Below are 57671 nucleotides of genomic sequence, written 5' to 3'. Positions count from 1 at the left end.
TCATCATGATCAACACAAAGATCAGTACAGGTTTGCGCCCGATGCGGTCGCCCATACGGCCAAAGATGATCGCACCCAGCGGACGGAAGAAAAAAGCGATGGCGAATGAGGCATAGGTCAGCAGCAGCCCGGTCAGCGCGGATTCCCCTTCCAGCCGGAAGAAGTTCTGCGCAATAACGGTAGCCAGAAAACCATAAACCGCGAACTCATACCATTCAATGAAATTCCCTACCGAACCGGCAAGCAGCGCACGTTTACGGCTGGCAGAGCTGAGCAGATTTCCAACGGGTCCGGACATGAGCGACGTTCCTTTTTAGAGCATCATCAGTTGCTTATGATTAGCACAATCACTGCATGCCTGCGCGCTCTTCTGCCCGTCACGTTAACCCGAACACATAAAAGCAGCGATGATGCGCCGCGGGTGAGCTTTTTCACCTTCAGTCCTTGCACAACCGCTTTACGATTGTCAGGATGTGCGGCATTGACTGAATCAGGCGGATAGACGATGAACGCACACACCTCAAAAGATCCTCTGCATGGCGTAACGCTGGAGATGCAGATTAAAAGTTTAGTCGCGCAGTATGGCTGGGCGGAGCTGGGAAAACGGATCAACATTAACTGCTTTAAAAGCGATCCCAGCGTTAAATCGAGCCTGAAGTTTTTACGTCGTACCCCCTGGGCGCGGGCTGAAGTCGAAGCGCTTTATCTCGACTCGTTAAGTGCGCAACCTGCAGCGCGTGAAGAACCGTCAGACGCGGATCAGGCCCCTGCTGAAGATCCCTGGGGAAACTGGCGCGACAAAACGCCGGAGTAATACCGATCAGGCGGCAATAAAAAGCCCGCACAGGTTAACCTGTGCGGGCTTTTTTTACGTCAGGTCGCTGTTACAGCGCCATATCGTGTTTCGCTGAAGGCGCAGCCTTCTCAGGCTGTGCGGCCGGCGCATCTGTGGTTTTGTCTTCCATGTTGATCACGGGCGGCGTGGTCAGTTGCAGAGTCTGAGCGGTCTCATTCCAGACCTGCTGCAGCAACGGCACGTTGTCATTCAGTTTCTGACCGTAACCTGGGATCATCTTGTGGATCTTCGCCTGCCATTCCGGTGACTTGAACTCTTCCGGGAACAGTTTCTGCATCACGCTCAGGGAGATAGGCGCTGCGGTTGAGGCACCAGGAGATGCACCCAACAGTGCCGCCACGGTTTTCTGCTGATCGGTCACAATTTCTGTACCCAGCTTCAGCACGCCACCTTTATCAGCATCTTTCTTGATGATCTGCACACGCTGACCGGCCTGAATCAGTTTCCAGTCCTCTTTCTTCGCGTCCGGATAGTATTCCTGCAGTGCTTTAAAGCGATCTTCATCACTCAGCATGACCTGTCCGATCAGGTATTTCACCAGGTCGAAGTTATCCATACCCACATCGGTCATCGGCACGATGTTATGAGTCGTGGTAGTGCTCAGCAGATCAAACAGCGAACCGTTTTTCAGGAACTTGGTGGAGAAGGTCGCAAACGGTCCAAACAGCACGACGCGTTTGCCGTCCAGATAACGGGTATCCAGATGCGGAACCGACATCGGCGGTGCACCGGTTGACGCCTGACCATAGACTTTCGCCAGGTGACGATCGGCAATCGCCTTGTTTTCAGTCACCAGGAATGATCCGCCTACCGGGAAGCCCGCATAGTTATCCGCTTCCGGGATACCGGTCTTCTGCAGTAATTTCAGCGCACCACCACCCGCACCGATAAAGACATATTTCGCGTCAACAGCACGTTCGTTGCCGTTTTTAGCGTCTTTAATGGTGACGTGCCAGGAGTTGTCGCCGTTACGTTTGAAGTCGGTAACTTCAGAAGAGGTTTCAAGACGGAAGTTATCGTTCTTTTTCAGGCTGCCGATCAACTGACGGGTAATTTCACCATAGTTAACATCGGTGCCAACTGGCGTCCAGGTTGCAGCCACTTTCTGCTGTGGATCGCGACCTTCCATGACCAGTGGTGCCCACTGCTCGATCTGCTTGTGATCGGTAGAGAACTTCATGCCCTGGAACAGCGCCGTTTTCTGCAACGCCGCATAGCGTTTGGTCAGGAAGTCGACGTTGTCGCCCCAGACGAAGCTCATGTGTGGCGTTGAGTTAATGAAAGAGCGCGGATCGTGCATTACGCCCTCTTTAACCTGTGAGCTCCAGAACTGGCGAGAAATCATGAACGCTTCGTTAATTTCCAGCGCTTTAGAGACGTCGATAGAACCGTCTTTACGCTCAGGCGTATAGTTCAGTTCCATGTTGGCAGAGTGACCTGTACCGGCATTGTTCCAGCCGTTAGAGGATTCCAGTGCCACGCCATCCAGCTTCTCAACCATGATCTGTTTCCAGCCAGGCTGCAGCTCTTCCAGCATGGTGCCCATTGAGGCGCTCATAATGCCGCCGCCAATTAACAGGACGTCAGTTTTTTCTGGTGAGGTTTCAGCGTGAAGGGCTGAAGAAACTAACAAGGCCGCGAGGGAAAGAGTGGGAATAACTTTCTTTGAATTCATCATTTTAATCTACAGCTCAGACGGTACTGGTTAAAAAAAGTCCTCAAAGTTTAAAATAATGTTATTTGTGAGTTAATGTGAAAATAGTTATAAAATTAAAAATAGCAATTTAGCCTTATTTTAATTACAAAAGGCTTACTGAATTGCTTACATATTTTAACCACACATTAAGGGTGTCCTTTGAATTATACAATCCCCTAACACAAATATTGTTTGAGTGCGACTGCCCACGCGCAGGCCGCTAAAACTGTACTGATGCGGTGAGTTAGCGTATGTTTCCTGGCGATCTCCCATCCGTGCTGGACATTCATGAAAAGCCAAACACAGAATCGATATGCCGTGCCGAAACGACCAATGAAACTCAGTACTCTGACCACCCTGATGATGACCGCCGTTATCATCACGGTATTGGTCGCTGTCCATCTGCTCTATTTCGTTCAGATTGATAACTTTGCTCAGTCGCATCTCAAAGACAAGGCGATGGCAGTGGCTCGCACGCTGGCAGACACGCCTGAAGTTCAGCGTGGTTTGTTGTTGCCGGACGGCAGCAGTCAGATTCAGCCGCTGGCTGAAGCGGCCCGCAAGCGTAACGGTCTCCTGTTCGTGGTGGTCACGGATATGCAGGGTATTCGCTTTTCACATCCCAATGCGGCGGTGATTGGCAAACACTTTGTCGGCAATGATATCTATCCCACGCTGGACGGACGGGAAAATGTCGCCGTCAATCATGGCGTACTGGTGGAGGCACTGCGGGTATTTACGCCCGTTTATAACGCACAGCATCAGCAGATTGGCGTCGTGGCGATCGGCATCGCACTGAATGATGTGGCGGCCCAGATTGCTAAAAGCCGCTGGAATATCGTCTGGACAGTCCTGTTTGGTGGTCTGGCAGGCCTGTTGGGTATGCTTATTCTGGTCAGGCGACTAAAAACCATCTTACTGGGGCTGGAGCCGCACGAAATTTCCAGCCTGTTTGAGCAGCGTCAGGCCATTCTGAATTCCATTAAAGAGGGTGTGATTGCAGTAGACGATCAGTCGCGCGTCAGCCTGATCAACCACGCGGCTCAGCAGTTGTTACATGAGACGACCCGCAAGATGCCGTCAAGCGGCGATTTGATTGCAGAAGAGAGTGTGATGCATCGTCATCAGCAGGATGCACTGCATGCAGGTAAAGCCTGGTACGACCAGGAGTTGACGCTGGGTAACCGGATCCTGATCAGCAACACCGTGCCTGTTCGCAGTCGCGACCGCATAATTGGCGCGGTGACCACCTTCAGGGACAAGACGGAGATTAGCCAGCTGATGCAGCGGCTGGACGGCATGGTAAACTATGTGGATGCATTACGTGAACGGTCCCATGAGTTCATGAACAAGCTGCATGTGATTCTGGGCCTGCTGCACATGAAAAATTATGCGCAGATGGAAGAGTACATCCTGAAAACGGCTAACGCCTATCAGACTGAAATCGGTTCACTGCTGCAAAAGATTAAGTCGCCGATCATTGCCGGCTTCCTGCTCAGTAAAATCAACCGGGTGACCGATGAAGGTCATCAGCTGATTATTGATGAAGCGAGTTTTCTGCCTGACTGCGGCAGCGAGGAGCAGAACGCGGTTCTGATTACCGTACTGGGCAATTTAATTGAAAACTCGCTCGAGGCGCTGGACCCGGAAACTGAAGGGGAAATTCACCTCATGCTGCACTATCAGAACGGCTGGCTGGCCTGCGAAGTGAGTGATGATGGGCCGGGCATTGACGGCAACCAGCTCAGCACCATTTTTGAGCGCGGTGTTTCATCAAAAGGCGACGATCGTGGTGTCGGATTATTTCTGGTGAAGCAGCAGACCGAAAGCCTGGGCGGCAACGTCAGTGTCGAATCGGAACCGGGTGTATTTACCCAATTCTTGGTACAACTTCCGTGGGAGAGAGGAATGATTACCCAATGATCAATGTGTTAGTTGTCGACGATGATGCGATGGTAGCCGAACTTAATCGCTGCTATATCGGGCAGATCCCAGGCTTCATGTGCTGCGGCACCGCCTCAACCTTACAGCAGGCAAAAGAGCGGCTGGCCCAGGAGGAGCCACAGGTTGATTTAATCCTGCTGGATATTTATATGCAGCAGGAAAACGGGCTCGACCTGCTCCCGGAACTGCGCAGTGCCGGACGTCCGGTCGATGTGATTATCATCTCGTCAGCCGCCGATGCCGCCACCATCAAAACCTCGCTCAACTATGGCGTAGTGGATTATCTGATCAAGCCGTTTCAGTTTGCCCGCTTTGAAGAGGCGCTGACCGGCTGGCGACAGAAAAAATCGCTGATGGATAACCACCAGTTCTATCAGCAGTCGGACGTTGATCAGCTGTTGCATGGAAATCCGCCAGGCGCCAGCGAGCAGAAACGCCTGCCGAAAGGATTAACGCCGCAGACGCTGCGCACCCTCTGTCTGTGGATCGATTCGCATCCTGGCACCGAGTTCTCTACCGATGAGCTGGCAACGGAAGTGAATATCTCTCGCGTCTCCTGCCGCAAATACCTGATTTGGCTGGCGCAGATTAATATTCTGTTCACCAGTATTCACTATGGTGTCACGGGCCGTCCGGTTTACCGCTACCGCCTGCAGCCGGAGTATCACACCTTACTCAAACAGTACTGTCAGTGAACCAGCCGGTACCCGGTGTCCAGTAACTGAAACAAAAAGTGACGTTGTGACGAGCAGATGACCTGCCTGTCACGGGTCACAAAGATCGCTTCAATGCCCGGTTTATCTGCCAGGCAGGCCATGCCCTTTTCGACACCTAAGCCATAGAGCAGTGTCGTGTAGATGTCACCATCCAGTGATCGTTCAGAGATCACCGTGACGCTCATCAGCTCGGTATCCAGTGGATATCCGCTGTGCGGATTGAGGATGTGGTGATAACAGATGCCATCCAGCTCGAAATAGCGCTCATAGACACCCGACGTCACCACCGAGCGGTTGTTCACGCCAATCACGCCAATCAACTCATCGGCCTCACCAAAAGGTTTTTTCAGGCCAATTGCCCAGCCCGCCTCTTCGGGCGGCGCGCCCACCGTCTGCACGTTCCCGCCCAGATTAATCAGCGCATTGCTAACCTGCTGCTGGCGCAAAAACGCCTGTACTACGTCGGCGATATAGCCCTTGGCGATGGCACCCAGATCAATCTCCATTCCCGGCCGGGCCAGCATGACGCTGCGACTTGCGGCATCTAGGATGACGTCATGGGGATTCGTCAGCGCCATGCGCATCTTAAGGTCGGTTTCTGACGGGACGCTGTGTCCCTGAAAACCGATTTTCCAGCACTTCACCAGCGGCCCGATAGCAAGATTAAACAGGCTGTCCGGCAGCAGGCTGACGGCATGTGCGCAGGCGATCAAATCAAAGACTGGCTGGCTGACGACCACAGGATGCTGACCGGCCGCGTCATTAACGGCCATCACTTCAGACGCCGCACGATTTACCGTGAAAAGGTTCTCCTGCTGTTTGATCAGACGGAAAACCTGAGCGGCCAGCGTCTGGTTGTCTTCGAAGAGCTTCAGCAGAATGGGCGAACCCATTAAAACAGCGGAGTAAGCATAGACACGCGCATCAGTTAACATAGGCGACTCTGCTTTGAATAGGAAAAAACCGGCACCCGCGGGTGCGGATGCCGGAGACTGCCGTTAACGTCGGGCGTAAGCGGCGGCGTTACCACCCGCCAGAATACCGAAGATGATGATATCTGCCACGGCGTTACCGCCGATACGGTTCGCGCCGTGGATGCCGCCAACCACTTCACCACACGCCCAGGCACCGTTGATCACCTGCTTCTGGCTGTCCAGCACCGCTGTAGTGGTGTCGATAGTGACGCCACCCATAGTGTGGTGAACACCCGGAGCAACACGAATCGCGTAGAACGGCGCTTCACTCAGCGGATGGCGCAAAGCGGTCTGACGACCGAAATCTTCATCCTTCTGCATGATGACGAAGTTGTTGTAACGGGCCAGCGTTGCTTCCAGCGTGTGATGCTCACTCATGTTGAGTTTCACCGCCAGTTCTGCCACGGTTGGCGCGCTGATCACAAAACCTTTCGCGATATATTCGTCAGCCGCTTTGTTGTTCATACGCACCTGCTCATCAAACACAATCCAGGCACTCTTTTCTGGCAGCGCGATGATCTGTGCGGAAACTTTGTCGCGGGTTTCCATTTCGTTGTAGAAACGTTCGCCCGCCTGGCTGACCAGGATGGCGCCGCCGCCGCGAATGGATTCGGAGACAAGATAAGAGGTGGTCTGCTCAACCGTTGGGTGAATCTGGATTTCACCCATATCCACGGTGCCGGCACCAATTTTTTCCAGCATCGCAATACCGCTGCCGGTGGCGCCTTTATGGTTGGTCGTCACGAAGCCATCGAGTTCAGGACGGTATTTCACCACCAGCTCACGGTTAGCACTGAATCCTCCGGTCGCCACAATCACGCTTTTGGCGTTCAGAATACGGCTGTCGTTGTACTCATCAACCACTTTCACGCCCGCGACTGCGCCATTCTCATAGAGGATCTCGGCGACGGAGGTTTCCAGCAGGACTTCAATGTTGCGGCTGTTGATATTTTTTACCAGGCCGCTAATCAGGAACCCACCCACCGCTGAGCGGTCAGCCGGACGGTGCGTACGGTCGATGCTCATCCCGCCGGTAATAGTGATGTCGTTAAGCTCAATGCCTTTATCCGCCAGCCACTCAATTGCTTCAGGTGCCAGGTCAACAAACTCACGCAACAGCACCGGATTGTTTTTGAACTGACCGCCTTTCAGCGTCTCTTCATAGAACAACTCTTTGCTGTCTTCAATGCCTTTGAGTTTCTGGAAGCGGGTTTCAGCGGCGTTCATGCCTACTGACGCTTTAATCGTGTTGCCGCCAATGGTCGGCATCTTCTCGATGATCACCACGCGCGCGCCTTCATCGTGCGCCTGAATCGCCGCCGCCAGACCGGCACCGCCGCTACCCACAATCACCACATCGTAATTCTGTGGTGCGTTAGGGTTACCGCCTTCCTCGATCACGTGTTGCTTGCTGGAGGTGGTCATCGCGCGTGAAACCGCTTTTTTAAGCGCCTCACTCTGAGTGGTTGCACCGGTAATCGCATCAACGTGTGGGCTGTTCGCCACCAGAATGCGGCTACGCAGGCTTTCAAAGGTGGTGGTGAAGTCCACATCCAGCGTGTCATCCGGCACCAGCGAGATGTCGGTGATACGGTCGGTATCCAGCGTGACGTTGATTTTCAGCTTCAGCGCTTCGGCTTCAACTTTTTCCTGATAGACGCCCGCTTTGTATTTACGGCCTGATTCGCTGGTGTCGCGGATCATCGCATCGACCAGCGAGAAGCGCCACAGCGGTTCAGGGATCTGCAGTTCTTCGCGTTTGTTGCTGTCGATGTAGAGCTCAAGGTGTTCATTGTTGATGATGCGATCGGTCCAGTTCGGATAGGCGATACAGGCTTTACCAATCGCGACCAGATCGTAACCCTTCTCCAGCGCCAGCTCCGCATCCGCTTTGTTCACCACGCCGCCGACACCGATTACCGGTACTTTTGCCAGCGCAGGTGAGCGCATCGCGACGAATTTCTCAATCAGCGGCGTCGGGTCCTGAGTATCAACAATCGACGGACGCAGCAGCTGGCCGACAGAGAAGTGAACGTAATCGAGTCCACGCGCGGCCAGTTTTTCCAGCAGATAAAGCGTGTCATCAAAACGGATGCCGGGGACTTCGATCTCTTCCGGCGAGAAGCGATAGCCGATAATGAACGAGTTATGCGCGAAGCGCTCCGCCATCTTATGGGTGATTTCCAGCACTTCCAGCGGGAAACGCGCGCGGTTATCGCGGCTGCCGCCCCACTTGTCATCGCGCTGGTTAGAGTTGGGTGAATAGAACTGCTGAATCAGGTAAGTGTTGGCACCATGAATTTCGACACCGTCGAAACCGGCCTTGATGGCGCGGTTTACTGCGTCACCAAATTTGGTGATCATGGTATCGACCTCTTCAGCGCTCAGCGCGAGAGGCTGCGTTGCCCCTTCACGAGGCGCCGCGATGGCGCTGGGCGCAACCGGTGTTTTTCCGCCAATCAGTTCTGGCTCAACCATACGGCCGCCGTGATAGATCTGCAGAATGGCGGTTGAGCCTTCAGATTTAATTGCGTCCGCAATACGTTTGAGTCCGGGAATTTTATTGTCGCTGTCGATAGCAATGGCACCTGGAAATGCCGGGCCACGGTTATCAATAAAACAGCACTCTACAATCACCGTACCGATGCTACCCGCGCGGGCGCGATAGTACTCGACCAGCTCGCTGGTGACCGTGCCGTCGTAAAAACCGGTACAGGTGGTCATCGGAGCCATGACCAGCCGGTTTTTTAAAACAGCGCCATTGGGCAGGGTAAGTGGATTAAGAAGGGGAGTGAGAGATTTCATTGCGATAAACTCCAAAATTTAAAAAGTCTGGAAATTTTTAGCGGACGCAAATTATCGCTTAATTAAGTGGTCCGATGTCATAACGTTAATATACTCTTTTCTTTGCTTTCTTAAGCGATAACTTTACTTTTATAACTTTTAAACGATTTTTATTTTTTATTTGCCGGGAAAGTAAAACGAAGTTATATTAATTGTTAACTATCAGTTACCAAAAATCAACCATTCATTTACACAACAAATAAGTTAATTAAAATCATAGCGTTATGGAAAAAACATTTGCTTTACAGAGTCATTTTGTTGTTGATCAGCTTCACAGAGTCGTCAAATCCCTGACGCAGTAAAAATAAATTAATAATAAATGTTAAAAAACGGGAATAATGAATTAATTTCTTTGATCTGGATCAAAATTCTTATTTCTGGAAATCGCATTATATTTACATGGATTTAAAAGCGCTGCTCATTATCACAGCAGCAGATTAAAAAAAATCAGTGCATCGCGGTTTATTCACACTATTAAGAATATAAAAGAAAGTCATCAGTGAAGGTCCGGGGCGCAAATCGCATTCTTATTAACTTGCAGATAAAACACTATGAAAACACTCTCAGCTGTTACTGAACCCCCAAAAGCCGATCCTGTGGCGGCGGGTAAAAAGAAAGCTATCATGCTGGCGCTGCCGGTAATCGTTGCCGTACTGCTGTTGCTTGTTCCCACCCCAGCCGGACTCGAACCCTACGCCTGGCACTTTTTCGCCATTTTCGTGGGCGTGATTGTCGGGTTGATTTTTGAGCCTCTGCCAGGTGCCGTGATCGGTCTGACTGGCGTGGTGGTCATCGCGCTGTTCAGCCAGTTTCTGCTCTTCAGCCCGGCTGAACTGGCTAACCCGAAATTTAAAGTCGCCAGTGAGTCCTTTAAGTGGGCGGTCAGCGGTTTTGGCAACTCTACAGTCTGGCTCATCTTCGGTGCCTTTATGTTCGCCGCAGGTTATGACAAAACGCAGTTCGGGCGTCGCCTTGCGCTGATTCTGGTGAAATATCTGGGTCGCCGGAGCCTGACGCTGGGTTATGCCATCACCTTTGCTGACCTGTTACTGGCACCCTTTACCCCGTCAAACACCGCGCGCAGTGGCGGCACGATTTACCCGATTATTGCTAACCTGCCGCCGCTGTATGGTTCTAAGCCTAATGACCCAAGCGCCCGTAAAATCGGCTCTTACCTGATGTGGGTCGCGATTACCGCAGCCTGTATCACCAGTTCAATGTTCCTCTCTGCACTGGCTCCTAACCTGCTGGCGCTGGCGCTGGTGAAAAGCATCATCGGTTTTGATATTTCATGGGGCATGTGGTTCCTGGCCTTCCTGCCACTGGGCTTGCTGCTGATTCTGACCATGCCGCTACTGGCTTACTGGTTCTACCCACCTGAAGTCAAAATCAACGATGAAGTGCCAAAATGGGCTATTGCTGAACTGGAAAAACTGGGCCGACTGACCCGCAATGAAATCCTGCTGCTGGTGTTTGTGGTCTGTGCCCTGCTGATGTGGATTTTCGCCACTTCGTGGATTGAGCCCGCGATGGCGGCGTTACTGGTTGTCGTGCTGATGCTGTGGACCGGCGTCCTGAACTGGAACGACATCACCAGTAATAAACCGGCCTGGAACACCTTTGCCTGGTTCGCAACCCTGGTCGCGCTGGCAGATGGCCTGGCCCGTGTCGGATTCATCACCTGGTTAGGTAAAGAGGGTGGCATGCTACTGCAGGGTTATGACCCGCAGGTTTCAGCCGTGGTGCTGTTAATCGCCTTCTTCCTGCTGCACTACCTCTTTGCCAGCACCACCGCGCACACTACCGCGCTGTTACCGGCCATGCTGACCATCGCAGCGTCAATCCCAGGCATCAATATGCCCGTATTCTGCCTGATGCTGTGTACCTCTTTGGGTGTGATGGGCATCATCACGCCATACGGCACTGGCCCAAGTCCGATTTACTACGGTAGCGGCTATCTGCCTACCAAAGATTACTGGCGTCTGGGTACTATCTTCGGTGCCATCTTCTTAGGTTCGATGATGCTGATTGCTTATCCGTGGATGGTGTGGATGTTCTGACGGATACAACATGCAGATCAACGCGTTATAAGATACCATTCCAGCACTTCCTCACCGCACCCACGGTGAGGAAGCATAATAAACGATTAATTCGCCTATGATGTTGTGCCCCGCAGCCTGCACGCGGAGGTTCAGCCGGTCATTAAGTGAGAAAAAATGTCGAACAAACCTTTTGTCTATCAGAACCCTTTTCCGCTGTCCCACGAAGATACTGAATACTATTTGCTGAGTCGCGAGCATGTCTCCGTCGCCGAGTTTGAGGGTCAGGAGATCCTGAAAGTTGACCCGCAGGCACTGACGCTGCTGAGTCAGCAGGCTTTCCACGACGCCTCTTTCATGCTGCGTCCGGCCCACCAGCAGCAGGTTGCCTCCATCCTTGATGACCCGGAAGCCAGCGACAATGACAAATATGTGGCTCTGCAGTTTTTAAGAAACTCTGAAATTGCTGCCAAAGGCGTGCTGCCTACCTGTCAGGATACCGGCACCGCGATCATCATGGGCAAAAAGGGCCAGCGCGTCTGGACCGGCGGTGGCGATGAAGCCGCGCTGTCACTGGGTATCTACAACACTTATATTGAAGATAACCTGCGCTATTCACAGAATGCCGCGCTGGATATGTATAAAGAGGTGAATACCGGCACTAACCTTCCTGCGCAGATCGACCTCTACAGCGTTGATGGCGATGAGTACAAGTTCCTCTGTATCGCTAAAGGCGGCGGCTCCGCCAACAAAACTTATCTCTATCAGGAAACCAAAGCGCTGCTGAGCCCAGGCAAACTGAAAAATTACCTGGTGGACAAAATGCGTACCCTCGGCACCGCTGCCTGCCCGCCATACCATATCGCGTTTGTTATCGGCGGCACCTCGGCAGAGAGCACACTGAAAACCGTGAAGCTCGCCTCAACACACTACTACGATGGCTTACCGACCGAGGGCAACGAGCATGGTCAGGCATTTCGTGATGTGCAACTCGAGCAGGAATTGCTGAAAGCAGCGCAGGACCTTGGCCTTGGTGCGCAGTTTGGTGGCAAGTACTTCGCCCACGACATCCGCGTGGTGCGTCTGCCGCGTCACGGCGCGTCCTGCCCGATCGGCATGGGCGTTTCCTGCTCGGCTGACCGCAATATCAAAGCGAAGATTAACCGCGAAGGTATCTGGATTGAGAAGCTGGAATCAAATCCAGGCCGTCTGATTCCGGAAGCGCTGCGTCAGCAGGGCGAAGGTGAAGTGTTGCAGGTGAATCTTAACCGTCCAATGGAAGAGATTCTGGCCCAGCTCTCCGCGTATCCGGTTTCTACCCGCCTCTCACTGACCGGCACCATTATCGTGGCGCGTGATATCGCACATGCCAAACTCAAAGAGCGCATCGATAATGGCGAAGGATTGCCGCAGTACATCAAAGATCACCCGGTCTATTACGCTGGTCCGGCTAAAACGCCTGAAGGTTATGCGTCCGGTTCACTCGGACCGACGACAGCCGGACGCATGGATTCCTATGTGGACTTGCTGCAAGCCCACGGCGGCAGCAAAATCATGCTGGCAAAAGGTAACCGCAGTCAGCAGGTGACGGATGCCTGCCATAAACATGGCGGCTTTTACCTGGGCAGCATCGGTGGTCCGGCCGCGGTGCTGGCGCAGCAGAGCATCAAGAGTCTGGAATGCGTGGAGTATCCTGAGCTGGGAATGGAAGCGATCTGGAAAATCGAGGTGGAGAATTTCCCTGCCTTTATCCTGGTCGATGATAAAGGTAATGACTTCTTCCAGCACATTGAGCGTGCGCACTGCGCTAAATGCGTGAAGTAATACCTGCGTCAGCTAAGCAAAAAGCCCCCTGATTCGGGGCTTTTTTGTTGATTAAAGTAAGGGCTATTGGCTGTCAGAGAGTCTGCGCAGGGAGCACGGTCAGAGGAGGAAAGCATCCCTTACCAGGGACGGTGCGGACCGAGGGTGTCATGGATGACGGCTTTTGCGTCTTTCCAAACTGACCGCGTTCCCTGAGCAGGCTCGATCCAGCAACAACCCTACCTTTCTATACCCGCTGCAACCGCTGCAACCGCTGCAACGCCACATCAATCTGCACATCACCCTGGGTGAGTTCGATTATCTGATATTTAATCGCCGGATTCTCAATCAACCCGACCAGCGTCGCCGCCACATCTTCACGCGGGATTTCCCCATACGGAATAGCGAGATCAGCATGCACCCGCCCTGTCCCGGCTTCATCGGTCAGCGTACCCGGCCGCAGGATCACCCACTCCAGCTTGCTCGCCACCAGCACGGCATCCGCCAGACGTTTCACCCGCATGTAATTCTCAAAACCCTCTGATGGCGTTTTACCACGGCCTGCATCCGGAAACGCCGAGACCAGAAGGAAGCGCGAGACACCCGCCTGCTCTGCTGCGGCTACCGCCAGCTTCAACCCTTCACCGTCAATAGCATTGGTCAACTCGATCCCGGCACCGCCGGCACCCGCGGTGAAAACAACCACTTCGTGACCCGTCATTAAACCGGACAGTGCCGTCACGCTGAGTTGCTGAATATCACCCGCAACAGGCTTCGCGCCTGCGGCCTGAAGAGTTTCAGCCTGTTCCGGTTTACGGTGCAGCGCCGTGACCGCATGGTTTCTGCTGCTCAGTTGACGCGTCAGCTTTTGGCCAACCTTGCCCGCCGCCCCGATAATGAAACATGTTGTCATCGATCTGCTCCTCCATTCACTGATTCAGTGCCTGAGTATAGTCTCTGCCAGAAACGAAACAGGCGCCTGATGCGGCGCCTGCTGGGTTAGTCCGGAATCACTTTTTCCGCTTTCAGCTTATCAAACAGCTGAGTAAAAGAGTCGAGCGTGCTGCGATAGCCGGTAAAGCCCGCTTTGCGGCTCTTACTCATATCAGTAAAAGCTTCCATCGGACGGCCCAGGTCTGCATCGGTGTGCCACCATGAAGCCAGCTTAGTCACATCTGCCTCACGCAACTGATTCTGCTCTGCAATCGCCTGCCATGCACTGGCGGCTTCCTGCATACGATTTTCCAGCGGCATCATCTGCGCCGGGTACTCCGCAGCTTCAATACCGAAATAGTCTGCCAGTTTTGGCCACATCCAGTTCCAGCGGAAGACGTCGCCGTTTACGGCATTGAAATCCTCATTTGCGCCATTTGGTGAAGTGGCAGCCCAGTGCAGCTGCTCAGCCAGCAGGCCCGCATCGGTCATATCCACAATACCGCTCCACTGCTCAGGCGAGCCTGGGAAGATAAAGGGCCAGCCCTTCTCTTTGCACAATGTCGCGTAAACCGCCAGCGTCTGCCCCATATTCATCGCGTTACCTACGGCATGACCGATGATGGTATGCGGACGGTGAACGCTCCAGCGATAGTCATACTTCTCAGCGCCCGCGAACACTTCATCTTCCTGCGCGTAATAGAAGTTATCGACTGGCTGACGACCCTGCTCTTCGCGGAACGGCGTCACCGGCACCGCCCCTTTGCCGTAAGCTTCAAACGGACCCAGGTAATGCTTCAGTCCGGTGACCAGTGCCACATGTGAACCCTTGAGGCGATCGCCGAGTGCTTCAATCACATTGCGCACCATGCCGCCATTAACACGGATGTTCTCTTTCTCATTTTCCTGACGCGCCCAGACGCTGAAGAAAAGCGCATCCGGTTTTACCTCTTTCAGTGCGTCACGAACGGCGTCAGCGTCGGTCAGATCGGCTGTCAGACTGGCTGCGCCTTCAGGAACCGCACCGCGTCCGCGTGAAAGACCGGTAACCTGCCAGCCTTCTGTTTGTAATTTCTCTGCCAGTGCGCGACCAATAACACCGCTGATGCCAACAATCAAAGCGTGCTTTTTCATTTGATTTCTCCTCGTTTTGCGTAATTCTAAGCCTAATAGAGAATTCAGTTCTTATCTCTGGCATTTATTCACAGCATTCTTAACCTGAGTTCATCAATCAATGCACGATCATCGCCTCAAAGATATTCTGCCGTTTGTTGCCAGCGTCGAGTGCGGCAGCTTTACCGCCGCGGCTGAGCGGCTGCATGTGACCGGTTCGGCAGTCAGTAAAAGCGTCAGCCGCCTGGAGACGCGACTGGGCTCGCGGCTGCTGGAACGCACCACGCGAAGCCTGCACCTCACCGACGCGGGCAGCGCCTATTATCAGACCTGCCTGCGCATCCTGGAGGATCTGGCCGAAGCCGAGGCAGTGCTGGCGGCGCAGCGCATCATTCCGTCCGGTCGTCTGCGTCTGGCGGTGCCCACGACCTATGGCCGTCTCAACGTCATGCCGCTCTTGATGCCATTTTGCCAGCAGCACCCGGAACTGGCGCTGAGCCTGAGTTTGTCCGATCGCTTTGTGGACCTGTTTGAGGAAGGCGTAGATGTGGCAGTACGGATCGGCGGTGCGCCTGACCTCCCTGCGTCCCTGGGCTGGCGCAATATGGGCCGCGAGCAGATGCAGTTCTGTGCCTCTCCTGCTTATCTGGACCGTGAAGGTCGTCCGGAGAATGAGGCGGCGCTGCTGAATCATCCCGCCATCCTTTATGAGCGCGTGGATGGCTCGACCAAACCCTGGCTGTTCACCACTGAAGATGGTCAGCCACACTGGCGCGAGGTGCCGTTCAGGCTGGCAGTGGGCGACGTTGATGCGCAACTGCAGGCGGTCATCGCCGGACTGGGTGTGGCCCAGATGCCTTCATGGCTGATTCAGCGCGCCGTAGCAGCCGGCGAACTGGAGATTATCCTGCCGCAGTTACAACCTGACGGGCTGACGCTAAGCGTGGTATGGCCACGGCGTAAACAGTTTCTGCCAAAAGTAGACGCGCTGTTATCCGCATTAAATGCACTCACCATCCGCTAACCTCAACATTCCCCTTTCTTCTGGTCAGGATATTTCATCCTGACCCTGATTCGTCACACTCTGCTTTCCCGAAATTATTCCCATTTCGCCCTGACAAAAACATCGCTTTTTTATTAACGTGAATATTAACCCTCTTTAATCTAACGATTTTTATTACGCCCTGATGGAATCCAATCAAAATAAAAAAGGCGAAAGGGTTGAGCTCACATAATGAAAACTAAGTTTCAAATATAATTTAACCCGAAATAAAAATATCAGTAGGGTGATGGCTTCTTCATGTTCTGACGTTTTGTCTTTGCCGTAATGACCAGGAGTATTCATGGAAAAAGAACTTTATATTTCGTCGAACCCGGCCTCCGGTCCCAATAGCGCCACCCGCACCGAGCCTTTTGTGAAGATTATTGCGTTGGTTGCCACTTTAGGTGGGTTGCTATTTGGTTATGACACCGGTGTGGTCTCGGGTGCGCTGCTATTTATGCGTGGCGATCTGCATCTCACACCGTTTACAACGGGACTGGTGACCAGCTCCCTGCTGTTTGGCGCGGCCTTCGGCGCACTGGCGGCCGGCCATCTGGCAGATGGCCTGGGCAGACGACGCATTATCATCGCACTGGCGCTGATTTTTGCTCTGGGTGCGGTGGGATCAGCCCTGGCACCGGACGTCACCTGGATGATCGCCTCGCGTCTGTTCCTGGGCTTTGCCGTGGGCGGCGCGGCAGCCACCGTGCCGGTCTACATCGCGGAAATCGCACCCGCTAACAAACGCGGCCAGCTGGTTACCCTGCAGGAGCTGATGATTGTCAGCGGTCAGTTGCTGGCCTACATCTCAAACGCCACGTTTAACGACATCTGGGGCGGTGAAAACACCTGGCGCTGGATGCTCGCGCTATCGATTGTTCCCGCCGTTCTGCTCTGGATCGGCATGATATTTATGCCAGAAACCCCACGCTGGCACGTAATGAAAGGCCGCAGTCAGGCCGCCCGTGAGGTGCTGGAAAAGACCCGCGCCGCTGAAGATATTGAGTGGGAACTGGGAGAGATTGAGGAAACCATCGAAGAGAACCGCCAGCGTGGCAAAGGCCGCCTGCGCGATCTTGCGACGCCCTGGCTGATGAAAATTTTCCTGCTGGGCGTGGGCATCGCCGCCATTCAGCAGCTGACCGGCGTCAATACCATCATGTATTACGCGCCGACCATGCTGACCGCTGCCGGACTGAGCAATGATGCGGCGCTGTTTGCCACCATCGCCAATGGCGTGATTTCGGTGGTGATGACGCTGGTCGGTATCTGGTTAATCGGCAAAGTAGGCCGTCGCCCTCTGGTGTTAATTGGACAGATGGGCTGCACCTGCTGCCTTTTCTTTATCGGGCTGGTCTGCTGGCTAATGCCGGAATACCTCAATGGAACCGTCAATCTGCTGCGGGCGTATCTGGTGCTGGCGGGCATGCTGATGTTTCTGTGCTTTCAGCAGGGCGCGTTGTCACCGGTGACCTGGTTACTACTGTCAGAAATCTTCCCTGCGCGGATGCGCGGCATCTGTATGGGCGGCGCGGTCTTCTCACTGTGGATCGCTAATTTTGCCATCTCTATGGCCTTCCCGCTGTTATTAGCCGCATTTGGTCTGGCTGGTGCCTTCTTCATATTCGCGGCCATCGGCATCGGCGGTTCTGTTTTTGTTGTGAAGTTTATTCCCGAGACCCGGGGAAGAAGTCTTGAGCAGGTCGAGCACTATTTCTATGCGCTTTATAACGGCAAAAAATAGTGCCTGCTGCGCAGTAAAAAAATAACGGCCCGCGTCATGACGCTGACGACCCGATTGCTATTAACACCGACACCCTACGTTCAAGGAAATTGTTATGAGCCTGAATATTCCCAACGCGCGCTTTTGCATCAACCGTAAAATAGCGCCCAGCCTCACCCTTCCGCAATTTTTTAACCTCGTCAGCCAGCTGGGTATTCATAATGTCGAGCTGCGTAATGATATGCCCAGCGGACGCGTTACCGACGATCTCAGCGGTGACGACGTCAGGGCCCTGGCGCGTGAGTCAGGTATTCGTATTGTCACTATCAATGCGCTCTATCCGTTTAACCAGCTGAATGAAGAGGTACTACAGCGCGCCCGCCAGTTATTAAGCGATGCGCAGGCAGTTGGCGCGGAATCGCTGGTGCTCTGTCCGCTCAATGACGGTACGCCCATCAGCGCAGCCGATACCGTCGCTGCACTGAAAACCCTGGCACCGCTGTTCGCCGACGCAGGTATTCAGGGACTGGTCGAGCCGCTGGGCTTTCCTCAGAGCTCACTACGTTCGGCAACTCAGGCGCAGACACTGATTCATGAAGCAGGCGTGCCGTTCAGATTACTGATCGATACCTTCCATCATCATCTGTTTGAGGATGCGGAACAGACTTTTGACCAGGAGATCGATATCGGTCAGATCGGGCTGGTGCACCTCTCCGGCGTCACTGACCCACGCCCGGTCAGCCAGCTCACCGACGAAGAGCGCATCATGCTCAGCGCGGACGACCGCCTGCACAGTAAGCAACAGGTTGAGCGGCTGGAGAAGATGGGCTACAGCGGCCTTTACGCTTTTGAACCTTTCTCGTCGGTAATGAACAGCTGGCAGGAAGCGGACATCATCCGCGAAATACGCGACAGCATTCGTTTGTTAAATCACTCAGCTTAAAGGATTCATCATGACAATTAACATTGGTGTTATCGGCACCGGCGCAATCGCCCGCGAACATATCCGTCGTTGCAGCACAGTGTTACAGAATGCGCGCGTGGTGGCGCTCAACGACATCAACCGCGACAACTGCCAGCAGATTGTGAATGAGCTGACGCCGGAAGCACGCATTTATGACAATGCGCTGGATCTCATTAACGATCCGCTGGTGAATGCGGTGCTGGTCACCTCCTGGGGTCCGACACATGAAGCCTTTGTGCTGGCCTGTATCGAAGCGGGCAAAGCGGTGTTCTGCGAAAAACCGCTGGCGGTCACCGCTCAGGGCTGTATGAATATTGTTGAAGCGGAGATTCAGGCGGGACGGCAGCTGGTGCAGGTCGGCTTTATGCGCCCTTATGATAGCGGCTACCGTGCGCTAAAAGCGGTCATCGACAGCGGTGAGATTGGTGAACCGCTGATGCTGCATTGCGCACACCGTAATCCGGAAGTGGGTGACAGTTACACCACCGACATGGCAATCACCGATACGCTTATCCACGAACTCGATGTGCTGCGCTGGCTGCTGAATGATGACTACGCCAGCGTACAGGTGATCTTCCCACGCAAAACCCGCAAGGCATCGTCACATCTGCGCGATCCACAAATCGTGCTGCTGGAGACAGCCAAAGGCGCGCGTATTGATGTCGAAATCTTTGTGAACTGTGAATATGGCTACGACATTCAGTGTGAAGTGGTGGGTGAACGCGGCGTTGCCCGCCTGCCGGAGCCCGTTTCTGTGCAGACACGCAGCGCGGCAAAACTCTCGACTACCATTTTGACCGACTGGAAAAAACGCTTTATCGATGCCTATGACGTGGAGCTACAGGCGTTTATCAACAACGTCATCAGCGGTGAGATGACGGGTCCCTCGGCGTGGGATGGTTACGCGGCAGCAGTCGCGGCCGATGCCTGTGTCGCGGCACAAACCTCTGGCGAGATTGTGCCGGTTAAGATGTCGGTTAAACCGGCGTTTTATCGCTGATAAAAACAACGCATGGCGGACTCCGCCGTGCGTTCATCTTTTCCCATAGTCAGCGCATGGTCACGCGCAGGTAAATCCGACGACAAAGCAGGCGTTGGCCGCTGGTTTATCATGGTGCTGTGATCACAATGGCCACGCGGCGATTTTGAGCACGCCCTTGCGCGCTATTGTTGCTGGTAACCGGAGCACTCATCCCCAATCCACGCGTAACAATATTTCCACGGGGTATCGACGCACCTTCCGCCCACTGTGCCGCTACGGCATTCGCTCTTTTCAACGACAGCTGCTGGTTATAATCGGGTTTGCCATAATTGTCAGTGTGCCCATCGATGCGCACATGCTCAATACCGGTCGATGCCAGGTTTTTCGCCATCCCCTGAATATTACTTTTGCTTGAGGGAGTCAGTTCTGATTCGTTAACACCAAACAGGATTTTATCGGATAATCCCAACCCCCAGCCTTCACTATTTCGGGTAAATCCAGCACTTGTCATCGCGGCGATTTGTGCCTCACTAAAATGCTCTTTAGACTGACAACCCACCAAAGCCAGAGTCAGGAGCATCAGGGAAATATTCTTTTTCATATTCACGTCTCGTTCACGCCTTCATTAAACTTTATTTTTTCGCTTATTCTTATACATATTCATATCAGCACGTTCGAGGATCGATTCAACCGTATCACCCTGTTGTGACCACGCATATCCGATGGTCATTGAGGTTTTTATCGGCAAACCTTCTGCAATACTGATTTCCTCGCTGATGGCATCATGAATATTCAGCATGAGTTGCTTCAATTGCTCATCACGGGTCCGGCTGCTCACCAGCATGGCAAATTCATCTCCGCCTAATCGGGCAACCAGATCCTGTTCAGATGCCTGTGATAAAAGGCGCGATCCTATCGCTTTCAATACCTCATCCCCGGCGGCATGTCCCCAGTTATCATTAATGCTCTTAAAACGATCGCCATCGAGGAATAACAGCGCAAAGCGCTCATTGGCAGATTGCAGAGCGAGGAGTTGTGTCAGCCGGGCGGAAAATGCAGTGCGGTTGGCAAGGCCGGTCAGCGGGTCTTCCAGCGCTTTAGCGGCCAGCGAGCGATTATCACGCATAAGCGAAGCCTTCAGCGATTGCATTTCCTTAAGCAGTGAATTCAGATCGTCTGAAAAGAGCTGAAACTCTTTAATTGGGCCACCCTGAATTCGCAGTGAAAAATCACCAGAATGAATCACATAGTGAATTGAGCTGGTAATGGTGCGCAGTGTTGCAACCATACCCCGATGCAGAAATTCACTCAGCAGAAGCGAGATAACCAGCACACAAAGCATGCCGCTGCTAAGAATCATAAATGAGTAACGAAGGAAGTTTAACGCGCCGGTCACCGTGCCTTCCAGCGTCAACGTCCCGACGACAGCATCAGCATGAATGATATTGACGTTAAGAGGTTTGATATAAATCCACTCGCGCAGTAAGCGTGAATACCAACCCGACGGTTCCTGTTGTGCATTCCACTGAACCAGAACAATGTGATCACGGGTAACCAGCTTCGCGGAAGCGAACATGCCTTCATTGCCAAGCCGTTCAATTTTATTACGTGCGTCGTAGCTGTCGGCAAAAACGGTAGCCGCAGTTAGCGTAGTACTTAGCGTCGAACCGATTAACTCGAGATTTCGTTTCTCATATTTTTTAATAAACAGCAGCGACGTTGATGAGAGCAATAACCAGCACAGCAGGAGTATCACTGCAGCGTTGATGGTGCTTATCTTCCGCAGTTTATTGCGGATGGACGATTTATCATGTCTTAATTTATCAAATTTCATCTTATTCGCCTCCCTCGCGGGAGAGCAAAAGCACATCAGGACTCACCCTGACACCGCTTCTGGCAAGGGAATCGAGGTTAACGGAAAAATGCGTATGATTAGGCTGAAAAATCATGCAAAACGCGGCACCTACCGTACACTCCGCATTATTCTCCGCGAGGCTAAGAACGGCCCTTCCTGTAAAATGCTGCAGAGAGTCAACCTGCTGCTGGGGCGTCTGATCGCCGAAATAAACAGCATCGCATCGGTGCATACTGAAGTCGTTAACAGAAGCAAGATACACAACAGTAAATGTCGCGGTTGAAGACGCAGTATTTTCCGGTAAAGAGAGATGTCGCGCTGAAGATAAAACACATAATTCTGGTCGTTTCACACCCGGCCAGTGGGTGAAACTGATAATACCACTGACAATGCGATTAGCTTTGCCATCCTGTATTTCGGCCCAGGCTAAATGAGGAATGACGATGAGCAGAAGAAACGTCAGGACGATTGTGCAGATGTGTCGTAGCAGAAGCAGTACAGCGACATCGTGATGGGTTTGATATTTATCTATCATACTGCGTTCCAGTAATACTACACACGGCAGGAAACCTGAATAAACGTCGAAATGTTAGCACAGCAGCAGTTACAAATGTTAACAAACTTCAATCACTACAATTTATAGCGGCCCTGATATTTATCTCAGCTTACACGCTCATTTGCGATTTTATCATCAGATTAAGCAAACCATCAGAAAAAGCGCAGCGTGACCTGCACGATTAAGCTTTTCCTTTGCCTCGTCTCTTCGTATCTGGCGTAAATATCGCGCATGTAATCAGTCAAAATAGGGTTTTAAAATGTCTTCTGTCCAGTGCATAAAAGCCCTGATACGCCGCGACAGATTGCGGCGGTGCGCGACCACAAATACGCGCTAAGCGGCTCGGGACGCAGATCGGGAAGCACTTCAACCAGTTCACCACAGCACACTCCCGCTCTGCTTTACTCTTCCAGAACTCTTCCAGACCTTGTCAGGCGCCTTTAACCTGCGTCGGTTTCCTGTGCGGGTTTTACATCAGAACAGCCTTATGCCTGGGCAATTTTCAACAATCGATGAATAATCGCCCGCTATTCTCAGACATAGCCCATCATTTTTAACAGCGCCTGCACCTGATTCATTGCCTCGCTGCGATGAGAGACGCCCAGTTTTTGGTAGAGATTACGGATATGCGTTTTGATGGTGGTGGATGCCACCGCCAGTTCCCCGGCGATTTGATCGTTGCTGTATCCTGAATAGATCAGGCCCAGCACCTGCCACTCACGCTGCGTCAGTGGACTGGTGCGGATCAGTTCCGGCACGTCAGGATGGTTGAGCAACCGGCTGACAAAACCTTCATCGAAATGGGCAAACTTATGTCGATGATATTTATTAATTTCAAGCAGGATGCGGCGGGCGCGGTGACTGTCCAGCTCATTCAGAGTATTTAGCTGAATCAGCTGCCGCAGTTGTTGCGCCATCATCTCGCCTTCAATGACAAAATGGCTGATAAATCCGGTGCTGCGTGCCAGTTTCAGCGCCTCAATCAGCACACGCTGCGCCTCCGCTTTGCGGTCAGTCTGCCAGTAGATCTGATTCAGCAGCAGCAGATTACGGTTTAAATCGCTCATCAGGCGCAGGGCACGGGCGTTCTCATTCAGTTCCTCCAGCACCACTTCTGCCTGGCTGACATCACCCAGCAGGATCTGTGCACGGGCAATGTTACGCCACTGTCCCTGCAGGAAATGGTTGTTAGCGAAAGCGGGTTTGGGTGTCTGCCGCATCCAGTCGCGTGCGTTCTGGCTGTCGCCGGTCATCTGCCAGTAGATCACCCGAACCTTATCGGCATTGGCGATCCAGTCACTGTGCCAGTTGCCGTTGTTCAGCAGGTTTTCCAGACGGTTCAGGTAGCTGCGGGCGTTATCAATGTTGCCGCGCGCCAGTGAGCACTGCACCAGCAGTCCCAGACACTGAATCTGCTGTTGCGGCTGGTAACCGTTCAGCACGTTGATCCCTTCGCGCGCCGCCTGCTCTGCCTCTTCCAGTCGGCCCCAGGCCCATAACAGCTGAGCGCGAATGCGCAGCAGAAACTCATGCAGCGGGAACTGCGCCAGATGCTGCTCTTCCACCAGCACAAAGGCGCGGCTCTGGATCTCATAGGCGGCCTGCAAAAAGCCCTGAGCAAACAGAATCTCGCTCTGTTGAATCATGCTCCAGAGCGCGTAGTGCCAAACCTCATCGCGACGTGCCATCTGTTCGGTCTGACGCATCAGCTTGAGTGAATCATCTAACTCACCTTTGCAGTGCATCACTTCGCCATGTACTGAGGTCGCCACAATACGGCTGTAGTGACGGCTGGCTGGCAGGGTGTCGAGCGCCACTTTCGCCAGCCGCTCCGCTTCGTCGGTATTGCCATCGTTGATCGCCACCTGGGCGCGCAACGCATTAAATTCACCGCGCAGAGCGGCATCAATCTCGCAGCGGCTGGCCTGTTCAAAACGTGCCAGCAGACTATCGACTTCAGAAAAGCGATGCTGGGTCTGCATCAGCCACGCCTGCAGCAGCACCAGCATAGGATTCTCCAGCATCATCTCCCACGGCAGCGCTTTCAGGGAGTTCTCCAGTAACGGCAGTTCGCTCTGATTAAACAGCGTCCAGGCGTGCTTCAGCAGCACATCCCGCAGCATGCTCGCGTCACCGGAGGCGAGCGAGTGGTGAATCGCCTCGCCAGGAAACCCCTGCGCCATCCAGCTTTCAGCCGCAGCCCGATGCAGCGCAGGCAGCTCTGCGGCCAGCTCCCACTGACAGCGCTGACGCAGAAAGTTCCCAAACAGCGGATGGTAGCTGAACCAGCAGCCGGAATCGTCCATGCGCTGCAGAAATAACCCCTGACGTTCAATCTCCTCCAGCCGCATCTGGCCGTTATCTTCGTGGGTTACGCAGGCTATCAGCTCATCGTTCATTGAACGCAGCAGCGCAGTTTTGAGTAAGAAATGGCGGGTGGAGAGATCGACATTATCCAGCACCTCTTCCACCAGATAGTCAGAGAGATGGCTGGCATTAATACCTGAAAGCCGCCGGGCTGAATGCTGCGCAGAGCTGGCACCCTGTCGTGCCGACAGCACAATCAGTTGCAGTGCCGTCGCCCAGCCTGCGACATCATCACAAAGGCGGCTGCTCTCTTCGCTTTCCAGCGGCGCCGACAGACGGCAGTCAAAGAACTGGCGCGCTTCCTGATGTGTAAATGCGAGCTGCTGGCTGCCCAGTTCAATCAGTTGCTCACGCACCCGCAGGTTAGCGATACCCAGCTGCGGCAGGTTACGCGACATCAGAATCAGCGTCAGATTCTCCGGCTGATGACGCAGGAAAAAGCGCATCGCGTCATGAATGACCGGATTGGTGATGAGATGGTAGTCATCAACAATCAGCCACAACGGCTGCTGCCACTCCACCAGTTCGATAAAAAGCTGAGAAAACAGTGCATTGAGATTCACATATTGCCGCTTCTGCGCCAGCAGCTCAGTGCGGGGACAGCCGCCATGTGTGGCCTGTTGCAGTGCAGCTATCAGGTAATCGACAAAGCGTTCCGCCTGATTGTCGCCCTCGTCCAGAGATACCCAGCCCAGATCGCGCTTTCCCGCCGCCCACTGAGATACCAGTGTGGTTTTGCCGTAACCTGCCGGACTGGTGACCAGGACCAGCCGATAGTTACCGGCAGCGGTGAGCTTTTGCAGCAATCTTTCACGGATGACGGTGCCTTCAAGACGGACCGGGCGGCTGAGTTTGGCGGGTATTAACATGGGCGCGCGTTTCTCCATTCGTCGAGCGCATCATTATTTTACGCTTCGTAATTATTCCTTACACAGGTTCAGCATTTCGTCTGATGAATGCAAGCAAACCCATTAACTAAACTTTACAAAAGCGTGCGCAATCACACTCCTTCAACGATTTAGGAATAGCCTCATTCTCTCCACCCTCCCTATCCTCCTGCCCTAATCCTTTTCGGGAGGATGAGTGATGATTTCCGCCCGGGCACACTGTGACCACATTGACCCACTTTCTTTTTTTCAGGACATCAATCATGACACAGCCCGATTTTAACCCGACTCAGTTTACTGCTGCCCTGACCCGTCAGTGGCAGCGTTTTGGCCTGCACGACGCGCAGGAGATGAACCCGTCGCAGTGGTGGCAGGCCCTCAGCGGTGCACTGGCCGATATGCTGGCGGCGCAGCCAGGTCGCCCGGCTACAACTGAACTGCGCCATGTTAACTATCTGTCGATGGAGTTTTTGATGGGTCGCCTGACCGGCAACAATCTGCTGAATCTGGGCTGGTATGACGCGGTGAATAATGCGCTGGCCGCCTGGAATGTCTCACTCACCGACGTGCTGGAAAACGAAACCGATCCGGCGCTGGGCAATGGCGGTCTGGGTCGCCTGGCGGCCTGTTTTCTGGATTCTATGGCAAATGTGGGTCAGCCTGCCACGGGCTATGGTCTGAACTATCAATATGGTCTTTTCCGCCAGCGTTTCGAACAGGGCTCCCAGATTGAAGGGCCGGATGACTGGCAGCGCGATCGCTATCCGTGGTTTAACCATAACGCTGCGCTGAACGTGCGCGTCGGTCTGGGCGGTAAAGTGATCAGTGTCGAAGGTGAGCCGCAGTGGCAACCGGCAGTTGAACTGGTCGGGGAGGCCTGGGATCTACCGGTAGTAGGTTATGAGAATGGCATCAGCCAGCCACTGCGTTTATGGCAGGCGAAACATGCTCAGCCGTTCAACCTCAGCCGCTTTAACGACGGCGATTTTTTGCGTGCGGAGCAACAGGGCATTGATGCAGAAAAACTCACCAAAGTGCTCTACCCCAATGACAATCATCAGAACGGTAAAAAACTGCGTCTGATGCAGCAATATTTCCAGTGCGCCTGTGCGCTGGCTGACATTCTGCGTCGTCACCATCTGGCCGGACGCAACATCGAAACCCTGGCTGACCATGAAGTGATCCAGCTTAACGACACCCATCCGACGCTGGCGATCCCGGAGCTGATGCGTCTGCTGCTGGATGAGCATCAGCTTAGCTGGGATCGCGCCTGGCAGATCACCCAGCACACCTTTGCCTACACCAACCATACGCTGATGCCGGAAGCGCTGGAATGCTGGGATGTGCGACTGGTGCGCAGCCTGCTACCGCGCCATATGATGATCATTAATACCCTGAACGCGCAGCTGAAAACGGCAGTCACCGCACGCTGGCCGGATGATGACGCAAAATGGGCAAAACTGGCACTGGTGCACAATAATCAGCTCCGCATGGCCAACCTTTGCGTCACCAGCGGCTTCGCGGTCAATGGTGTGGCGGCACTGCACTCAAAACTGGTAGTGCAGGATCTCTTCCCGGAATATCACCAGATGTGGCCGGAAAAATTCCATAACGTGACCAATGGCATTACACCGCGCCGCTGGATTAATCAGTGCAACCCGGCGCTGAGTGCGTTGATTAGCCGAACGCTGCAAAAGCCCTGGCTGAACGATCTCGATGCCTTACAGGGGCTGGAAGCCTTTGCGGATGACGCCGTGTTCCACGCGGAGTATCGCGCCATCAAGCAGCAGAACAAAGTCGCGCTGGCGCAGTGGGTCAAACAACGGACCGGCATTGAGATCGACCCCACCGCGCTGTTTGATGTGCAGATTAAGCGCCTGCATGAGTACAAACGTCAGCATCTGAGCCTGCTGCACATCATTGCACTGTGGCAGACGCTGGTCACCGATCCGCAGGCGAACCGTGCACCGCGCGTGGTGCTGTTTGGTGCCAAAGCCGCGCCGGGCTATGCGCTGGCGAAAAACATCATCTACGCCATCAACAAAGTGGCCGAAGTGATCAATCAGGATCCGCGCATCGGCGACCGCCTGAAGGTGGTGTTTATTCCCGATTACAACGTCTCCGTCGCCGAGCGCCTGATTCCGGCCGCCGACCTTTCTGAACAAATTTCTACTGCCGGTAAAGAGGCCTCCGGCACCGGCAACATGAAGCTGGCGCTTAACGGTGCGCTGACCATCGGCACACTGGATGGGGCAAACGTCGAGATCGCCGAACAGGTCGGCAGCGAAAATATCTTTATCTTTGGGCATACCGTGGAACAGGTGGTGGCGTTAAAAACGGGCGGCTATGCCCCGGATCAGTGGCGCAAAAAAGATCCACAGCTCAATCAGGTGTTAAAGGCGCTTGAAGATGGCACCTTCAGCCAGGGCGACCTCCACGCTTTTGACGCGATGCTGCACAGTCTCGGCCCGGAAGGCGGCGATCCTTATCTTGTTCTGGCTGACTTCCAGCCCTACCTGGACGCGCAGGCGCAGGTTGAACGGCTGTGGAGCGATCAGGAGGCCTGGACGCGTGCCACCATCCTGAATACTGCCCGCTGTGGCATGTTCAGTTCCGATCGCGCAATCCGCGATTATCAGCAACGCATCTGGCAAGCGAAACGCTAAGGAACGCCATGAAAACAGATCCGGTTATGGATGATTTTTCCCTGGCGGGCATCGCTGCTGAGTATATCAATGCGCACGGCAAGCCACAGGCGATCCCGACCCTGACCCGCCAGCGTTTGCTGGCGGTGATGCAGCCTCCGCATCCGCTGAGCACGCCGCTGCCACCCGTGGTGATTTTCCGCAGCGGCGATCTGCTGAGCCTGTCGCCACAGCTGAGTGACGATGCACACTGGCATCTCACCCACGAGTCGGGTGAGATGAGCTCGGGTCGCTGCCAGCCCGCGCAGCCACTGCATCTGCCGCCGCTGCCCGAAGGCTATCATCAGCTGACGCTGCAACAGGGCACGCAGCAGTGGTCGTGCCGGGTGATTATCGCCCCGGCGCGCTGCTATGAACCGCCGGCACTGTTGAAGGGTGAATCATTGTGGGGCGCCTGCGTGCAGCTCTACACCCTGCGTTCTGCGCAGAACTGGGGTATTGGTGACTTTGGCGATCTGCGCCGGATGCTAGCGGAAATCGCCGCACGTGGTGGCGCGTTTATCGGCCTCAACCCTATTCATGCACTGTTTCCCTCCAGCCCGGAGAGTGCCAGCCCTTACAGTCCTTCGTCCCGGCGCTGGCTCAATGTGCTTTACATCGATGTGAACGCGGTCACTGACTTTCAGTTGAGCGCGGTCGCGCAAACCTGGTGGCAACTGCCCGAAACGCAGCAGACGCTGGCGCAGGCTCGCGCAACTGAATGGGTCGATTATGCCGCGGTAACCCGGCTGAAAATTCAGGCGCTGAGCCTGGCGTGGCCGCAGTTTATCCAGCGTGATGCCGCTGATCCTGAGGTGCAGGCGTTTAATGCGTTTATCCAGGAAGGTGGCGAAAGCCTGCAGCATCAGGCGCTGTTTGATGCGCTGCATGCCGACCAGATGGCGCAGGATAGCGGGCGCTGGGGCTGGCCGGTCTGGCCGGAGGCGCTACAGCATCCAGACAGCCCGGCGGTGCAGACCTTTTTGAAACAGCATGAGGATCAGGTGCGTTTCTGGCTGTGGTTGCAGTGGCTGGCCGCACAGCAGTTTGAAAGTTGCTGGAACAGCTGCCAGCAGCAGCAGATGCCGATTGGCCTATACCGCGATCTGGCGGTGGGCGTCGCGCAGGGTGGCGCAGAGACCTGGAGCGAGCGGGATCTTTACTGCATGAAGGCCAGCATCGGTGCACCGCCTGATATTCTCGGCCCACGCGGTCAGGATTGGGGGTTGCCGCCCATGGATCCGCAGGTGATGCGTCAGCGTGCCTGGGAGCCGTGGATTGCCCTGCTGCGCGCCAATATGCGCCACTGCGGCGCACTGCGTATTGATCATGTGATGGCGCTAATGCGGCTGTGGTGGATTCCCGCTGGCGAAGGCGCGAGGCACGGGGCGTATGTGCACTACCCGATTGACGATTTGCTGGCGATTCTGGCGCTGGAAAGCCAGCGTCATCAATGCATGGTGATTGGCGAAGATCTCGGCACCGTGCCGGAGGCGATTGTCGATAAGCTGCGGGATGGCGGGGTTTACTCCTATAAAGTGCTCTGGTTCGAACAGACGTCAGAAGCCGGTTTTCGCCCGCCCGCCAGCTGGCCACGGCAGGCAATGGCAGTTGCTACCACCCATGATCTCCCCACGCTGCGCGGCTGGTGGCAAAGTGACGATCTGACAACTGGCGCACAACTCGGTCTTTATCCGGACAAAGTGGTGCTGGCCGGACTGTATCAGGAACGAACGAGGGCAAAGCAGGCGCTGCTGAACAGTTTGCATCGCGTGGGCGCGCTGCCGAAACGTGCCGGACGTGATGCACGCCGTACCGGTATGAGCAAGGCATTGAATCAGGCGATGCAGCGCTATCTGGCCGACAGTCACAGCGCCCTGCTGGGACTGCAACCGGAGGACTGGCTGGATATGGCCGCGCCGGTCAATATTCCCGGCACCAGCGACGAATACCCAAACTGGCGACGCAAGCTGAGCGTGCCGCTGGAGGCGCTGTTCAGTAATTCGGAGACCCAAGGGTTGTTGCACGATTTGACGGCGCGACGGAAGCGGTCAGTGCGTGGTTGAAGATTAACGCGTGACTCAGACGCGTGTCTGACGCCGCCTGATTTACATAATTTTCAGTTATTACAGCGTGCGGGCCGCCAACGGCTCGCACGCTGCTATTTTACTCAGCGCCTTTAATCAGAGATGAATTACCCATGAGCAAGGCGTCTGAAAACACAAACAGGATCGTGGTCAGGATTTATGACACTTACGAGTTTGTATTATCCCAATCCTGAGATTGCTTTAACAGCAATGCCCAGTCGTCTGGTGGGTAGCCGTTATGCAACATTCCTGAAAATACTTTATAAGCGTCACGTTTACTGCCATAGGCACGTTTGGTCTCGGCGTCATTCATCCATGCAAGGATAATGGTTTTATGTTGTTCGCTGAATCTAAAGAACAAACGATACTGCATTAAAAACTTCGCACGGAACCAATGCTTATTTTGTTCTCCCAGCGTATCGCCCTGGCGAAACTTTGCATGATGTGGATCGGCGCAAATCTCACTATTGATAACCTTAAACACCGCGGCTAAAAGCTTAGTCGTCGCTTTTCGCTGGTAACTTTCAGGATATTTAGCCCTGAGTGACTCCACTTCATTGGTCAGCGCAATCAGCTGTGATTCAAAACAGGGATGAACATAAACGTGCCATCCATTTATAACCGTGCCATCTTCCATACCTGATTACTCATCGTCCATGAGTGGAGCATCCAAATCAACGTCCATACCTTCGGTCAATGAAGTAATGCGAGTTAATAATCCTCGATCCAGCGTTTTAATATTTGCAGGCGTGTTGCACATATCAGCAGCAAGAAAACTCAGAAAGCTCGCCATTACCGGATCATCATCAGTCACCGTTTCCTGACGGGTAATAAGGACTTTGCCGCCAGGCAGAACAGCGTATTCGATATTCTCACCAGGTTGCAGATTCATCGCATCACGAACTGCGGCAGGGATAGTGGTCTGGCTGCGGGCTGTCAGTTTTGATGTAGCGCGCAGAGAGATGTTGGTATGAGTCAGCGTTCCCATTTCAGATTCTCATCAGGAAAAACAAGATAACGCAACAGTAATGCAAGTGCATTGGCAATGCAAATGCATTGATCGCGACAACCACGACTGTTTTGTTACTCAGTCACCATTAAAAGTTTCTGATTACTCTTTTCCGTATCGCCTGAAAAGTGACACCCTGTTTTACTTCCTGCCAGATATCACACTCTTCGCGGCTGATATGCACAGCAGCAGAAATACTCCGACGGGTGATAACCCCAGGTTCACCCGCCATCACGATACCCATGATTTCAGAAAGATATTTCGGGTCTGAGTTGCCATGTAACTTCGCCTGAAATGGCCAGAAAATTCATCCCTGAAACAGCTCAGGAAGCCTATATTCATCGAACGCTATTGCCCACAGCCTGACTTACGCAATGCGTAAAGCCACACAAAAAAAACTGCAATCAGGATCTCCACAACAAAAAAAGGTGCGCCGCAGCGCACCAGATGGGACAACATCAATAGCGTCGGGGCAGCTTCACCCCTTGCCTTTAACACTACTGATAAAGGTCTGCCGTGCAGAGGTGGAACCCAGCCGCTCGGCTTCATCCAGCAGTTTCAGCGCCTTGTCGATATTGCCGCTGTTCACCGCCTGGGTGATCTTCTGGTTAAAGTAACTCTCGGTGTCGCTCATGATCGGTTCCGCACGGGCTTTTGGCGCGGGCGCTGCAGCCGGTGCAGGCGCTGGTGCTGCGCTGTACGCTGCCGCAGGTGCAGTATTGCCGACGGTGACGGCACTCGCGCCGGATGAACCAAACAGCGGTCCGACAAGAATCGAGGAGCCGGAACTGGTCTGCATCTTCAGCTTGATCGTGCCTTCGCGGCTGTGGCTGGCGACCGGATCGGGAATATCCGGCACGGCATGGCCAGTGCCCTCTGCGTAGGCCTTGGCTGGATCGAGCAGCGTGGTGGTCTGGGTCAGATCGCTGTCGGTGGTAAACACCAGCAGGTAGATTTTTTGCTGACCCAGCGCCGGGGTCAATTTCATCACCCCTTCCAGCCGATCTGCCGCCATTACGCCCGGCTTCTGATAAGTGAAATAGCGGCTGGGGAACCAGGCCGCAGGACGCAGGTTTTCATCCAGCACCAGCACGTTCGGTGCGAAAACCTTACCGTTTGCCACTTCACTGCTCAGCGTCAGCGTCAGTTCGCCGATATTTGCCGGCAGACTGTAAGCCGCGACCGGCCCGGCAATGTGAGGTGCATTCAGCGTCTGTCCACTGTTGACGAGTTTTGTAGTCTGCGTCTGAGAGGCCGCCAGCGGCTGCCAGCTCAGGCGTTGGAGGGATTCAGGTGCGACGACCGGTGCAGAAGAGAGATCCTGCGGCACCAGATTGACCTCCGCCAGGGCGGGAAGCGCATGTCCTGTCAGTAACGCCGCACTCAGGCAGAGTGCAGCCAGCTTTTTCATTTTCATTATGCGTACCTTATTGCAGGTCGCGGCGTGAACCAGGCAATGGCACACCGCGACCAAAGTGATCCATCAGGCGCAGGGGCGCGCCCGTCAGAACAGGGATTGGTTTACCACCAGATTTCCATCTGCGCGCCGAAGGTCACTTCGTCATCTTTACCACGGCTGTTGGTCAGGATGCCGTTGCCGGTAGAGTCCGCAGAGGCGAAGGAGGTGAGATCGCCCGAGGCATCTTTGTTGTAGCCCCACTTCTCATCCCATTTGGCGTAGGTTGCGAACAGACGCAGCGCCGGACGTGACCAGATGCTGTCACCGGCCTGCCACTGCTGTGCCAGTGTCACTTTGTACTGGCCGTTGCGCTCATTAGCCTGCTGCGATTTTACGTTGTCATAGCCCAGTTCCAGCAATGTGCTCATGATCGGCGTCCATTTGTACATCGGGCGCACACCTACGGTGTACCAGTCGGTACCCCGGTTATTGTCCAGATCGATGTTCTGGTACATAGCGACATACATCAGGTCCCAGCGTTCTGCCAGCGAAATGGCACCGTGGTCAAGCACGCGGTACATCTTGCCGTTGTTATTGAGGTTGGTGCCCTGCGGCACGCCTTTGCCCTGCGAAGTCATCGCATCTGTTGCGTATTGCAGCACAAACTTGTTGTAACCTTTCAGCATGCTCTGGGTATGTTCAGCCGTGAACATCCAGCCATCTTTCGATGCGCCATCTTCAATGCGATAGCCGTCACGGGCATTGGCACGACCATAATCGACACCCAGTTCCAGCACGCCGTTCGGGTTGGTTTCCAGTCCGGCCAGACGCACATCAAACACGTCGTTGGCGGTGCTGGTGGCGAAGTCACGGATACGGTCGCTGGAGAAGGTGTACGAGCCGCCCGCTTCAGACGAACGGGTTGCGGCGAAAGAGAGTTTACCGAAGCCGAGATCCACATCTTCCAGACCGGCACCCGGACCCGAGATATCCCAGTAGTAGAAGTCGATCATGTGGACGTCATGACGCTGATAGAAACGCTTACCGGCCCAGATGGTCGACCCTGGCAGCGAATCAATCAGGTTTTTACCTTTGACGTTAGCCTCACGGAAAGCGGGTGAGGTCGCTTCCCAGTCATTTTGCTGTGCCACGGAGTAAGCCACGTTGGTGTCGAAATAGAAGCTCTTGTCGCCCTCTTTCCACACTTCCTGGCCTAATTTCAGTTCAGCGTAGGTTTCACATTCATTGCCCAGACGGTACTTACTTTGGGCGCCAGTGGCCTGGAAACATTGCTGTTCGCCACCGCTACCTGTCCAGCCAATGCCGGAACGGGCGTAACCGGTAAAATCAACCGCCATCGTCGGGGCGGAGAGGGTGCCCACCGCGACGGCAACGGCAATGGGAAGTTTGCGCAGAGTTAACATTTTCTATCTCCTGAGGTCATTGCTTTTATTGTTTTTGGCAGGGCTATACACCCGGCTCCTGATAAAGCCTGCGGCACGCGCTCCCGTCCTCACGGAACAGGTGACAACGCTCGGGCGGCAGGCCAATACCGAGGATGGCGCCCTCTTTCACCAGCACGACGTCCTCCTGGCGGTAGACCAGGTTTTGACGGATAGCGGGAATCTCGATGTGGATCTGTGTTTCATGCCCCAGCTGTTCCACCACCTGCACTTCCCCTTCCAGGGTAACGTCGGCGATATCGCTGGAGAGCAGATGTTCCGGGCGAATACCCAGTGACATATTGCTGCCAACCTGCACGCCGGCGCTGTCAACCGGCAGCCAGACCAGTTGCTGATTCGGCAGTCGTACCTGAACCTGATCGATGGCGGTGGCGGTCACTTTGACCGGCAGGAAGTTCATTTTGGGTGAGCCGATAAATCCGGCGACAAAGCGGTTAGCGGGATAGTGGTAAAGCTCAAGCGGTTTGCCGACCTGCGCAATGCGCCCGGCATCGAGCACCACGATCTTGTCAGCCAGCGTCATCGCTTCGATCTGATCGTGGGTCACATAAATCATGGTGCGTTTCAGGCGCTTATGCAGACGGGAGATCTCAATGCGCATCTGGACGCGCAGCGCGGCGTCCAGGTTTGACAGCGGTTCATCCAGCAGGAAGACGCGGGGTTCGGCCACCAGCGTACGGCCAATTGCCACGCGCTGACGCTGCCCACCGGAAAGGGCCTTAGGCCGGCGATCAAGCAGATGCGCCAGCTGAAGGATCTCTGCCACCTGATTGACGCGCTGATGGATCTCCGCTTTTTTCACTCCGGCCAGCTTCAGGCCAAAAGACATATTTTCCGCCACGGAGAGGTGTGGATAGAGCGCATAGGATTGAAACACCATGCCAATGCCGCGTTCAGCAGGTGGCACTTCATTCATTCGCTGGTCGCCGATTAACAGCTCGCCGCTGGTGATGGTTTCCAGACCGGCAATCATGCGCAGCAGTGTCGATTTTCCACAGCCTGATGGGCCGACGAATACAACAAATTCCCCTTCACGAATAGTGAGATCGATATCTTTCGACACCACTGTTTCGCCCCAGGCTTTCGTGACATTGCGTAACACAACGCTCGCCATGATCCCTTCCCTCTTAGCTGCATAATCGTGTCTGCTCAGCGGCAGACGGGTTCCGGGGCTCACTATGCGAGAGGAAACAATCGGTAACATCCTCCGCCGTAACGCAAACTGCTGGGGGAGGAGTCGGGAGGAGGAGAAACACGGGCTGACGCGTCAGCCCGCGCCTTGCCACGCTTTTTTGTGATCGCTAACGCAGACCCGAAGATTGTTTTGCCGCTTAAGCACCCGCTTAAGGCGCTTTTTGCCAGTGGGATCACAGAGGCAGGCTGAGGGGCGTAGAGCGGAGGAGGATGAGATGCCGGTGTGGATACGCACAATGATGCCGACAGAGCATTCACCACTTCCGCTAACAGGATGGATTTATGACGACGAAAACCGGAGCACGCATTCTGGCCCTTTCTGCCCTCTCTGCTGTGCTCTTTTCAGCAAGCGCAATGGCAAAAATTGAGGAAGGCAAACTGGTCATCTGGATTAACGGTGACAAGGGCTACAACGGCCTTGCCGACGTGGGTAAGAAATTTGAGAAGGAGACCGGCATTAAAGTCACGGTCGAACATCCTGACAAAATGGAAGAGAAGTATCCGCAGGTCGCGGCGACCGGCGATGGCCCGGACATTATCTTCTGGGCACATGACCGCTTTGGCGGCTACGCGCAGTCGGGCCTGCTGGCGGAGGTCACGCCGGATGCCAGCTTCCGCGAGAAGATCTTCCCGTTCACCTGGGACGCGGTACGCTTCGACGGCAAGCTGATTGGCTATCCGATCTCGGTTGAGGCGCTGTCACTGATCTACAACAAAAAGCTGCTGCCGAACCCGCCGAAAACCTGGGAAGAGATTGCCGGTCTTGATAAGCAACTGCGCGCCAAAGGCAAGAGCGCGATTATGTTCAACCTGCAGGAACCCTACTTCACCTGGCCACTGCTGGCCGCGGGCGGTGCCTACGCCTTTAAACTCACCGACGGACACTATGACGTGAAGGATGTCGGCGTCGATAACGCCGGCGCGAAAGCGGGCATGCAGTTCCTGGTCGATCAGGTCAAAGCCAAAACGCTGAATGCGGATACCGACTACTCCATCGCTGAGGCCGCCTTTAACAAAGGCGAAACCGCCATGACCATTAATGGTCCGTGGGCGTGGGGCAACCTGGACAAGAGCGGCATCGACTATGGCGTTACTGAACTGCCCACGCTGAAGGGCAAACCGTCGAAAGCCTTTGTCGGTGTGCTGAGTGCCGGGATCAACGCCGCCAGTCCAAACAAAGAGCTGGCGAAAGAGTTCCTGGAGAACTATCTGCTGACCGATTCCGGACTGGAAACGGTTAATAAAGACAAGCCGCTGGGTGCCGTGGCGCTGAAATCCTACCAGCAGACGCTGGAAAAAGATCCGCGTATCGCCGCCACCATGAGCAACGCTAAACAGGGCGACATCATGCCAAACATCCCGCAGATGGCGGCCTTCTGGTACGCGATGCGCACCGCCACGCTGAATGCGCTGGGCGGTCGTCAGAGTGTTGACGCCGCGCTTAAAGATGCCCAGGCCCGCCTGAAGAAGTAATAATCCCATGCCGGGGTTATCCCCGGCTTGAGTGACCGTTAAGGAAAACCGCATCATGTCAGGAAAACCGAAAACGCACAGTCTGTTGCTGAAAGGCGTTCTCATCGGAATCGGCTGTCTGCTGGTCGGCTATCTGCTGATACTGATGTACGCGCAGGGTGAATATCTGTTTGCGTTGCTGACGCTGATCCTCAGTGCAACCGGGCTGTGGATTTTTGCTAATCGTCGCGCCTATGCGTGGCGTTATGTCTATCCCGGCGTGGCAGGAATGTCGCTGTTTGTGTTGTTCCCCCTCGCCTGCACCATCGCTATCGCCTTTACCAACTACAGTAGCACCAACCAGCTCACCTTTGAGCGGGCGCAGCAGGTACTGCTGGGCCGCACATTCCAGGCGGGTGAAGCAGTGAGTTTCTCACTGTTTCCGGCTGGCGATCGCTGGCAGTTGGTGCTGAACGATGGCAAAGCAGACTTTGTCTCGCCGCCGTTTCAGTTTGGCCCGGAACAGACGCTGAAAATGGCCCCGGCGACGCCACCCGCTGGCGAACGGGCGACGTTCAGGGTTATCACGACTAACCGCCAGGCACTGAGCCAGATCCGCGCTGAGTTGCCGGATGGGCGTCAGTTGCGCATGAGTTCGCTCCGCCAGTTCTCCGGCACCCAGCCGCTCTATCGGGTTGGCGCAAAAGATGAACTGATCAACCAGCAGAGCGGCACGCATTACCGCGCCAATCCGCAGACCGGCTTCTATCAGGCCGTGAACGCGGACAATAAGTGGGGCAACGAAACCTTAAGCCCCGGATTTACCGTGAATACCGGCTGGAAGAACTTCGTGCGGGTGTTTACTGATGAAGGGATTCAGAAGCCGTTCCTGGCGATATTTGGCTGGACGCTGCTTTTCTCGCTCATCACGGTGGTGCTGACCGTAGCCGTCGGGATGGTGCTGGCCTGTCTGGTGCAGTGGGAAGCGTTACGCGGCAAAGCGATCTATCGGGTGATGCTGATCCTGCCCTATGCGGTACCGGCGTTTATCTCGATTTTGATTTTCAAAGGACTGTTTAACCAGAGCTTTGGGGAGATCAACGTGATGCTTAGCGCGCTATTTGGCGTGAAGCCTGCGTGGTTCAGCGATCCCACGCTGGCACGCACCATGCTGATTATCGTCAACACCTGGCTGGGCTATCCCTACATGATGATCCTCTGCATGGGACTGCTGAAAGCGATTCCCGATGATCTCTATGAAGCCTCGGCGATGGACGGAGCAGGACCGCTGCAGAACTTCTTCCTGATTACGCTGCCGCTGTTGCTGAAGCCGTTGATGCCGCTGATGATTGCCAGCTTTGCCTTCAATTTTAATAACTTTGTGCTGGTACAGTTACTGACCAACGGCGGACCGGATCGTCTTGGCACGACCACGCCAGCCGGTTATACCGATTTGCTGGTGAACTACACCTGGCGCATCGCCTTTGAGGGCGGCGGCGGGCAGGACTTTGGTCTGGCGGCTGCCATCGCCACGCTGATCTTCCTGCTGGTGGGTGCGCTGGCAGTGATTAACCTGAAAGCCTCGCGGATGAAGTTCGACTAAGGAGTTGTTATGGCTATGGTACAACCCAAATCACAACGGCTGCGTCTGTTCACCACGCATCTGCTGCTGCTGGTATTTATTGCGGCGATACTCTTCCCGCTGCTCATGGTTATCGCAATTTCACTGCGATCCGGTAACTTCGCCACCGGCAGCCTAATCCCGGAACAGATCTCCTGGGAGCACTGGCGGCTGGCGCTGGGTTTCAGCGTTGAACATGCGGATGGAAGCGTGACACCGCCGCCCTTTCCGGTGCTGTTATGGTTATGGAACTCGATCAAGATTGCTGCAATCAGCGCGCTAGGCATCGTGGCACTTTCGACCACCTGCGCCTATGCGTTTGCGCGTATGCGCTTTGCCGGTCGTGCCAGCCTGCTGAAAGGGATGCTGATATTCCAGATGTTCCCGGCGGTTCTGTCACTGGTGGCGCTCTATGCGCTTTTTGATCGGCTCGGTCAGTATCTGCCGTTTATCGGGCTGAATACCCATGGTGGCGTAATCTTCGCCTATATGGGCGGCATCGCGCTGCATGTCTGGACGATTAAAGGGTATTTCGAAACCATCGACGGATCACTGGAAGAGGCCGCCGCGCTGGATGGCGCAACACCATGGCAGGCGTTCCGGCTGGTGCTGCTGCCGCTGTCAGTGCCGATTCTGGCGGTGGTGTTTATTCTGGCGTTTATCGCAGCGGTCACTGAAGTGCCGGTTGCTTCGCTGCTGCTGCGCGACGTCAACAGCTACACCCTTGCGGTCGGGATGCAACAGTATCTCAATCCGCAGAACTATTTGTGGGGAGACTTTGCCGCCGCGGCGGTGCTCTCCGCGATTCCGATCACCCTGGTGTTCCTGCTGGCGCAGCGCTGGCTGGTAAGCGGTTTAACCGCAGGCGGGGTGAAAGGCTAAACGATCATCATTGTACGTTGCCACTGCTTACACAACGCCTGTTGTGGTTGAATGATTCGGCGGCCTGCGGGCCGCCTTTTTTATCCTACGCTGACTCCGATGCACGGCTGCCAGTTACCAGCGCGACGACCATGGCCGTTATTGCCTGCTCGCCTTCCGGCTTAGCGACATCGCCACGTGTCACGGCGGCGGCGATAGCATCCGCGCCCCCCAGCAAGCCCCACATTCCTGCTTCTGGTATCCCGCTGCTGCCAGCGAAGGGCGCAAACCAGCGCTGACAGCGGGCGATAAAATCGAGCTGATAGTGGCGTTTGACGGCGGCCAGTTCCGGTGAGGTGCTGAGTGCTGACAGCAACTCTGGAATCTCACGTCCTTCAGTCATCACACAATCCACATAACAGGCGGCCAGCACTTCCGCTTTTTTCTGCATCACCATCGGCGCAGCATTCATCGCCGCGTCCATTCGCTCGGTCTGGCGACGATCAAAATCGTCATACAACGCTGCCAGCAATCCATGACGGGTGGTGAAATGATCGTAAACCACCGGTTTACTGACGCCCGCCGCTTCGCCGACCCGTGCCAGCGTCAGCGCTTCGCTGCCTTCGGTTTGCAAAATCTGCCACGCGACATCCGACAACTGCCTGCGTCGGGCCTCACGTGACAGTCGTTTCCGCGGTACTTTCTCAACGGTCATGTTTTTCCTGATGGGGGAACAGACGCTGGCCCAACGCCTGCGCCAGCTGATAGTGTGACTCAGGATAACCCTCATCGCCGCTTAGCAACAGTTCACTGGTCACCACCGGCGCGCCACAGTAGTCAAAAATGCCGTGATCAATCTGATTTCGCATGCTGCCGAAATAGCCGCGCCGCAGAAAAGTTCGCGTATCCGCGCCCCCGATTGCAATCAGATGCACAGGAAGATGATTGAGGCGCTTCACTATCCGACCCTCCTGTTCATCAAAGGCCCATCCGGCAATGAAAACCCGATCTATCCAGCCTTTGAGCTGGGCAGGAAATGACCACCAGTAAACTGGATAGACCAGCACCAGCGCATCAGCGCGATTTAACCGCTGCTGTTCAGCCAGCACATCCGGCGATGCCTCCGCCTGGCCGTTGAAATGCCGGTGGTCGGTGAGCGTGAAACGCGGATCAAATCTTTCAGCTGCCAGATCGGCTTTTTCAGCCGTGTGCTGGCCGGTCGAGATAATGCCCTGCGCCAGCTGGTCCGCCACGCGGTGGGTATGCGCATCCTGATTGGGATGAGAAGTCACTATTAATGCATGCATCGTCGTCACCTTACCTGTTCAGCCATTAAGCTACTAAAGGTAAGTTACTATTGGTAGGTTATCAAGCGTCGCTGTTAACTCTTTTTGCAGACCGCATCTCAGGTTAAACGCACCTGATGCCGGAAGGGTCCGCACAACATGGTCTGAACACAGGCGGGATAAAATGCTGCCTTCCTGTTCACCGTTAAAAACATTTTGCAGAGCTCTGTGCCAGCGTCAGATATAACACCTACCGACGATAAGCCAGTGAGCGCACCAGCCGGTCGCCGAGTTTCTGAATCAGCATTACCAGCGCCAGCAGCACCACAATGGTGGCCGCCATGATCTGGTTGTCGAAGCGCTGATAACCGTAACGAATCGCCAGATCACCCAGTCCGCCGCCACCGACCACGCCCGCCATCGCCGAGAAGCCAATCAGCATCACAATCGTCAGGGTAACGCCCGCCACCAGTGCGGGTAGCGCTTCCGGCAGCAGCACACGGCTGACGATATGCCACAGCGTGCCGCCCATTGATACCACCGCTTCAATGCGGCCGCGATCGACCTCATCCAGCGCGTTCTCCACAATGCGGGCAAAGAAAGGAAACGCGCCCAGCGTAATCGGCACAATGGCGGCAGTGCTGCCCAGCGTGGTGCCGACCAGCAGACGGGTAAAGGGGATCAGCGCAATCAGCAGCACCACAAACGGCAACGCGCGTCCGGTATTGACCAGCGTATTCAGCAGCAGTGAAATCCCACGATTGGGCAGAATGCCTTTTGGCCGGGTCAGAAACAGCATCACACCCACCGGCAGCCCTATCGCGACCGTGAAAAGTGCCGCCAGCAGCACCATGTACAGTGTTTCGCCAGTGGCATTCAGCAGCAGTTCCTGAAACCGCTCACTACTCATGCTACGCATCGGGTTAATGCCTCATGCTGATATTTTTTGATAAACGCCCGGTCTGCTTCGCCATCCCTCAGCAGCATTTTGCGCAGGCGTCCCTCTTCACGTCCCATGATCTGGCTCAGGCTGCCGCTTTCAACCAGCTGGCCATTCTCCAGCAGTGCCGCTCCGTCACAAATCCGCTTCACCACCGCCATTTCATGGGTAATCAACACAATGGTGATGTTGAGCTGCTGCTGAATATCGGCAAGCAAATCGAGAATCGAGGTGGTGGTTTCGGGGTCCAGCGCGCTGGTGGCCTCATCACACAGCAGATAACGGGGTCGGGCGGCCAGCGCACGGGCGATGCCGACACGCTGTTTCTGCCCACCTGAGAGTTGCGACGGCCAGGCTTTGCCAGACGATTCCAGCCCCACCAGCTTCAGCAATGAGGCCACACGCTGGCGGCGCTCCGCCGCTCGCACACCGGCAATCTCCAGCGCCAGATCGACGTTGTCCTGTACATTGCGCGAATGCAGCAGATTGAAGTGCTGGAAGATCATCCCCATCTGCTGACGCTGCTGACGCAGTTGCGCCAGGCTCATCGCGGCGAGATCCTGGCCGTCAATCTCAATCCGCCCGCTGGAAGGGCTTTCCAGCCGGTTCAGGCAGCGTAGCAGCGTGCTTTTACCCGCCCCGCTTCGTCCGAGGATGCCAAAGATGGTGCCCTCTTCGATGGTGAGTGAGATGTCGTCCAGAGCTGGCGCAGGTGCGCCAGCGTAATGTTTACTGAGATGGCTGATTTTAATCATGCTGCTCGTCCGCAACCGGAATCACAGAGCCCTGATAATTTTTACGGATAAACGCCGCCACCTGCGGCGAGCGCAGATCTTTTGCCAGCTGTAACACGCGCGGATCTTTAGCCCGTTCAGGCGTGGTCACCAGCAGGTTGGCGTAAGGGTTATGGGCCGCGGACTCCAGACCCAGCGCATCTTTCGCAGGCGTCAGCCCGGCTTCCAGCGCGTAGTTGCCATTAATCACGGCGGCATCCACATCATCCAGCGAGCGCGGCAGCTGTGGCGACTCAATCTCAACGATTTTAATATTCTTCGGGTTTTCACTGATATCTTTCGGCGTCACCAGCGTCGAACCCGCCTCTCCCTTCGCGCTTAGTTTGATCACCCCTTTGTCCTGCAACAGCCACAGTGCACGGCTCAGGTTGGTGGTGTTATTCGGCACAGCAATGCTGGCACCCTCTGGCAGCGCCGCCAGTGATTTCACCTTGCGCGAGTAAATCCCCAGCGGCTCAATATGCACGCTGGCAACGACGGCAAAGGTTTTACCCAGCGCTTTCTCCTGATCTTTCAGATAAGGCAGATGCTGGAAGTAGTTGGCATCGACATCTCCGGCGGCCAGCAGTTCATTGGCATTCACGCCGCCGCTCAGCTCGACAATTTTGATATCCAGTTTTGGATCCAGAGTTTTGACATACTCCAGGATTTCCGCGTGCGGCAGGGGATCAGCCGCCACGCGCAGCGGTGCAGCCTGTAAGCTTTGAGCAATCAGCAGTGAAAGACCGGCCACGACCAGAAAGCGCTTTTTAATCATCATCATTTATCTCTTATCGTTATCAGTGAGTGTTATGTTCGGGATAGAAACGCCGGGCGACGTCCGGATGCGAACGCAGCCGGCCCTTGAGGTAGTTCCAGCCCACTTCGCGCAGCAGTGGGTTGAGCGGATCGCTGCCCGGTCCCTGTGCCAGCCGAGCCAGCTGGGGAGGCAGTTGATAGACTGGCACCACCGCATCCAGCTGGGCACCCAGGAAGAAGGCAATGGATAAGCGCTCGCTGCTTTGAGGTGGTGAGACCACGCGATGCACCGTCGCGCGCAGGTAGCCGTTGGTCGCCAGCTCCAGCAGTTCGCCAATGTTCACCACAAAGGCACCCGGCAGCGGCGACGCATCGATCCAGTTGTCCGGTGTCACTTCAACCTGCAGGCCCGGCTGGTCATCCTGCAACAGCATGGTCAGGAAGCCGGAATCTTTATGCGCGCCAACACCCTGGCGTGATTCGCCCTGGGTGCGTCCCGGATAGCGAATCAGTTTGATATGTTCGTTGGGATAGTCGCCGTAGAGGTTGTCGAAAGCGTTGCGCGGCAGATTAAGTGCCTGGGCAAAGGCGCGCAGTAACGCCAGCGCTACCTCTGTCATCTGCTGCTGCCAGCGGGTGACCACGGTTTGCAGTTCTGGTAAGGCTTCAGGCCACTGATTCGGCCCCTGCATCCGTTGCCAGGTGGGGGAATCGGCAGTAACGGGCAGCGCTTCCCGTTCCGCACCAATATCGAACTGCTCACGATAGTCGGGCTGGCTGCGGGTTATTTCCACGCCCGCCAGGTTATAACCACGAAAATGAGGCGAGTTAGCCATCGCTACCGCGGATTTTTCCGCCTGTGGCAGGGCAAAAAATTTCCGCGCGACGTCCTGAACCTCATCTGATAATTCACGGTCGATGCCGTGATTGATTAAATAGAAGAAACCGACATCACGCGCGGCCTGGCTTAACTTTTCCAGCACCTGTTGCTGCTGCTGTTGATTACCTGACAATAATGCGAAATCGATAACCGGCAATTCTGCTGTTGTTAACGCGCTCATGAGAGAGACTCTGTTGGCATGGAATAGCCTTACACTGCCATTCCCTTTATGCGTTAACTACCAACTAATCCTGCTATGGATATGCGGTGGATGGAAATATACCACCACCCCTTAGCCATCCCTGCCGCAGATTACTCTGCATGCGTGAGCCTCTTTTTCGGCAGTCATTGTGGCGAAAACAGCCATAAACAGATCCACACATGAAAAGAGCTATTACCAGGCAATATTTAAAAATGTTTATGGCCGTAAGCACTCAGGAGTCAGAGCGCCGTGCTGAATTTTCCATCAAAGTTAGCTTTTTCGGCTGAAAACTTGCAAAACCTTACAATCGTGGTCTATGGTTAACCGGCTGCGGCTTTTGCCGCTTCACTTAAAATTTTTCGGCTTCTTATAGCTTTCATTTCCACGGTTTCTTCTGAACATTGTTTGCGGCTGCGAAAGCTATAAGACTCCTTCATTGATGCACCTGAGGAGAATATGGACACCAGAAACTCATCGTCTGAACACCCAAAGAAACATTTCTGGAACAGGAAGCCTAAAGAGCTGACTGTCGACGACATTACCGTGATCGATAACGACATGCTGAAGCGTGCGGTTGGCGCAGCGGCATTAGGTAATGCGATGGAATGGTTCGACTTCGGGGTATACAGCTATCTCGCCGTGATCATCGGCAAAGTCTTTTTCCCTGATGCCAACAACGCGGTTCAGCTGATTGCCACCTTTGGTACGTTCGCAGCGGCCTTCCTGGTGCGTCCGATTGGTGGCCTGGTATTCGGGCCGCTGGGTGACCGTATCGGCCGACAGAAAGTGCTGGCGATGACAATGATCATGATGTCGATCGGGACATTCTGTATCGGTCTGATCCCGGCATACTCTTCAATCGGCATCATGGCACCCATTCTGCTTCTGGTGGCGCGCCTGATTCAGGGCTTCTCGACCGGGGGTGAATATGGCGGTGCCGCGACCTTTATCGCCGAGTACTCCACCGATAAACGCCGTGGCTTTATGGGCAGCTTCCTTGAGTTCGGGACCATTGGCGGCTATCTGATGGGTGCCAGCCTGGTGACGGTCATGACGACCGTGATGTCCAATGAGGCCATGATGTCCTGGGGCTGGCGCGTGCCGTTCTTTATCGCCGCGCCGCTGGGCCTGTTTGGTCTCTATGTGCGACTGAAGCTGGAAGAGACTCCAGCATTCCAGCAGCATATGGAAAAACAGGAAGCGCTGGAGCAGAGCAAACCGCGTCTGACACTGATGCAGATGCTGAGCAAATACCGTGCGCCGATGATGAAGTGTATTGGTCTGGTGCTGCTGTTTAACGTTTCTAACTATATGCTGACGTCGTACATGCCGAGCTACCTGACCGGGATACTGGGTCTGCCAGAGTTAAGTGGCCTGCTTCTGGTGATGGTGGCGATGTTTGTGATGATGCCGCTGACGCTGCTTTGGGGTCGCTGGACTGACCGTATTGGTCGTCGTCCGGTAATTGCCTTTGGTGCGGTGGGCCTGATTCTCCTCGCTATCCCGAGCTTTATGCTGATCGGGTCCGGGAATATGTGGGCGGTATTTGGCGGACTCATGATTCTGGGTGTGTTGCATACCTGCTTCAGCGGCACCATGCCTTCGACGCTGCCAGCCCTGTTCACCACCGATATCCGTTACAGTGCGCTGGCCATTGGCTTTAACCTGTCAGTTTCCCTGTTTGGTGGTACCACACCGCTGATTACCGCATGGCTGGTGGATACCACTAAAAACACGATGATGCCGGCCTACTACATGATGGGCGCGGGTATCATTGGCCTGCTGACTATTCTGACCGTTCGCGAGACGGCCCGTCAGCCGCTGACCGGTTCTTCCCCTGCGGTGGCGACTAAGGCAGAAGCACATCGATTAATCGACAAGCTGCGCAAACGAAATAAACCCGCCGCGACAGCGGGTAAATAAGTGTTCTGACACCCTGCTCTGCAGGGTGTTTTTTTATCTGCGACCGGACGCTCCGCCCACCTTATTTAACCGCCCTTACGCGTGCCACAAGCGTTTCTTTATTCCGGGTGCAGATTATTCATTACTGAAGCGGCCCACTGTGCTGGCCGCCCCCAGCGCATGGCCTTTCAGTTGCGTGACCAACTCTGCCTGGGTTAACCCCGCTTTCAGCTGCCCCACCGGTAAATCGGTGGCGATCAGCACAAAGTTATAGTGATGCAGACCACTGCCTGCTGGCGGGCAAGGCCCGTAATAATGCAGCGTGCCTGGCGTATTTTTTCCACCGGTATAATCCTTGCCCTTTGTCAGCGCCCCCTGCGCAAAAGACGTGCGGCTGGCAGGAATGTTATAGGCCACCATGTGCGTGACCCCCAGCCCTTTGGCCCCGACCGGATCGGTCATCAGCAGCGCAAAACTGCGGGTTCCCGCAGGCGCAGCAGACCAGTTGAGTTGAGGAGAAATATTCTCACCGGTACAGGAAGGATTACTTTTATTGGCACCGGCAAACTTTTTATCCAGTAGCGCATTATCGCTGAAGTCCTCAGATTGCAGCGTAAACACCGACGCCGCCAGCGTGGTCATGGGCAACACGGCAAGCACCGTTGCGCAGAGTAATTTTTTCACCAGCCACTCCTTATCGAATTAACCCGAAAATTTTCCAGACGCATTACATCACTGCCTGCTTACTATAACGGCTTTCGCACAATTGACCCGGCAGCCTGCCTGTTTCGTGGCAGCGGAACGGCAAATCTATGATCTCCGTCGCGCAGACGCCGGCAGCTGACGCGTTGCCCTGTCACCCATTACCCGATATAAGTTAACGTCTGCGGCTGAAATATCGCCTGAATCCCTATGACTGTCACCAATAAGTGGACACTATGCAGATTGAAGACCTCCGGATTTATGTCGCCGTGATGCATGCTGGCAACTTTACTGCAGCGGCTGAGCAATTGATGTTATCGAAACAGTATGTCAGCCGCCGTATGGCTGCGCTGGAGGCGTCATTAGGGGTTCGCCTGCTGATCCGCAATACGCGCAAACTGTCAGTAACGGATGCGGGGCTGCTGTTTTCGCAGCATGCTCAGCGTATCCTGGATGAGATTCAGGAAGCAGAACTGGCAGTGTCTGAGCAGCAGCAGGCGCTGCGTGGCACCTTCCGCATTAATATGCCGATGTCCTTTGGTATGAGCCACCTGTCGCCGCTGATCGCCGAGTTCCTCAGCCACCACCCGGCATTGCAGTTTCAGATTGAGCTGGCGGATCGCTATGCGGATGTCATTGGCGAAGGCGTGGACATGGCGATACGCATCGGCACCCTGGCGGACTCAACGCTGATTGCTCGGCCGCTGGGCGAGCTGAAGCGGGTTATCTGCTGCAGCCCCCGCTATCTGGAACGTGCAGGCACACCGCAGCAGCCAGAAGCCCTGCTGCAACACGCCTGTCTGCGCTACGGACGTGAAGGTCAGAATGGCTGGGAATTGCAGGTGAATGGTAAACCGAAGTGGCTGGCGGTGCAGGGGCCGATGGTGAGTAACAATGGTGAGGTCCTGCGTGATGCCGCACTGGCAGGCTTAGGACTGGTATTGTTACCCGCCTTTATCGTTGAGACTGCCCTGCAACGCGGTGAACTGGTGACCGTGCTGGACGACTATCTGCCGTCCCCGCTCTCCCTGAATGCGGTTTACCCGCAGCACCGTCAGCGCAGCGAAGTAAACCGCCAGTTACTGGCCTTTCTTCAGAGGCATTTAGCGTCGTCACAGCACTAAAGTTTTTTTAATGCCGCAAAGACTCTGGCGACCGCGACGGCACCCGGATCAGACACGCCGTTGAGGTTAGCACTGTTAAGATAAGATGATCGGCCCGCTTTTGCTTTCCCCATGCTGGCGGTTGCATCACTGCCCTGCTGTGCCGCATCAGCCGCCTCTGCCAGCGATTTACCCGCCACCAGTGCCTCGATAGCCGGTTGCAGCGCATCAATCAGCGTGCGATCCCCGGGTTGTGCCCCGCCATACTGCTTCATCTTTTCCAGACCCTGCAGCAAGGCTGCGGGCAGTGCACCACCTTCCGCCAGCTGCTGCGCGGCAGCGGTGAAAAAGATCGCCATCAGCACGCCGCTGGAGCCGCCCATCACCGTCGCCAGTCGTTCACCCGTCACCGCGAGCAGATCCGGTAAGGCATTTAACGGCAGCTTGTTATCCACACATTCACGCTGGATCTGACGCGCACCTGCAGCAAAGGTCGAGCCGGTGTCGCCATCGCCCACCTGGGCATCCAGTTTATTCAGCTCGCTTTCGCTGGCGATCAGGGTTGAACAGATGCTGTCAACGAAAGCCGCCACCGTCGGGTTATCAGAGGGTTGGGCCGTCTGTGCTGTTGCCTCTCTGGGGGCAATAACAGGCTGCAGAGGCGCAATTTTAACAGCCTGAACCCAGCCGGTGACCTCAACCGGCGCGCAGATTGCCTCCTCGAACAGCGGTGTCAACGTCATGGAGGTGACGGAAAAGCCTTTCATGTCCAGCGCGGTCATCAGCGGAGCCGGGCCAATCAGATAATCACTGCCCCGGCTGAGCGGCGACTCAATCAGGTCCCGCGTTACCAGACTCATCTCCAGCGCGGACATGCCACCAAGATTATTGACTAACAGCGCGCGTGGCTGATCGTTGTCCGGCACCACTTTCTCCAGCAGATGCTGCACAATCTGCTGACTGTTTTGCGTCTGCATTACGTCAACACCCGGTTCGCCGTGAATCCCCAGCCCCATTTCAACGCTGCCGTCTGGCACCCGCTGGCCGGTCTGCTCATCCGGCAGATGGCAGCTTGAGAGCGCAACGCCCATAGTGGCGATAGCACGACTGGCTGCCTCTGCTGCCTCGGTCACCGCCGCCAGGTCATCCCCCCTTTCTGCGACGAAGCCCGCCACTTTATGCACCAGCAACGTGCCCGCTACGCCGCGTGGCTGAGGGTTATCGGGCAACGCAACATCATCACCGACAATCACCATAGTGATGCTGAATCCCGCTTTACGCGCTTTTTCTGCTGCCAGACCGAAGTTGAGTCGATCCCCGGTGTAGTTTTTCACAATCAGCAGACATCCTGCCTCACCGGTAATATTGATGATGGCGTTGTAAACCGCGTCCACGCTGGGAGAAGCAAACACATCGCCACAGACGGCCGCCGTCAGCATCCCTTTGCCGATAAAACCGACATGCGCCGGTTCATGGCCTGAACCGCCACCGGAAATCAGCGCGACCTGCTGTTTTTGCCAGTCATTACGCATCACGATGCGAATGCGCGGATCGACCTGCAACCGGACCAGATTGCGCCACGGGCTGGCGTAAATCATGCCATCTAACGCGCTGTCGACGAGATCATCCTTTTTATTCATTACGAATCGGGTCATGTATTCTTTCCTCATAGGCATGCGGGTTTGCTGATGAAGCAGTGTTACATACCACTGACGACTGTGAGAAATCCATCAACAGGTCTATAGCCTGATTTCAGACATACCGCACGAAAACCAGCGGGCACAGGCGCAGCGATTTTTACTAATTGATTGATTTTTATCAAATGTCTTTACCTGAAAGTGAGAGGGTTTGCGCAGAACATTCACCGGAGATCACGGATGTTAAAAATTCATTTGTTAACAGAGGATGTTTTAATGACCCAACGTATGATTTTCAATGAAACCGCCTGGTTTGGTGCTGGTGCTTTGCGCCATTTGCCGGAAGAGGTACAACGTCGCGGGATGCGAAAAGCACTGATCGTTACTGACAAAGCGCTGGTCGCGGCGGGTGCGCTGAAACGGGTGACTGATCTGCTGGCGCACCATCAGCTTGACTGGGCGGTGTATGATGAGGTGGTGCCGAATCCTACCATTCGGGTTGTGCAGAAGGGTGTTGCGGTGTTCAGAGAGTCAGGTGCCGACTACCTGATAGCCATCGGTGGCGGCTCACCACAGGATACCAGCAAGGCGATCGGCATTATTATTAATAACCCTGAGTTTGAAGATGTCCGCAGTCTGGAAGGCGCCAGCCCCACCCGCCATCCGTGTGTGCCAATCATCGCCATCCCGACCACGGCAGGCACAGCCGCAGAAGTGACGATTAATTACGTCATTACTGATGAAGAGAAGCGCCGTAAGTTTGTCTGTGTCGATCCTCATGACATTCCGAAAGTGGCGATCATTGATGCGGAGATGATGGCGAGCATGCCAGCTTCGCTGAAGGCTGCGACGGGTATTGATGCCTTAACCCATGCCATTGAAGGCTATATCACACGCGGCGCCTGGCCCCTGACCGATATGCTGCACCTCAAAGCCATTGAGATTATCAGCCAGTCACTGCGCAAATCGGTGGCAGGAAATATTGAGGCGGTTGAGCAGATGGCGCTGGGACAATATGTGGCCGGTATGGGTTTCTCCAATGTCGGCCTTGGTCTGGTGCATGGCATGGCACACCCGCTTGGCGCGTTTTATAACGTCCCGCACGGTGTAGCGAACGCTATTCTGCTGCCGCAGGTGATGGCGTGGAATGCCTCCTGCACAGGCGAAAAATATCGCGATGTTGCCCGCGCAATGGGTGTAAAACAGGTCGAGTCATTATCGCTGGATCAGGCGCGGGAAGCGGCGGTCGCCGCGGTTCGTCAGCTCTGTCGCGATGTGGGTATTCCCCGCTCGCTGCGTGAAGTGGGCTTAAAAGAAGTGGATATCCCAGCACTGGCACAGGCGGCGCTGGATGATGTCTGCACTGGCGGCAACCCACGGACTCCGGACCTGGAGGAAGTGATGGCGTTATATCACCAGAGTTAAGTCACACCCCTTGGCGCTGTAATATATTGCCCGCACTCGCTGGCGGGCTTTTTACATCCTGCCAACGAATAACAGAGAAGTATTCGCCAGCGGTTGTAGGAATGCATTTGCGGCGGCAGCAAAGGTTTTAGCGGCATTTTTCGGCCGGGTTTCAGCCTGAAATCGCCTGATGTGATAGTGCAGTTCAGAGTCCGAATTGCGCGCTTAATCCATGATTTCTTTAGATCCTAAACCGCGCACCTCTTGATCTGGATCACAAAAATCCGCATCATGCGCAGCGAAAACCTTAATGACGCTGCGGAGATTACGATGACACTGTACCAGGGAATGCTCATTTTCTATGCTGTTGTTGCACTGGTCGCTACGCTGATCACGTTCTTCATCGCAAAAGATAAGCTGAGTATCAAACTGCTGAGCGCCTTTTTAGTCGGTGCGACCTGGCCGATGAGTTTTCCTGTCGCCCTGATGTTTGCGCTGTTTTAATTGACAGAATCTCCTTAGCGACCACACTCAGGTAAGACGTCCCTGACCTGCAAACCTGCGATCACCGACGTAACTTTGTTCGTGACGGTTAATAAGGAGCGGCTATGCGCGTTGTCAGTGTGATGATTCTGGTTTCACTTCTCAGTGCATGCAGCGCCAGCGCCCCGTGGCACGCTGAAAAACAGGTTCCCGCAGCCGAAACCCGTCAGCAGACCTGTCAGCCCGGCACCGATCCCAGCCAGAATGACTGCGGTCACTTCCCTGAACCTGAATTCCATTGATGACTAAACAGCAGACAGTGTGGCGAGATCGCATTTACGCTATTCCATCGCATAACAAGGCTTTACACGCCGCTACCCGGTCAGTAGAGTAGCGCCCAGACATCAATTCTGATGCGTAAGCGTTAACGTCAAGCAACGCCCCCGCAGCACTGCTGCCTGTGATGATCCCTGCCATGATGCCTGTACAACACGCCGCTAAATCTCCTACTGCGTTTTCAAGCGCTACGTTTTTTTTGTTCGTCCTGCTGCTTACTGCCGCGAACCTTCGCGCACCTATTACTGTCGCTGGCCCGGTATTGCAGGATATTCGTCAGACGTTTGGACTCACTGCCGGTGAAGCGGGCCTGTTTAATTTTATTCCACTTATCCTCTTTGCCCTGCTCGCCCCACCCGCCGCCTGGCTGGGAAATCAGCTTGGGCTGGAGCGGAGTTTGTGGGGTGCGCTGTGTCTGATCACGGCCGGTTCACTATTGCGCTGGCACCCCGCCGAAGCAGCACTGTGGGGGGGAACGCTGCTGCTTAGCGCAGGCATTGCCGCCGCCAACGTCTTGTTGCCACCACTGATTAAACGCGATTTCACCGCCCACACCGCTAAATATATTGGTCTCTATGCTGCAACGATGTCGATCACTGCCAGCCTGGCTTCAGGCATTGCCGTGCCGCTGAGCCAGCTTTCATCGGCCGGCTGGCGACTCTCGCTGGTCGTCTGGGCACTGCCCGGGCTGGTGGCGCTGATTGTCTGGCTGCCGCTGTTGCGTCAGCGGCAGTCAACAGTCGCGGCAACCGATGCGCCCGTCGCGTATCGTCATCCCTGGAAATCAGCCGGGGGCTGGCAGATCGCGCTGTTTATGGCGCTGCAGTCGCTGGCATTTTATACCCTGATCGACTGGTTTGCTGTCTTTGCTCAGGACAATGGCTTCAGTCAGAACCGTGCGGGCTGGCTGCTATTCTGGTATCAGGCGATTGCGATCATTGCCAATCTGGGCTGTATGGTGGTTCTGAAGCGGGTTAAAGACGCCCGGCTCACTGCATTTATTGCCTCATCGGGTATTTTCCTTGGCATGCTGGGTTTGATGCTTAATCCGCATTGGGCCGCCATCTGGCTGACACTGGCTGGACTGGGCGCGGGCGCATCGCTGGTGCTTTGCCTCTCGCTGTTTAATCTGCGAGCCACTCATCACCGCCAGGCCTCGCAACTGTCGGGCATGGCGCAGTGTGTGGGTTATGCACTGGCGGCATTTGGCCCTTTGTTTTTCGGCGTGCTCCATGAGCAGAGCGGTAACTGGACGCTGCCTTTCGGTGTACTGGCCCTGCTGAGCCTGCTACAGATGCTGCTGGCTCCGCTGGCAGCGCAGTCAAAACCTATCAGCTGAACCTGCGGCCCAGCCGCTATCAATTAATGATTCGCTGGTCGCGGATGCGGACAGCAAGAATCGACGGGAGAAGGTAAGTGTCTGAACTGAATAATGCTCTGCTGCAGGCGATCCTGGACCAGGTACGTCCGCTGGTCCATCAGGGAAAGGTGGCTGACTATATTCCTGCGCTGGCGGATGTGGCGGCCGACAATCTGGCGATTGCGGTTTGCCTGCGTGACGGCACGCTCTTTCAGGCAGGTGATGCTGAGACGCGCTTTTCGATTCAGTCGATCTCAAAGGCGCTCTCACTCACTGTGGCACTGACGCGCTATGACGACAGCGAAATCTGGCAGCGGGTCGGCAAAGAGCCCTCAGGTCAGCCTTTTAATTCGCTGGTGCAGCTTGAGCTGGAACAGGGTAAGCCGCGTAACCCTTTCATCAATGCCGGTGCACTGGTGATTTGCGATCTGCTGGAAACCCGTCTGACCGCACCACGGCAGCGAATGCTGGAAATTGTGCGTCAGCTCAGTCAGCAGCCCGATATTAATTATGATCGCCATGTTGCCCGTTCTGAATTTGAACACTCGGCCCGTAATGCAGCCATCGCCTGGTTAATGAAGTCGTTTGGTAATTTTGATAATGATGTCACCAGCGTGATGCAGACCTATTTCCACTATTGCTCACTTTCAATGAACTGCATTGAGCTGGCCCGCACCTTTATCTACCTGGCGAATCAGGGAAAAACGCTGGATGGCAGTCAGATGATCACGCCACGTCAGGCCCGACAGATAAACGCACTGATGATCACCAGCGGAATGTACGATGGCGCAGGCGAGTTCGCATGGCGCGTCGGAATGCCAGCTAAGTCAGGTGTGGGGGGTGGAATTATTGCTATCATTCCCGGCGAGATGAGCATCGCCGTCTGGTCACCTGGGCTGGACAGCGCGGGTAATTCACTCGCGGGAACCGCTGTGCTGGAATTGCTGACTGATAAGCTGGGACGTTCGATATTTTGATGCTGAGCGTGAATATTTAGCTCGCCGTCATAAAACACGGCGTAATTTCAGGATGTTGGGAAAGCCGTCTGATTTGAAGGGTGCCGCGCACTGGCGATGTGAGGCACCAGTAATTATCAGAGTGCAAAAAATATCTTAGTGTGAAATTTGTGTCAGATCGTCTTCATTCAGACCGGTCATCTGCATAACCGTGTTGCGATCCATACCATTCATCAGCAGGTTACGCGCAATTCTCAGGCTCGCGCCACGAACACCTTCTTTTCGTCCCTGTTCGATGCCCTGTTCAATACCCTGTTCGATGCCTTTCTCAAGACCTATCTGCTCAAGCTGTTGTGCAATAGTCATAAGTGCGTTCTCGTGTTGGGGCACACGCCGTGCCAGCTCCCGTACAAAGGCTTTGGCGTCTGATGTTTCGCCCGCCTGTACCATGTAGTGTACCAGCGATATCACCTGTGATGAAGAGTGATCGCCTGCCATCAAAATGGATACCAGCCTGTCCATCAGCTCTGTCAGATCTCGCTGCCGGATGTGCTTTTGCAACAGGGTCAGAGCCGCCATGTTGCGGTGTTGCATGATCTCATCGTCAGGAATCACCGTGACATCGATCAGCGGAAAACTGTGGCTGTAAAGCCTGTCCGCCAGCACCGGGTCATCAAACTCATCCAGCCACCGGGTCGAATAGGGATAGGGCGTGCGTCTGCCGGTGTAAAACAGGATGGGTATCACCAGCGGCAATGTCTTATGCCCGGCTTCCAGATGGCGCTGCATAGCTGCCACTGCATAGCGCATCAGCCGAAATGCCATGTGTTTGTCAGGTGCTGACTGATGCTCAATAAGTACATGGATATATCCATCGCCAGCGGTTGTTTTAAGACTGTAAAGCACGTCGCTGAAGTACTGCCGAAGGTCATCCTCCACAAACGACCCCGACTCCAGCTTCAGGGTGCTGAGATCACAGTGTACGCGCAGCTCCGGCGGCAGGTGCAGCGCCATAAAATCCCGGGCAATATCCGGCTGAGTCAGAAATTGCCGGAATGTCGCATCATGAGGTGTGGGCGTGCTGTTCTTCTTTTTCACTGGCCAGAATCCTTTCTGTTCCTGAAGCGCTTACAACGGCAGAGTCAGCCAGTAAAAGGCGCTAATTCCTGTCGCGCACGCACGTTTAGTCACTGATGGAGATAACGAAACTAATAGCCTGATTAATAACCACTGTAAAACGTGTCACCTGAATTCTACGAGGTTGCTCTGAATATCAACGCATATCAGAGATTAAAACTATTTCCGCCAGGCCTGACTCACCACATTAACCGGCTCGCCCTGCATAAAGGCCGCGATATTGGCCATCACGCCCGTCACCAGATTCTCCACACCGCTGCGACTCGCCCAGGCAATGTGCGGCGTCAGCAGCAGAGTTGGCAGATCCGCCAGCAGCGGATTGTCGGGCGCGGGCGGCTCGCTGCTCAGCACATCCAGCGCCGCCCCCCCAATGACACCCTGTTTTAACGCCTTAGCGAGGTCGGCTTCGTTAATCAGTCCGCCGCGCGCGGTATTGATTAGCAGCGTATGCGATTTCATTTTCTCCAGCGCATGACGATCGATCATCTGACGAGTGCTGTCACTCAACGGGCAGTGAAGCGAAATAATATCGCTTGTCGCGAGCATCTGTTCGAAGCTGACATAACCCTCACGCACCCTGTCACTGCCTTTACGCTCGGCGTACTGCACCTGCATACCCAGCGCCTTAGCCAGCCTGCCGACCGCCTGGCCAATGTCGCCCTTGCCCACGATACCCAGCATTGCGCCGCCAATATCCCCTATCGGCTGACGATGCAGACAGAAGTGCTGAGCCTGCGGCCAGTCGATGCGGGTATTGCTGGCGTAAGCCATCATCTGACGGCGCAGGGCAAAAATCGCGGCGATAACCGCCTCTGAAACGCTCTGGGTGGAGTAACCAGGAACATTACTGACCACAATGCCGCGTGTACGACAGGCATCGAGATCAATACAGTCATATCCGGTCGCCGCGACACAAATAAAGCGCAGATCGGGTAAGAGTTTTAAGGTGTCGGCACGCAACGGCACTTTATTGGTGATCGCGACCGTGGCGCCCGTAAGCGCCGACACGATTTCACTGACCGAAGTCTGTGCACGAATTTCCCAGTCAGCATTCTGCTTTCCGGTCGGCAGTGAAACAGGCAGCGTGTCGCCATCCAGCATGACAATTTTCATTCTTAATCCTTTATGGGTTCGGTTTAACTGCAGCCGAAACATTAATGTTATTTGTATGTGTTCTGGTGGTAACAACTACGTTAAATGATGCTGAAATTAAAGTGAATATGTTCAAAGAGTGCGAATTTTCTCGCTACAGAAGCCACTTTATTTAACCCTTTTATCCCCTTCGCGTTACACTGCCGCCCTGAATTCTGACCCCAAATGCCTGTTAAAATCATGCAGAGATCTGACATCCGACAGCGACTCACAGCCGGTATTGCGATACTGGCCGTGCTGCTGTTGTTTGTTGCCCCGATGATCTCTAAAAATCTGGCTGAACATCGCGCCATGATGCAGGATGCCTCTGCCATGAGCGCAGAGATGCCCATGATGGATCATCACAGCGAGATGGCGATGGCGGATCACGGGATGATGATGGGTTCGGGCTTTGCCTGTGGTTACTGCGATTTGCTGGTTCATGTGCCGCTGATGCTATGGGTCTTTATCCCGTTCATCTGGTGGATGTGCCTGATAAGCCGCGCCCCGCCTCCTTCTGCCATTAATCCGCCGCAATGGCGACGATTACTGCGCCTTCACCGACCGCGTGCGCCACCCTGTTTTGCGTCACACCGACTGCTAACTGATTCGATTGCGTGACAACGTCACCAGATCGCCTTTGTCTTTTGAAAAGTGTGGAATGCTATGTCCTCTAATCGGGAAATGTCCCCTGCACCACGCGGCACTGTTTTTAACCTGTTTCGCCGCCTGCATTTTTATATTGGCCTGTTTATTGCGCCATTTATTTTCGTCGCCGCTCTCACCGGTACGCTCTACGTTCTTACGCCGCAGCTGGAACAGGCGATTTACCACGATGCCCTGACCACTGACGCGCAGGGTGTCGCACAACCGCTGTCAGCTCAGATTGCCGCTGCCCGTGCCCGTGCCGGTGAGTCCGCGCGCATTTACGCCGTGCGTCCCGCACCAGGCCCGCTGGATACAACCCGGGTGCAGTTTGCTGAGCCTCAGTTGGGTCCATCTGAGTCGCGCTCGCTGTTTATTGATCCCTACACCCTGCAGGTGAAAGGCGATATGACGGTGTATGGCACCAGCGGTGTGTTGCCGCTGCGAATGTGGCTGGATCAGCTGCATCGCGGCCTGTTGCTGGGAGATTTTGGTCGCAATTACAGTGAACTGGCGGCTTCGTGGCTGTGGGTCGCCGCGCTGGGTGGACTCGTTTTATGGGCCGGCACGCGGCCACCACGACACCGTAAAAAAGCGCAGAGTGGCTTTGCAGCAACGCGTCACTGGCACGTCACGCTGGGTCTGATTCTGGCCATCGGCCTGGTGTTCTTTTCAGTCACGGGGCTGACCTGGTCACAGTGGGCGGGCAACAACATTGATAAGATGCGCAGCGACTTCGGCTGGACAACGCCGCAGGTTAACACCGCGCTGAATGGTAACGTTCCTGCCGAAGCCGCCAATCCCCATGCTGACCATCGCGGTGCGATGGAAGGGATGACGATGTCCGGGATGACCATGCCAGCGAAAACCGCGCCGCCGGTGATCCTGAACCAACCGAATGCCAGCTGGGATCAGGCCCTGGCGGCTGCACGTCAGGCCGGACTTCACGCCACGAAACTGGAACTGCGCCA

General features: G+C 54.8%; 48 protein-coding genes and 1 pseudogene (2 of these 49 only partly in view). 23 read left to right on the top strand and 26 right to left on the bottom strand.

The genetic code is table 11. From position 1 onward, the window contains the following. Window positions 1-298: the beginning of an MFS transporter gene (locus tag EE896_RS20715; RefSeq protein WP_140915919.1), read on the bottom strand. The gene continues 1016 nt to the left of window position 1, outside the view; only the first 298 of its 1314 coding nucleotides appear in the window; it begins with the start codon at window positions 296-298; its stop codon lies off the left edge, out of view. Between the two features lie 207 nt (window positions 299-505). Here EE896_RS20715 and EE896_RS20710 point away from each other — a divergent pair, with 207 nt between their 5' ends. Continuing rightward, the gene (locus EE896_RS20710) at window positions 506-814 is read left to right on the top strand and encodes a VF530 family protein (RefSeq protein WP_140915920.1); all 309 of its coding nucleotides are present in this window, start codon (window positions 506-508) and stop codon (window positions 812-814) included. 70 nt (window positions 815-884) lie between these two features. On the opposite strand, the gene mqo is transcribed toward EE896_RS20710, so the two are convergent. After that, on the bottom strand, window positions 885-2534 hold the full coding sequence (gene mqo / locus EE896_RS20705; protein WP_140915921.1) for a malate dehydrogenase (quinone): 1650 nt from the start codon (window positions 2532-2534) through the stop codon (window positions 885-887). Window positions 2535-2840: 306 nt separating this feature from the next. Here mqo and EE896_RS20700 point away from each other — a divergent pair, with 306 nt between their 5' ends. Both EE896_RS20700 and dcuR read left to right on the top strand, forming a co-directional pair. Then, window positions 2841-4475: a sensor histidine kinase gene (locus tag EE896_RS20700; protein WP_140915922.1), complete on the top strand. Its 1635-nt coding sequence runs from the start codon at window positions 2841-2843 to the stop codon at window positions 4473-4475. Then, window positions 4472-5191: a two-component system response regulator DcuR gene (gene dcuR, locus EE896_RS20695; protein WP_003851470.1), complete on the top strand. Its 720-nt coding sequence runs from the start codon at window positions 4472-4474 to the stop codon at window positions 5189-5191. Before EE896_RS20700 ends, dcuR begins: the two co-directional genes overlap by 4 nt. Here the strand turns inward: dcuR and EE896_RS20690 are convergent. Continuing rightward, window positions 5185-6147, bottom strand: a complete 963-nt coding sequence (locus EE896_RS20690; RefSeq protein ID WP_140915923.1) for an FAD:protein FMN transferase — start codon at window positions 6145-6147, stop codon at window positions 5185-5187. The two genes, dcuR and EE896_RS20690, sit on opposite strands and share 7 nt — an antisense overlap. 63 nt (window positions 6148-6210) lie before the next feature. Beyond that, window positions 6211-8991: a flavocytochrome c gene (locus EE896_RS20685; protein WP_105099708.1), complete on the bottom strand. Its 2781-nt coding sequence runs from the start codon at window positions 8989-8991 to the stop codon at window positions 6211-6213. A gap of 590 nt (window positions 8992-9581) precedes the next feature. On the opposite strand from EE896_RS20685, the gene EE896_RS20680 reads away from it, so the two are divergent. Both EE896_RS20680 and fumA read left to right on the top strand, forming a co-directional pair. Next, window positions 9582-11090, top strand: a complete 1509-nt coding sequence (locus EE896_RS20680) for a DASS family sodium-coupled anion symporter (protein WP_003851475.1) — start codon at window positions 9582-9584, stop codon at window positions 11088-11090. A 156-nt stretch (window positions 11091-11246) separates the two neighbouring features. Then, entirely contained in the window at window positions 11247-12893 is a 1647-nt protein-coding gene (fumA, locus tag EE896_RS20675; RefSeq protein WP_039661400.1) for a class I fumarate hydratase FumA, read from the top strand. A 226-nt stretch (window positions 12894-13119) separates the two neighbouring features. Here the strand turns inward: fumA and EE896_RS20670 are convergent, their stop codons facing one another. Both EE896_RS20670 and EE896_RS20665 read right to left on the bottom strand, forming a co-directional pair. Beyond that, the gene (locus tag EE896_RS20670; RefSeq protein WP_140915924.1) at window positions 13120-13785 is read right to left on the bottom strand and encodes an SDR family oxidoreductase; all 666 of its coding nucleotides are present in this window, start codon (window positions 13783-13785) and stop codon (window positions 13120-13122) included. Window positions 13786-13871: 86 nt separating this feature from the next. Beyond that, window positions 13872-14939, bottom strand: a complete 1068-nt coding sequence (locus EE896_RS20665) for an SDR family oxidoreductase (RefSeq protein ID WP_140033859.1) — start codon at window positions 14937-14939, stop codon at window positions 13872-13874. A gap of 100 nt (window positions 14940-15039) precedes the next feature. On the opposite strand from EE896_RS20665, the gene EE896_RS20660 reads away from it, so the two are divergent. The 4 genes from EE896_RS20660 (at window position 15040) to iolG (ending at window position 19647) form a co-directional block, all read left to right on the top strand. After that, window positions 15040-15942, top strand: a complete 903-nt coding sequence (locus tag EE896_RS20660) for a LysR family transcriptional regulator (RefSeq protein WP_008924712.1) — start codon at window positions 15040-15042, stop codon at window positions 15940-15942. Window positions 15943-16261: 319 nt separating this feature from the next. Next, complete coding sequence (locus tag EE896_RS20655) at window positions 16262-17704, top strand: sugar porter family MFS transporter (protein WP_140915925.1); 1443 nt, start codon at window positions 16262-16264, stop codon at window positions 17702-17704. A gap of 94 nt (window positions 17705-17798) precedes the next feature. Then, entirely contained in the window at window positions 17799-18626 is an 828-nt protein-coding gene (locus EE896_RS20650) for a TIM barrel protein (RefSeq protein ID WP_039661396.1), read from the top strand. A gap of 10 nt (window positions 18627-18636) precedes the next feature. Beyond that, window positions 18637-19647 (top strand): bifunctional inositol 2-dehydrogenase/D-chiro-inositol 1-dehydrogenase, encoded by a 1011-nt coding sequence (gene iolG, locus EE896_RS20645; protein WP_140915926.1) that lies wholly within the window; start codon window positions 18637-18639, stop codon window positions 19645-19647. Between the two features lie 109 nt (window positions 19648-19756). Here the strand turns inward: iolG and yfiB are convergent, their stop codons facing one another. The 5 genes and pseudogenes from yfiB to malT all read right to left on the bottom strand — a co-directional run bounded on the left by yfiB (window position 19757) and on the right by malT (window position 25276). After that, the gene (yfiB, locus tag EE896_RS20640; protein ID WP_140033857.1) at window positions 19757-20230 is read right to left on the bottom strand and encodes an outer membrane lipoprotein YfiB; all 474 of its coding nucleotides are present in this window, start codon (window positions 20228-20230) and stop codon (window positions 19757-19759) included. Window positions 20231-20254: 24 nt separating this feature from the next. Then, on the bottom strand, window positions 20255-21463 hold the full coding sequence (gene dgcN / locus EE896_RS20635) for a diguanylate cyclase DgcN/YfiN (RefSeq protein ID WP_140915927.1): 1209 nt from the start codon (window positions 21461-21463) through the stop codon (window positions 20255-20257). A 1-nt stretch (window position 21464) separates the two neighbouring features. Further along, window positions 21465-22019, bottom strand: coding sequence for a regulatory sequestration protein YfiR (yfiR, locus tag EE896_RS20630; protein WP_140915928.1), 555 nt, complete (start codon window positions 22017-22019; stop codon window positions 21465-21467). 258 nt (window positions 22020-22277) lie between these two features. Then, a pseudogene (locus EE896_RS22745) lies at window positions 22278-22420 on the bottom strand (transcriptional regulator); the annotation flags it as partial. A gap of 153 nt (window positions 22421-22573) precedes the next feature. Continuing rightward, window positions 22574-25276, bottom strand: coding sequence for an HTH-type transcriptional regulator MalT (gene malT, locus EE896_RS20625; protein WP_140915929.1), 2703 nt, complete (start codon window positions 25274-25276; stop codon window positions 22574-22576). A gap of 281 nt (window positions 25277-25557) precedes the next feature. Here malT and malP point away from each other — a divergent pair, with 281 nt between their 5' ends. Together malP and malQ are read left to right on the top strand one after the other, a co-directional pair. Beyond that, window positions 25558-27960 carry a maltodextrin phosphorylase gene (malP, locus tag EE896_RS20620; RefSeq protein ID WP_140915930.1) on the top strand — a complete coding sequence of 801 codons (2403 nt, stop codon included), beginning with the start codon at window positions 25558-25560 and terminating at the stop codon, window positions 27958-27960. Between the two features lie 8 nt (window positions 27961-27968). Then, window positions 27969-30044 carry a 4-alpha-glucanotransferase gene (gene malQ / locus EE896_RS20615; protein ID WP_140915931.1) on the top strand — a complete coding sequence of 692 codons (2076 nt, stop codon included), beginning with the start codon at window positions 27969-27971 and terminating at the stop codon, window positions 30042-30044. Between the two features lie 187 nt (window positions 30045-30231). Here the strand turns inward: malQ and EE896_RS20610 are convergent, their stop codons facing one another. The 5 genes from EE896_RS20610 to malK form a co-directional block, all read right to left on the bottom strand. Continuing rightward, entirely contained in the window at window positions 30232-30702 is a 471-nt protein-coding gene (locus tag EE896_RS20610) for a type II toxin-antitoxin system YhaV family toxin (protein WP_140915932.1), read from the bottom strand. A 6-nt stretch (window positions 30703-30708) separates the two neighbouring features. Next, a complete protein-coding gene (locus tag EE896_RS20605) occupies window positions 30709-31053 on the bottom strand; it encodes a type II toxin-antitoxin system PrlF family antitoxin (RefSeq protein ID WP_140915933.1) in 345 nt (114 codons plus the stop codon). Between the two features lie 499 nt (window positions 31054-31552). Further along, the gene (malM, locus tag EE896_RS20600; protein WP_140915934.1) at window positions 31553-32491 is read right to left on the bottom strand and encodes a maltose operon protein MalM; all 939 of its coding nucleotides are present in this window, start codon (window positions 32489-32491) and stop codon (window positions 31553-31555) included. Window positions 32492-32595: 104 nt separating this feature from the next. Continuing rightward, the gene (locus EE896_RS20595; RefSeq protein ID WP_105099698.1) at window positions 32596-33897 is read right to left on the bottom strand and encodes a maltoporin; all 1302 of its coding nucleotides are present in this window, start codon (window positions 33895-33897) and stop codon (window positions 32596-32598) included. Between the two features lie 43 nt (window positions 33898-33940). Further along, window positions 33941-35050 (bottom strand): maltose/maltodextrin ABC transporter ATP-binding protein MalK, encoded by a 1110-nt coding sequence (malK, locus tag EE896_RS20590; protein WP_003851511.1) that lies wholly within the window; start codon window positions 35048-35050, stop codon window positions 33941-33943. Window positions 35051-35412: 362 nt separating this feature from the next. On the opposite strand from malK, the gene malE reads away from it, so the two are divergent. The 3 genes from malE to malG are packed head-to-tail and all read left to right on the top strand — an operon-like array spanning window position 35413 to window position 39085. Next, window positions 35413-36603, top strand: coding sequence for a maltose/maltodextrin ABC transporter substrate-binding protein MalE (gene malE, locus EE896_RS20585; RefSeq protein ID WP_140915935.1), 1191 nt, complete (start codon window positions 35413-35415; stop codon window positions 36601-36603). A gap of 55 nt (window positions 36604-36658) precedes the next feature. Next, complete coding sequence (gene malF / locus EE896_RS20580; RefSeq protein WP_140915936.1) at window positions 36659-38185, top strand: maltose ABC transporter permease MalF; 1527 nt, start codon at window positions 36659-36661, stop codon at window positions 38183-38185. Between the two features lie 9 nt (window positions 38186-38194). Then, on the top strand, window positions 38195-39085 hold the full coding sequence (gene malG, locus EE896_RS20575) for a maltose ABC transporter permease MalG (protein WP_003851518.1): 891 nt from the start codon (window positions 38195-38197) through the stop codon (window positions 39083-39085). A gap of 85 nt (window positions 39086-39170) precedes the next feature. Here the strand turns inward: malG and EE896_RS20570 are convergent, their stop codons facing one another. The 6 genes from EE896_RS20570 to EE896_RS20545 all read right to left on the bottom strand — a co-directional run bounded on the left by EE896_RS20570 (window position 39171) and on the right by EE896_RS20545 (window position 43883). Next, window positions 39171-39779, bottom strand: coding sequence for a TetR/AcrR family transcriptional regulator (locus EE896_RS20570; RefSeq protein WP_003851519.1), 609 nt, complete (start codon window positions 39777-39779; stop codon window positions 39171-39173). Next, window positions 39769-40371 (bottom strand): NAD(P)H-dependent oxidoreductase, encoded by a 603-nt coding sequence (locus EE896_RS20565; RefSeq protein ID WP_003851520.1) that lies wholly within the window; start codon window positions 40369-40371, stop codon window positions 39769-39771. The genes EE896_RS20570 and EE896_RS20565 overlap by 11 nt, the downstream gene beginning before the upstream one ends. A gap of 229 nt (window positions 40372-40600) precedes the next feature. Continuing rightward, window positions 40601-41269, bottom strand: a complete 669-nt coding sequence (locus tag EE896_RS20560) for a methionine ABC transporter permease (protein ID WP_008924728.1) — start codon at window positions 41267-41269, stop codon at window positions 40601-40603. Beyond that, window positions 41257-42045 (bottom strand): methionine ABC transporter ATP-binding protein, encoded by a 789-nt coding sequence (locus tag EE896_RS20555; protein WP_052250677.1) that lies wholly within the window; start codon window positions 42043-42045, stop codon window positions 41257-41259. The genes EE896_RS20560 and EE896_RS20555 overlap by 13 nt, the downstream gene beginning before the upstream one ends. Continuing rightward, entirely contained in the window at window positions 42038-42841 is an 804-nt protein-coding gene (locus tag EE896_RS20550; RefSeq protein WP_140034042.1) for a MetQ/NlpA family ABC transporter substrate-binding protein, read from the bottom strand. The genes EE896_RS20555 and EE896_RS20550 overlap by 8 nt, the downstream gene beginning before the upstream one ends. Window positions 42842-42863: 22 nt before the next feature. Beyond that, window positions 42864-43883: an isopenicillin N synthase family dioxygenase gene (locus EE896_RS20545; RefSeq protein WP_140033846.1), complete on the bottom strand. Its 1020-nt coding sequence runs from the start codon at window positions 43881-43883 to the stop codon at window positions 42864-42866. 477 nt (window positions 43884-44360) lie between these two features. Here EE896_RS20545 and proP point away from each other — a divergent pair, with 477 nt between their 5' ends. Then, window positions 44361-45827, top strand: a complete 1467-nt coding sequence (gene proP / locus EE896_RS20540) for a glycine betaine/L-proline transporter ProP (protein ID WP_039661383.1) — start codon at window positions 44361-44363, stop codon at window positions 45825-45827. Between the two features lie 114 nt (window positions 45828-45941). Here proP and EE896_RS20535 read toward each other — a convergent pair whose 3' ends face one another. Continuing rightward, window positions 45942-46490, bottom strand: coding sequence for a YbhB/YbcL family Raf kinase inhibitor-like protein (locus tag EE896_RS20535; RefSeq protein WP_140915937.1), 549 nt, complete (start codon window positions 46488-46490; stop codon window positions 45942-45944). A gap of 254 nt (window positions 46491-46744) precedes the next feature. On the opposite strand from EE896_RS20535, the gene EE896_RS20530 reads away from it, so the two are divergent. Further along, complete coding sequence (locus EE896_RS20530; RefSeq protein WP_140915938.1) at window positions 46745-47632, top strand: LysR family transcriptional regulator; 888 nt, start codon at window positions 46745-46747, stop codon at window positions 47630-47632. On the opposite strand, the gene EE896_RS20525 is transcribed toward EE896_RS20530, so the two are convergent. Then, on the bottom strand, window positions 47629-49266 hold the full coding sequence (locus EE896_RS20525) for a dihydroxyacetone kinase subunit DhaK (protein ID WP_140915939.1): 1638 nt from the start codon (window positions 49264-49266) through the stop codon (window positions 47629-47631). The genes EE896_RS20530 and EE896_RS20525 overlap by 4 nt on opposite strands. A 258-nt stretch (window positions 49267-49524) precedes the next feature. Between EE896_RS20525 and fucO the strand changes: the two genes are divergently transcribed. The 5 genes from fucO to glsB all read left to right on the top strand — a co-directional run bounded on the left by fucO (window position 49525) and on the right by glsB (window position 53808). Continuing rightward, a complete protein-coding gene (fucO, locus tag EE896_RS20520; protein ID WP_110411819.1) occupies window positions 49525-50673 on the top strand; it encodes a lactaldehyde reductase in 1149 nt (382 codons plus the stop codon). Between the two features lie 309 nt (window positions 50674-50982). Further along, window positions 50983-51156 carry a GhoT/OrtT family toxin gene (locus EE896_RS20515; protein ID WP_008924737.1) on the top strand — a complete coding sequence of 58 codons (174 nt, stop codon included), beginning with the start codon at window positions 50983-50985 and terminating at the stop codon, window positions 51154-51156. Window positions 51157-51260: 104 nt separating this feature from the next. Next, window positions 51261-51437 (top strand): hypothetical protein, encoded by a 177-nt coding sequence (locus tag EE896_RS22460; RefSeq protein WP_003851540.1) that lies wholly within the window; start codon window positions 51261-51263, stop codon window positions 51435-51437. Window positions 51438-51610: 173 nt separating this feature from the next. Next, window positions 51611-52810: a CynX/NimT family MFS transporter gene (locus EE896_RS20510; RefSeq protein ID WP_140915940.1), complete on the top strand. Its 1200-nt coding sequence runs from the start codon at window positions 51611-51613 to the stop codon at window positions 52808-52810. 77 nt (window positions 52811-52887) lie between these two features. Further along, window positions 52888-53808, top strand: coding sequence for a glutaminase B (gene glsB / locus EE896_RS20505; protein WP_008924740.1), 921 nt, complete (start codon window positions 52888-52890; stop codon window positions 53806-53808). A 135-nt stretch (window positions 53809-53943) separates the two neighbouring features. Here glsB and EE896_RS20500 read toward each other — a convergent pair whose 3' ends face one another. Together EE896_RS20500 and EE896_RS20495 are read right to left on the bottom strand one after the other, a co-directional pair. Beyond that, window positions 53944-54885 carry an Rpn family recombination-promoting nuclease/putative transposase gene (locus EE896_RS20500; RefSeq protein WP_140915941.1) on the bottom strand — a complete coding sequence of 314 codons (942 nt, stop codon included), beginning with the start codon at window positions 54883-54885 and terminating at the stop codon, window positions 53944-53946. Between the two features lie 198 nt (window positions 54886-55083). Continuing rightward, window positions 55084-56037 carry a D-2-hydroxyacid dehydrogenase gene (locus EE896_RS20495; RefSeq protein WP_140915942.1) on the bottom strand — a complete coding sequence of 318 codons (954 nt, stop codon included), beginning with the start codon at window positions 56035-56037 and terminating at the stop codon, window positions 55084-55086. A gap of 219 nt (window positions 56038-56256) precedes the next feature. On the opposite strand from EE896_RS20495, the gene EE896_RS20490 reads away from it, so the two are divergent. Beyond that, window positions 56257-56676, top strand: a complete 420-nt coding sequence (locus EE896_RS20490) for a DUF2946 domain-containing protein (protein WP_008924742.1) — start codon at window positions 56257-56259, stop codon at window positions 56674-56676. 45 nt (window positions 56677-56721) lie between these two features. Then, window positions 56722-57671, top strand: partial view of a DUF2534 family protein gene (locus tag EE896_RS20485; RefSeq protein WP_140915943.1) — the 5' portion only. 781 nt of this gene lie beyond the right edge of the window; only the first 950 of its 1731 coding nucleotides appear in the window; it begins with the start codon at window positions 56722-56724; its stop codon lies beyond the right edge, outside the window.

This window comes from Pantoea eucalypti, assembly GCF_009646115.1.
Lineage (GTDB): Bacteria > Pseudomonadota > Gammaproteobacteria > Enterobacterales > Enterobacteriaceae > Pantoea > Pantoea eucalypti.
The sequence above is the reverse complement of the archived record's forward strand: the minus strand, read 5'-3'. Positions and strand labels throughout refer to the sequence as shown.

Coding starts and splice junctions, on each gene's coding strand:
- EE896_RS20710 (WP_140915920.1), top strand. CDS start 506: ATGAACGCACACACCTCAAAAGATCCTCTGCATGGCGTAACGCTGGAG.
- mqo (WP_140915921.1), bottom strand. CDS start 2,534: ATGATGAATTCAAAGAAAGTTATTCCCACTCTTTCCCTCGCGGCCTTG.
- EE896_RS20700 (WP_140915922.1), top strand. CDS start 2,841: ATGAAAAGCCAAACACAGAATCGATATGCCGTGCCGAAACGACCAATG.
- dcuR (WP_003851470.1), top strand. CDS start 4,472: ATGATCAATGTGTTAGTTGTCGACGATGATGCGATGGTAGCCGAACTT.
- EE896_RS20690 (WP_140915923.1), bottom strand. CDS start 6,147: ATGTTAACTGATGCGCGTGTCTATGCTTACTCCGCTGTTTTAATGGGT.
- EE896_RS20685 (WP_105099708.1), bottom strand. CDS start 8,991: ATGAAATCTCTCACTCCCCTTCTTAATCCACTTACCCTGCCCAATGGC.
- EE896_RS20680 (WP_003851475.1), top strand. CDS start 9,582: ATGAAAACACTCTCAGCTGTTACTGAACCCCCAAAAGCCGATCCTGTG.
- fumA (WP_039661400.1), top strand. CDS start 11,247: ATGTCGAACAAACCTTTTGTCTATCAGAACCCTTTTCCGCTGTCCCAC.
- EE896_RS20670 (WP_140915924.1), bottom strand. CDS start 13,785: ATGACAACATGTTTCATTATCGGGGCGGCGGGCAAGGTTGGCCAAAAG.
- EE896_RS20665 (WP_140033859.1), bottom strand. CDS start 14,939: ATGAAAAAGCACGCTTTGATTGTTGGCATCAGCGGTGTTATTGGTCGC.
- EE896_RS20660 (WP_008924712.1), top strand. CDS start 15,040: ATGCACGATCATCGCCTCAAAGATATTCTGCCGTTTGTTGCCAGCGTC.
- EE896_RS20655 (WP_140915925.1), top strand. CDS start 16,262: ATGGAAAAAGAACTTTATATTTCGTCGAACCCGGCCTCCGGTCCCAAT.
- EE896_RS20650 (WP_039661396.1), top strand. CDS start 17,799: ATGAGCCTGAATATTCCCAACGCGCGCTTTTGCATCAACCGTAAAATA.
- iolG (WP_140915926.1), top strand. CDS start 18,637: ATGACAATTAACATTGGTGTTATCGGCACCGGCGCAATCGCCCGCGAA.
- yfiB (WP_140033857.1), bottom strand. CDS start 20,230: ATGAAAAAGAATATTTCCCTGATGCTCCTGACTCTGGCTTTGGTGGGT.
- dgcN (WP_140915927.1), bottom strand. CDS start 21,463: ATGAAATTTGATAAATTAAGACATGATAAATCGTCCATCCGCAATAAA.
- yfiR (WP_140915928.1), bottom strand. CDS start 22,019: ATGATAGATAAATATCAAACCCATCACGATGTCGCTGTACTGCTTCTG.
- malT (WP_140915929.1), bottom strand. CDS start 25,276: ATGTTAATACCCGCCAAACTCAGCCGCCCGGTCCGTCTTGAAGGCACC.
- malP (WP_140915930.1), top strand. CDS start 25,558: ATGACACAGCCCGATTTTAACCCGACTCAGTTTACTGCTGCCCTGACC.
- malQ (WP_140915931.1), top strand. CDS start 27,969: ATGAAAACAGATCCGGTTATGGATGATTTTTCCCTGGCGGGCATCGCT.
- EE896_RS20610 (WP_140915932.1), bottom strand. CDS start 30,702: ATGGAAGATGGCACGGTTATAAATGGATGGCACGTTTATGTTCATCCC.
- EE896_RS20605 (WP_140915933.1), bottom strand. CDS start 31,053: ATGGGAACGCTGACTCATACCAACATCTCTCTGCGCGCTACATCAAAA.
- malM (WP_140915934.1), bottom strand. CDS start 32,491: ATGAAAATGAAAAAGCTGGCTGCACTCTGCCTGAGTGCGGCGTTACTG.
- EE896_RS20595 (WP_105099698.1), bottom strand. CDS start 33,897: ATGTTAACTCTGCGCAAACTTCCCATTGCCGTTGCCGTCGCGGTGGGC.
- malK (WP_003851511.1), bottom strand. CDS start 35,050: ATGGCGAGCGTTGTGTTACGCAATGTCACGAAAGCCTGGGGCGAAACA.
- malE (WP_140915935.1), top strand. CDS start 35,413: ATGACGACGAAAACCGGAGCACGCATTCTGGCCCTTTCTGCCCTCTCT.
- malF (WP_140915936.1), top strand. CDS start 36,659: ATGTCAGGAAAACCGAAAACGCACAGTCTGTTGCTGAAAGGCGTTCTC.
- malG (WP_003851518.1), top strand. CDS start 38,195: ATGGCTATGGTACAACCCAAATCACAACGGCTGCGTCTGTTCACCACG.
- EE896_RS20570 (WP_003851519.1), bottom strand. CDS start 39,779: ATGACCGTTGAGAAAGTACCGCGGAAACGACTGTCACGTGAGGCCCGA.
- EE896_RS20565 (WP_003851520.1), bottom strand. CDS start 40,371: ATGCATGCATTAATAGTGACTTCTCATCCCAATCAGGATGCGCATACC.
- EE896_RS20560 (WP_008924728.1), bottom strand. CDS start 41,269: ATGCGTAGCATGAGTAGTGAGCGGTTTCAGGAACTGCTGCTGAATGCC.
- EE896_RS20555 (WP_052250677.1), bottom strand. CDS start 42,045: ATGATTAAAATCAGCCATCTCAGTAAACATTACGCTGGCGCACCTGCG.
- EE896_RS20550 (WP_140034042.1), bottom strand. CDS start 42,841: ATGATTAAAAAGCGCTTTCTGGTCGTGGCCGGTCTTTCACTGCTGATT.
- EE896_RS20545 (WP_140033846.1), bottom strand. CDS start 43,883: ATGAGCGCGTTAACAACAGCAGAATTGCCGGTTATCGATTTCGCATTA.
- proP (WP_039661383.1), top strand. CDS start 44,361: ATGGACACCAGAAACTCATCGTCTGAACACCCAAAGAAACATTTCTGG.
- EE896_RS20530 (WP_140915938.1), top strand. CDS start 46,745: ATGCAGATTGAAGACCTCCGGATTTATGTCGCCGTGATGCATGCTGGC.
- EE896_RS20525 (WP_140915939.1), bottom strand. CDS start 49,266: ATGACCCGATTCGTAATGAATAAAAAGGATGATCTCGTCGACAGCGCG.
- fucO (WP_110411819.1), top strand. CDS start 49,525: ATGACCCAACGTATGATTTTCAATGAAACCGCCTGGTTTGGTGCTGGT.
- EE896_RS20515 (WP_008924737.1), top strand. CDS start 50,983: ATGACACTGTACCAGGGAATGCTCATTTTCTATGCTGTTGTTGCACTG.
- EE896_RS22460 (WP_003851540.1), top strand. CDS start 51,261: ATGCGCGTTGTCAGTGTGATGATTCTGGTTTCACTTCTCAGTGCATGC.
- EE896_RS20510 (WP_140915940.1), top strand. CDS start 51,611: ATGATGCCTGTACAACACGCCGCTAAATCTCCTACTGCGTTTTCAAGC.
- EE896_RS20495 (WP_140915942.1), bottom strand. CDS start 56,037: ATGAAAATTGTCATGCTGGATGGCGACACGCTGCCTGTTTCACTGCCG.
- EE896_RS20490 (WP_008924742.1), top strand. CDS start 56,257: ATGCAGAGATCTGACATCCGACAGCGACTCACAGCCGGTATTGCGATA.